Source organism: Nocardia sp. NPDC001965, from assembly GCF_053594175.1.
Genome location: NZ_JBSFDZ010000013.1, coordinates 112,214 through 168,971, shown reverse-complemented (window position 1 = coordinate 168,971; position 56,758 = coordinate 112,214). Strand labels below are relative to the sequence as shown.

56 protein-coding genes (2 of these 56 cut by a window edge) are annotated in these 56,758 nt (G+C 68.6%); 23 read left to right on the top strand and 33 right to left on the bottom strand.

The annotated features are described in order from the left end of the window. Positions 1-103 carry the 3' end of an isopentenyl-diphosphate Delta-isomerase gene (idi, locus tag ACWCPQ_RS20165; RefSeq protein ID WP_449900932.1) on the top strand. Its footprint begins 479 nt before the window's first position, so the window shows 103 of its 582 coding nt (coding positions 480-582); the start codon falls outside the window, past its left edge; it ends in the stop codon at positions 101-103. Between the two features lie 266 nt (positions 104-369). On the opposite strand, the gene argH is transcribed toward idi, so the two are convergent. Both argH and ACWCPQ_RS20155 read right to left on the bottom strand, forming a co-directional pair. Continuing rightward, entirely contained in the window at positions 370-1,791 is a 1,422-nt protein-coding gene (gene argH / locus ACWCPQ_RS20160) for an argininosuccinate lyase (RefSeq protein WP_449900929.1), read from the bottom strand. 193 nt (positions 1,792-1,984) lie between these two features. Beyond that, entirely contained in the window at positions 1,985-3,187 is a 1,203-nt protein-coding gene (locus ACWCPQ_RS20155) for an argininosuccinate synthase (RefSeq protein ID WP_449900927.1), read from the bottom strand. 337 nt (positions 3,188-3,524) lie between these two features. On the opposite strand from ACWCPQ_RS20155, the gene ACWCPQ_RS20150 reads away from it, so the two are divergent. The 4 genes from ACWCPQ_RS20150 (at position 3,525) to ACWCPQ_RS20135 (ending at position 5,570) form a co-directional block, all read left to right on the top strand. After that, positions 3,525-3,671, top strand: coding sequence for a hypothetical protein (locus tag ACWCPQ_RS20150; protein WP_449900925.1), 147 nt, complete (start codon positions 3,525-3,527; stop codon positions 3,669-3,671). Between the two features lie 290 nt (positions 3,672-3,961). Then, complete coding sequence (locus ACWCPQ_RS20145) at positions 3,962-4,849, top strand: DUF2268 domain-containing protein (RefSeq protein ID WP_449900922.1); 888 nt, start codon at positions 3,962-3,964, stop codon at positions 4,847-4,849. 332 nt (positions 4,850-5,181) lie between these two features. Further along, a complete protein-coding gene (locus ACWCPQ_RS20140; RefSeq protein ID WP_449900920.1) occupies positions 5,182-5,385 on the top strand; it encodes a hypothetical protein in 204 nt (67 codons plus the stop codon). Then, positions 5,382-5,570, top strand: coding sequence for a hypothetical protein (locus ACWCPQ_RS20135; RefSeq protein ID WP_449900918.1), 189 nt, complete (start codon positions 5,382-5,384; stop codon positions 5,568-5,570). Before ACWCPQ_RS20140 ends, ACWCPQ_RS20135 begins: the two co-directional genes overlap by 4 nt. A 25-nt stretch (positions 5,571-5,595) precedes the next feature. Here the strand turns inward: ACWCPQ_RS20135 and ACWCPQ_RS20130 are convergent, their stop codons facing one another. The 6 genes from ACWCPQ_RS20130 to argC are packed head-to-tail and all read right to left on the bottom strand — an operon-like array spanning position 5,596 to position 11,431. Further along, positions 5,596-6,105 (bottom strand): arginine repressor, encoded by a 510-nt coding sequence (locus ACWCPQ_RS20130; RefSeq protein WP_449900916.1) that lies wholly within the window; start codon positions 6,103-6,105, stop codon positions 5,596-5,598. Then, positions 6,102-7,067: an ornithine carbamoyltransferase gene (argF, locus tag ACWCPQ_RS20125; RefSeq protein WP_449900913.1), complete on the bottom strand. Its 966-nt coding sequence runs from the start codon at positions 7,065-7,067 to the stop codon at positions 6,102-6,104. The genes ACWCPQ_RS20130 and argF overlap by 4 nt, the downstream gene beginning before the upstream one ends. Continuing rightward, entirely contained in the window at positions 7,064-8,263 is a 1,200-nt protein-coding gene (locus tag ACWCPQ_RS20120) for an acetylornithine transaminase (RefSeq protein ID WP_449900911.1), read from the bottom strand. Before ACWCPQ_RS20120 ends, argF begins: the two co-directional genes overlap by 4 nt. After that, positions 8,260-9,174 carry an acetylglutamate kinase gene (argB, locus tag ACWCPQ_RS20115; RefSeq protein ID WP_449900908.1) on the bottom strand — a complete coding sequence of 305 codons (915 nt, stop codon included), beginning with the start codon at positions 9,172-9,174 and terminating at the stop codon, positions 8,260-8,262. Before argB ends, ACWCPQ_RS20120 begins: the two co-directional genes overlap by 4 nt. After that, complete coding sequence (argJ, locus tag ACWCPQ_RS20110; RefSeq protein WP_449900906.1) at positions 9,171-10,382, bottom strand: bifunctional glutamate N-acetyltransferase/amino-acid acetyltransferase ArgJ; 1,212 nt, start codon at positions 10,380-10,382, stop codon at positions 9,171-9,173. Before argJ ends, argB begins: the two co-directional genes overlap by 4 nt. Continuing rightward, entirely contained in the window at positions 10,379-11,431 is a 1,053-nt protein-coding gene (gene argC / locus ACWCPQ_RS20105; RefSeq protein ID WP_449900987.1) for an N-acetyl-gamma-glutamyl-phosphate reductase, read from the bottom strand. Before argC ends, argJ begins: the two co-directional genes overlap by 4 nt. A gap of 744 nt (positions 11,432-12,175) precedes the next feature. Between argC and ACWCPQ_RS20100 the strand changes: the two genes are divergently transcribed. After that, positions 12,176-12,976, top strand: coding sequence for a crotonase/enoyl-CoA hydratase family protein (locus ACWCPQ_RS20100; protein ID WP_449900985.1), 801 nt, complete (start codon positions 12,176-12,178; stop codon positions 12,974-12,976). Between the two features lie 34 nt (positions 12,977-13,010). Here the strand turns inward: ACWCPQ_RS20100 and ACWCPQ_RS20095 are convergent, their stop codons facing one another. Next, on the bottom strand, positions 13,011-13,541 hold the full coding sequence (locus ACWCPQ_RS20095; RefSeq protein ID WP_449900904.1) for a helix-turn-helix domain-containing protein: 531 nt from the start codon (positions 13,539-13,541) through the stop codon (positions 13,011-13,013). Positions 13,542-13,656: 115 nt separating this feature from the next. Here ACWCPQ_RS20095 and ACWCPQ_RS20090 point away from each other — a divergent pair, with 115 nt between their 5' ends. Continuing rightward, positions 13,657-14,331, top strand: a complete 675-nt coding sequence (locus ACWCPQ_RS20090; RefSeq protein WP_449900902.1) for an AzlC family ABC transporter permease — start codon at positions 13,657-13,659, stop codon at positions 14,329-14,331. Beyond that, on the top strand, positions 14,328-14,651 hold the full coding sequence (locus tag ACWCPQ_RS20085) for an AzlD domain-containing protein (RefSeq protein WP_449900900.1): 324 nt from the start codon (positions 14,328-14,330) through the stop codon (positions 14,649-14,651). Before ACWCPQ_RS20090 ends, ACWCPQ_RS20085 begins: the two co-directional genes overlap by 4 nt. 28 nt (positions 14,652-14,679) lie before the next feature. On the opposite strand, the gene ACWCPQ_RS20080 is transcribed toward ACWCPQ_RS20085, so the two are convergent. From ACWCPQ_RS20080 to ACWCPQ_RS20050, 7 genes are all read right to left on the bottom strand, one after another. Beyond that, complete coding sequence (locus tag ACWCPQ_RS20080) at positions 14,680-15,171, bottom strand: pyridoxamine 5'-phosphate oxidase family protein (RefSeq protein ID WP_449900898.1); 492 nt, start codon at positions 15,169-15,171, stop codon at positions 14,680-14,682. 233 nt (positions 15,172-15,404) lie between these two features. Continuing rightward, positions 15,405-18,206, bottom strand: coding sequence for a phosphoenolpyruvate carboxylase (ppc, locus tag ACWCPQ_RS20075; protein WP_449900896.1), 2,802 nt, complete (start codon positions 18,204-18,206; stop codon positions 15,405-15,407). Positions 18,207-18,329: 123 nt separating this feature from the next. Then, positions 18,330-18,749, bottom strand: a complete 420-nt coding sequence (locus ACWCPQ_RS20070) for a VOC family protein (RefSeq protein WP_449900894.1) — start codon at positions 18,747-18,749, stop codon at positions 18,330-18,332. 99 nt (positions 18,750-18,848) lie between these two features. After that, positions 18,849-19,544: a hypothetical protein gene (locus ACWCPQ_RS20065; protein WP_449900891.1), complete on the bottom strand. Its 696-nt coding sequence runs from the start codon at positions 19,542-19,544 to the stop codon at positions 18,849-18,851. Between the two features lie 189 nt (positions 19,545-19,733). Then, positions 19,734-20,291 carry a GNAT family N-acetyltransferase gene (locus ACWCPQ_RS20060; RefSeq protein WP_449900888.1) on the bottom strand — a complete coding sequence of 186 codons (558 nt, stop codon included), beginning with the start codon at positions 20,289-20,291 and terminating at the stop codon, positions 19,734-19,736. 273 nt (positions 20,292-20,564) lie between these two features. Further along, entirely contained in the window at positions 20,565-21,749 is a 1,185-nt protein-coding gene (locus ACWCPQ_RS20055) for a Cmx/CmrA family chloramphenicol efflux MFS transporter (protein ID WP_449900885.1), read from the bottom strand. Positions 21,750-22,010: 261 nt separating this feature from the next. Further along, positions 22,011-22,367 (bottom strand): hypothetical protein, encoded by a 357-nt coding sequence (locus tag ACWCPQ_RS20050; protein ID WP_449900883.1) that lies wholly within the window; start codon positions 22,365-22,367, stop codon positions 22,011-22,013. Positions 22,368-22,633: 266 nt separating this feature from the next. Between ACWCPQ_RS20050 and mscL the strand changes: the two genes are divergently transcribed. From mscL to ACWCPQ_RS20030, 4 genes are all read left to right on the top strand, one after another. Next, positions 22,634-23,077: a large conductance mechanosensitive channel protein MscL gene (gene mscL, locus ACWCPQ_RS20045; protein ID WP_449900881.1), complete on the top strand. Its 444-nt coding sequence runs from the start codon at positions 22,634-22,636 to the stop codon at positions 23,075-23,077. An 85-nt stretch (positions 23,078-23,162) separates the two neighbouring features. Next, entirely contained in the window at positions 23,163-23,975 is an 813-nt protein-coding gene (locus ACWCPQ_RS20040; RefSeq protein ID WP_449900878.1) for an ABC transporter ATP-binding protein, read from the top strand. Then, the gene (locus ACWCPQ_RS20035) at positions 23,972-24,946 is read left to right on the top strand and encodes an aliphatic sulfonate ABC transporter substrate-binding protein (RefSeq protein ID WP_449900875.1); all 975 of its coding nucleotides are present in this window, start codon (positions 23,972-23,974) and stop codon (positions 24,944-24,946) included. The genes ACWCPQ_RS20040 and ACWCPQ_RS20035 overlap by 4 nt, the downstream gene beginning before the upstream one ends. A gap of 98 nt (positions 24,947-25,044) precedes the next feature. After that, a complete protein-coding gene (locus tag ACWCPQ_RS20030; RefSeq protein WP_449900983.1) occupies positions 25,045-25,758 on the top strand; it encodes an ABC transporter permease in 714 nt (237 codons plus the stop codon). Here ACWCPQ_RS20030 and ACWCPQ_RS20025 read toward each other — a convergent pair whose 3' ends face one another. Further along, positions 25,759-26,058, bottom strand: a complete 300-nt coding sequence (locus ACWCPQ_RS20025; RefSeq protein ID WP_449900872.1) for a hypothetical protein — start codon at positions 26,056-26,058, stop codon at positions 25,759-25,761. A 177-nt stretch (positions 26,059-26,235) separates the two neighbouring features. Further along, the gene (locus tag ACWCPQ_RS20020) at positions 26,236-27,924 is read right to left on the bottom strand and encodes a hypothetical protein (RefSeq protein ID WP_449900870.1); all 1,689 of its coding nucleotides are present in this window, start codon (positions 27,922-27,924) and stop codon (positions 26,236-26,238) included. A 260-nt stretch (positions 27,925-28,184) separates the two neighbouring features. Between ACWCPQ_RS20020 and ACWCPQ_RS20015 the strand changes: the two genes are divergently transcribed. Together ACWCPQ_RS20015 and ACWCPQ_RS20010 are read left to right on the top strand one after the other, a co-directional pair. Beyond that, positions 28,185-32,876: an FHA domain-containing protein gene (locus ACWCPQ_RS20015; RefSeq protein ID WP_449900868.1), complete on the top strand. Its 4,692-nt coding sequence runs from the start codon at positions 28,185-28,187 to the stop codon at positions 32,874-32,876. Continuing rightward, positions 32,860-33,135, top strand: coding sequence for a hypothetical protein (locus tag ACWCPQ_RS20010; RefSeq protein ID WP_449900866.1), 276 nt, complete (start codon positions 32,860-32,862; stop codon positions 33,133-33,135). The genes ACWCPQ_RS20015 and ACWCPQ_RS20010 overlap by 17 nt, the downstream gene beginning before the upstream one ends. 12 nt (positions 33,136-33,147) lie before the next feature. Here the strand turns inward: ACWCPQ_RS20010 and ACWCPQ_RS20005 are convergent, their stop codons facing one another. The 4 genes from ACWCPQ_RS20005 to pheS all read right to left on the bottom strand — a co-directional run bounded on the left by ACWCPQ_RS20005 (position 33,148) and on the right by pheS (position 38,491). Continuing rightward, positions 33,148-34,188, bottom strand: a complete 1,041-nt coding sequence (locus tag ACWCPQ_RS20005; RefSeq protein WP_449900864.1) for a hypothetical protein — start codon at positions 34,186-34,188, stop codon at positions 33,148-33,150. A 110-nt stretch (positions 34,189-34,298) separates the two neighbouring features. Then, on the bottom strand, positions 34,299-34,817 hold the full coding sequence (locus ACWCPQ_RS20000; protein WP_449900863.1) for a hypothetical protein: 519 nt from the start codon (positions 34,815-34,817) through the stop codon (positions 34,299-34,301). A 70-nt stretch (positions 34,818-34,887) separates the two neighbouring features. Then, positions 34,888-37,389: a phenylalanine--tRNA ligase subunit beta gene (pheT, locus tag ACWCPQ_RS19995; protein ID WP_449900861.1), complete on the bottom strand. Its 2,502-nt coding sequence runs from the start codon at positions 37,387-37,389 to the stop codon at positions 34,888-34,890. Between the two features lie 28 nt (positions 37,390-37,417). Next, positions 37,418-38,491, bottom strand: a complete 1,074-nt coding sequence (pheS, locus tag ACWCPQ_RS19990; RefSeq protein ID WP_449900859.1) for a phenylalanine--tRNA ligase subunit alpha — start codon at positions 38,489-38,491, stop codon at positions 37,418-37,420. A 168-nt stretch (positions 38,492-38,659) separates the two neighbouring features. On the opposite strand from pheS, the gene ACWCPQ_RS19985 reads away from it, so the two are divergent. Beyond that, positions 38,660-39,946, top strand: a complete 1,287-nt coding sequence (locus ACWCPQ_RS19985) for a glycosyltransferase 87 family protein (protein ID WP_449900857.1) — start codon at positions 38,660-38,662, stop codon at positions 39,944-39,946. Between the two features lie 53 nt (positions 39,947-39,999). Here the strand turns inward: ACWCPQ_RS19985 and ACWCPQ_RS19980 are convergent, their stop codons facing one another. Continuing rightward, positions 40,000-41,448: an MFS transporter gene (locus ACWCPQ_RS19980; RefSeq protein WP_449900855.1), complete on the bottom strand. Its 1,449-nt coding sequence runs from the start codon at positions 41,446-41,448 to the stop codon at positions 40,000-40,002. A 97-nt stretch (positions 41,449-41,545) separates the two neighbouring features. On the opposite strand from ACWCPQ_RS19980, the gene ACWCPQ_RS19975 reads away from it, so the two are divergent. After that, on the top strand, positions 41,546-42,112 hold the full coding sequence (locus ACWCPQ_RS19975; protein ID WP_449900853.1) for a TetR/AcrR family transcriptional regulator: 567 nt from the start codon (positions 41,546-41,548) through the stop codon (positions 42,110-42,112). Positions 42,113-42,158: 46 nt separating this feature from the next. Here the strand turns inward: ACWCPQ_RS19975 and ACWCPQ_RS19970 are convergent, their stop codons facing one another. Further along, positions 42,159-42,968 carry a TrmH family RNA methyltransferase gene (locus ACWCPQ_RS19970; protein WP_449900981.1) on the bottom strand — a complete coding sequence of 270 codons (810 nt, stop codon included), beginning with the start codon at positions 42,966-42,968 and terminating at the stop codon, positions 42,159-42,161. A gap of 75 nt (positions 42,969-43,043) precedes the next feature. Next, positions 43,044-44,093 carry a hypothetical protein gene (locus ACWCPQ_RS19965; RefSeq protein ID WP_449900851.1) on the bottom strand — a complete coding sequence of 350 codons (1,050 nt, stop codon included), beginning with the start codon at positions 44,091-44,093 and terminating at the stop codon, positions 43,044-43,046. Between the two features lie 377 nt (positions 44,094-44,470). On the opposite strand from ACWCPQ_RS19965, the gene ACWCPQ_RS19960 reads away from it, so the two are divergent. Both ACWCPQ_RS19960 and ACWCPQ_RS19955 read left to right on the top strand, forming a co-directional pair. Then, complete coding sequence (locus tag ACWCPQ_RS19960) at positions 44,471-44,857, top strand: hypothetical protein (RefSeq protein ID WP_449900849.1); 387 nt, start codon at positions 44,471-44,473, stop codon at positions 44,855-44,857. Then, on the top strand, positions 44,854-45,228 hold the full coding sequence (locus ACWCPQ_RS19955) for a winged helix-turn-helix transcriptional regulator (RefSeq protein WP_449900847.1): 375 nt from the start codon (positions 44,854-44,856) through the stop codon (positions 45,226-45,228). The genes ACWCPQ_RS19960 and ACWCPQ_RS19955 overlap by 4 nt, the downstream gene beginning before the upstream one ends. 1 nt (position 45,229) lies before the next feature. On the opposite strand, the gene ACWCPQ_RS19950 is transcribed toward ACWCPQ_RS19955, so the two are convergent. The 3 genes from ACWCPQ_RS19950 to ACWCPQ_RS19940 all read right to left on the bottom strand — a co-directional run bounded on the left by ACWCPQ_RS19950 (position 45,230) and on the right by ACWCPQ_RS19940 (position 46,454). Next, positions 45,230-45,424: a hypothetical protein gene (locus tag ACWCPQ_RS19950; protein WP_449900844.1), complete on the bottom strand. Its 195-nt coding sequence runs from the start codon at positions 45,422-45,424 to the stop codon at positions 45,230-45,232. A 210-nt stretch (positions 45,425-45,634) separates the two neighbouring features. Next, a complete protein-coding gene (locus tag ACWCPQ_RS19945) occupies positions 45,635-46,120 on the bottom strand; it encodes an SRPBCC domain-containing protein (protein ID WP_449900842.1) in 486 nt (161 codons plus the stop codon). Further along, positions 46,110-46,454, bottom strand: coding sequence for an ArsR/SmtB family transcription factor (locus ACWCPQ_RS19940; protein ID WP_449900840.1), 345 nt, complete (start codon positions 46,452-46,454; stop codon positions 46,110-46,112). Before ACWCPQ_RS19940 ends, ACWCPQ_RS19945 begins: the two co-directional genes overlap by 11 nt. 146 nt (positions 46,455-46,600) lie before the next feature. Here ACWCPQ_RS19940 and ACWCPQ_RS19935 point away from each other — a divergent pair, with 146 nt between their 5' ends. Continuing rightward, positions 46,601-47,068, top strand: coding sequence for a MarR family winged helix-turn-helix transcriptional regulator (locus ACWCPQ_RS19935; protein WP_449900837.1), 468 nt, complete (start codon positions 46,601-46,603; stop codon positions 47,066-47,068). A gap of 130 nt (positions 47,069-47,198) precedes the next feature. Here ACWCPQ_RS19935 and rplT read toward each other — a convergent pair whose 3' ends face one another. From rplT to infC, 3 genes are all read right to left on the bottom strand, one after another. After that, positions 47,199-47,579: a 50S ribosomal protein L20 gene (gene rplT, locus ACWCPQ_RS19930; protein WP_058856755.1), complete on the bottom strand. Its 381-nt coding sequence runs from the start codon at positions 47,577-47,579 to the stop codon at positions 47,199-47,201. 113 nt (positions 47,580-47,692) lie between these two features. Continuing rightward, entirely contained in the window at positions 47,693-47,887 is a 195-nt protein-coding gene (gene rpmI / locus ACWCPQ_RS19925; protein WP_030523709.1) for a 50S ribosomal protein L35, read from the bottom strand. A gap of 143 nt (positions 47,888-48,030) precedes the next feature. Continuing rightward, positions 48,031-48,675, bottom strand: coding sequence for a translation initiation factor IF-3 (gene infC / locus ACWCPQ_RS19920; RefSeq protein WP_449900979.1), 645 nt, complete (start codon positions 48,673-48,675; stop codon positions 48,031-48,033). 334 nt (positions 48,676-49,009) lie between these two features. Here infC and ACWCPQ_RS19915 point away from each other — a divergent pair, with 334 nt between their 5' ends. Together ACWCPQ_RS19915 and ACWCPQ_RS19910 are read left to right on the top strand one after the other, a co-directional pair. Then, positions 49,010-49,537 (top strand): DinB family protein, encoded by a 528-nt coding sequence (locus ACWCPQ_RS19915; RefSeq protein ID WP_449900834.1) that lies wholly within the window; start codon positions 49,010-49,012, stop codon positions 49,535-49,537. Between the two features lie 31 nt (positions 49,538-49,568). Further along, positions 49,569-49,910, top strand: coding sequence for a DUF1844 domain-containing protein (locus ACWCPQ_RS19910; protein WP_449900831.1), 342 nt, complete (start codon positions 49,569-49,571; stop codon positions 49,908-49,910). A gap of 127 nt (positions 49,911-50,037) precedes the next feature. Here ACWCPQ_RS19910 and uvrA read toward each other — a convergent pair whose 3' ends face one another. Both uvrA and ACWCPQ_RS19900 read right to left on the bottom strand, forming a co-directional pair. Next, a complete protein-coding gene (gene uvrA / locus ACWCPQ_RS19905; protein ID WP_449900828.1) occupies positions 50,038-53,076 on the bottom strand; it encodes an excinuclease ABC subunit UvrA in 3,039 nt (1,012 codons plus the stop codon). A 399-nt stretch (positions 53,077-53,475) separates the two neighbouring features. Further along, a complete protein-coding gene (locus tag ACWCPQ_RS19900) occupies positions 53,476-54,621 on the bottom strand; it encodes a beta-ketoacyl synthase N-terminal-like domain-containing protein (RefSeq protein ID WP_449900825.1) in 1,146 nt (381 codons plus the stop codon). A gap of 188 nt (positions 54,622-54,809) precedes the next feature. Between ACWCPQ_RS19900 and ACWCPQ_RS19895 the strand changes: the two genes are divergently transcribed. Beyond that, positions 54,810-56,141, top strand: a complete 1,332-nt coding sequence (locus ACWCPQ_RS19895) for a diguanylate cyclase domain-containing protein (RefSeq protein WP_449900823.1) — start codon at positions 54,810-54,812, stop codon at positions 56,139-56,141. Positions 56,142-56,303: 162 nt separating this feature from the next. Then, positions 56,304-56,758, top strand: the start of a protein-coding gene (locus ACWCPQ_RS19890) for a HelD family protein (protein WP_449900976.1). Its footprint extends 1,840 nt past the window's final position; only the first 455 of its 2,295 coding nucleotides appear in the window; the start codon lies at positions 56,304-56,306; its stop codon lies off the right edge, out of view.

The window sequence follows — 56,758 nt, the reverse complement described above, 5'->3', positions numbered from 1 at the left end:
GGACGAACTGCGCGTCCGGCTCCGGGCGGACCCGGACAGTTTCAGCCCGTGGCTCGCCGGAGTGCTGGAGATCGCCGCCGCCGCGCCACCGATTCGCGCCTGAGCCTCTTCCCGGGCGATATCCGGGCGCGGGCCGGGATCCACTGCGATCGATTCCGCCGGGCCGGGCGCCTCCTTGTCTGCGCCGCATTCCGCTCCTGTGCGATTCAATAGTTCAATGCGCATATCAACGTATGGTGATTGCGTTTGCCATCGTTCCGGCCCGGCACCACGAAACTGCCCGGGTGCCAGCACCGGACCCGAAGGCCCAGCGGCCGAACCGACCGGCGATATCGCCGGCTCGGCCCTCCGCTGGGCCGGCGTCGAACCTCAGCCGAGCCAGGCGCGGATATCGTCGGCCGCCGCGCGGATCTCGCCGAGTTGCTCGGCCACCCGCTCCCCCGCGGTTCCGCCCCGAGCATTGCGCGACGCGACCGAACCGGCCACCGTGAGCACCTCGCGCACCTGTGGGGTGAGCGCCGGATCGATCGCCGCGAATTCCGCATCGGTGAGTTCGTCCAACCCGACACCCCGGGTCTCGGCCGCGCGCACGCAGGCACCGGCCGCCTCGTGCGCGACCCGGAACGGTACGCCGTGCCGGACCATCCACTCGGCGATATCGGTCGCCAGAGTGAAACCCGCGGGCGCGAGTTCGGCCATCCGGCCGGTATGGAAGGTGAGGGTGGAGACCAGCCCGGCGATGGCGGGCAGCAACAGTTCCAGCTGAGCGACAGAGTCGAACAGCGGTTCCTTGTCCTCCTGCAGATCCCGGTTGTATGCCAGCGGCTGGGCCTTCAGGGTCGCCAGCAACCCGGTGAGGTTGCCGATCAGCCGGCCTGCCTTACCGCGGGTGAGTTCGGAGACATCGGGGTTCTTCTTCTGCGGCATGATCGACGAACCGGTCGACCACGCGTCGGCCAGGGTGAGGTAGCCGAATTCCGGCGTACTCCAGAGAATGACCTCCTCGGCCATCCGGCTGAGGTCCACGCCGATCATCGCCAGCACGAATGCGGCCTCGGCCGCGAAATCACGTGCGGAGGTGGCGTCGATGGAATTGGCGGCGGCGGCCGTGAAATCCAGTTCGGCCGCGATGGCCTCCGGGTCCAGGCCCAGCGAGGAACCGGCCAGCGCCCCGGACCCGTACGGCGAGACGGCGGCCCGTTTGTCGAAATCGCGCAACCGGTCGATATCACGCAACAGTGGGTGCGCGTGCGCGAGCAGATGGTGGGCCAGTAGCACCGGCTGGGCGGCCTGCAGATGGGTTTTACCCGGCATCACCGCGTCCGGATGCGCCGCGGCCTGAGCGGTGAGCGCGTCCACGACCGCCACCAGGCCGGCCGCGATACGCCGCACCGCATCGCGCAACCACATCCGGAACAGGGTGGCGACCTGGTCGTTGCGCGAACGTCCGGCCCGCAGCCGGCCACCGAGTTCCGGGCCGACCCGGTCGATGAGGCCGCGTTCGAGCGCGCCGTGCACATCCTCGTCGGATTCCGCGGGGGCGAACGCCCCGGATCCGACATCGGCCGCGAGGCGGTCCAAGCCGGCGAGCATACCGGCGAGATCGGTCTCCGACAGCAACCCGGCCTTGTTCAGCACCCGGGCGTGCGCCTTGGAGGCGCGGATATCGTACGGCGCCAGCACCCAGTCGAACTGGGTCGATTTGCTCAGCGCCGCCATTGCCTCGGCGGGGCCGGAGGCGAACCGGCCACCCCACAACGCGCCCTCGTTGGTGCCCACTACCTCTCCCACGTCTCGATTGACAGTTCGTCTCGACGGCCCACGGTATTCGCCGGGGAGCACCACAACGCACCCACCCGGCCGCGTCCCCGGCTCTGTCGGTGGGCCGGGCGGATCGGCGCCGCCGGATCCGTACACGTTCGCCCGGTCACGCGACCGGGCGAACGACGCACCGCGAGTCCGGGCCGTGGCCCGGACCCCGGGTTCACTTCTGGTTCAGATCCCGCTTCGCGGCGACCTTGGAGGACAGGCCGTGGATCTGCACGAAGCCCTTGGCCAGCGACTGGTCGAAGCTGTCGCCCTCGTCGTAGGTGGCCAGGTTGAAATCGTAGAGCGACTGTTCGCTGCGGCGACCGTTGACCACGACGTTGCCGGCGTGCAGCACCATGCGGATATCACCGGACACATGCTGCTGGGTCTCCGCGACGAAGGCGTCCAGCGCCCGCTTCAGCGGCGAGAACCACAGGCCGTCGTAGGCCAGCTCGCCCCAGCGCTGTTCGACCTGCCGCTTGTAGCGGCCGAGCTCCCGCTCCAGGGTGACGCTCTCCAGCGCGCGATGCGCGGTGATCAGCGCGATGGCGCCGGGGGCCTCGTAGATCTCGCGGCTCTTGATCCCGACCAGCCGGTCTTCGACCATATCGAGCCGGCCCACGCCCTGCCGGCCCGCGCGGCTGTTCAGTTCGACGATCGCCTCCAGCACACTGACCGGGCGGCCGTCGATGGCGACCGGGACACCACGGTCGAAGCTGACGATCAGTTCGTCGGGCGCCTCGAAGTTGACGGTCGGGTCGGTGGTGTAGTCGTAGACGTCCTTGGTGGGCGCGTTCCAGAGATCCTCGAGGAAGCCGGTCTCGACCGCGCGGCCCCAGACGTTCTGATCGATGGAGAAGGGGGACTTCTTGGTGACGTTGATCGGGAGCTTGTTCTCCTCGGCGAAGGCGATGGCCTTCTCCCGGGTCCAGGCGTAGTCGCGGACCGGGGCGATCACGTTCAGGTCCGGGGCCAGTGCGCCGATGCCGACCTCGAAGCGGACCTGGTCGTTGCCCTTACCGGTGCAACCGTGCGCGACCGTGTCGGCGCCGTGGAACTTGGCGGCCTCCACCAGATGTTTGACGATCAGCGGCCGGCTGATGGCCGAGACCAGCGGATACTCGCTCTGGTAGAGCGCGTTCGCCTGAATGGTGGGCAGGCAGTATTCGTCGGCGAATTCGTCGCGGGCGTCCACCACGACCGCTTCGACGGCACCGCAATCGAGAGCGCGCTGGCGCACCACGTTCATATCCTCGCCACCCTGCCCCAGGTCGATGGCCACGGCCACGACCTCGGCGCCGGTCTCCTTGCCGATCCAGCTGATGGCCACGGAGGTGTCCAGCCCACCGGAGTAGGCGAGTACGACGCGATCGGACATGTTCTGGTGCTCCTCGGATGATATTCGAAGGTACTGACGGTATTCGGAAGTTCTGATGCTCTTCGTCGGCGCGGGCGCTGTTCTGCGTTGCGCGTACGCGGCCGGCGCCTCCTCCAGCAGTATGCTGGCCCGTTGCCGGATCGGCGCGCGCCGCCGCTACAAATGATTATGCACGATGATGCAATCTCATTCATAATCGGGGTGGGGACGCCTGCCACCTGGCCCGATGCCGGTCCGCGAAAATGTTGCGATCGCCTACCGAACCTTTCCGGAGCCCATTCGATATGAGACGCTGATCACACCGATCGGTCCGCTACGGGCAAAGGAGGACGGAACCGTGCAGATGTTGCAGCAGTGGGCGCAGGACAATTACGAGACGATCGGTTTCATTGTCGTCAACCTCGGTAACGCCGCCCTGACCATCGGTAAATGGGGTATCGAGATGACGACCCCGTTCCTGCAGGACCTGGTGAACAACCACTGATACGCGGCGACGGGAACGATCACCGGCCCCGCCCCGAACCGACAGCCATCTGAGCGCAGCTCGATTTCGTGTGCCACACGGGCCTACGGGCCGAACCCGACGCGCTGTGAGGTCATTTTCCACCGGCCGCCCTCATCGGACAGCCGGATAATCCGAGGAAGTGGTGGCGAACAGCAGCTCGGCGATTCTGGAACGCCCGAACTCGAGCGGGTCGCAGGACCTCCTGCGACCTGACCGGGGTGCGAGTCGGACTTGCACCTCACGTGACGTCAGGATTTACCGTCGGGCCGGTGACGATCACTGTTCTCGACTCCTACTCGACAACGAAGCAGATCCTGCAGGCACCAGTGGCCGATCGGGAAGGCATGCTGCGGGCGATGCTCGAACCGACGACCGGGATGTACCGGTACTTTCCGGGAGAGGTCGACCTGGTGGCGTTCCACCGGCAGTCGGCCGGGTTCCCGCTCGACCGCGACGGACAGCGTTGTCTCGACGCCCTGGAAACGCTCGCGGCGGCCGATGCCTGGAAGCGCATGCAGCGGGCGGTCGACGACGCGGAATCCGTATTGCTCGCCGCGACACCGGGGTTCCGAGCGCCGGACATCACCGTGCTCCTGGTGCTCGGCGACCCGGGCGATACCAACTTCATGGGCCCGAGCCTGGGCGTCACCGGCTTCGGCGGTATCTCCGGCTACATCACGATCACCTTGTGGCCCTACCCGGAGAACCTGGAGCGTCTGGAGTGCACCGCGGTGCACGAACTCCACCACAACCTGCGCTACAGCCCCGGCGGTGTGGTGTGGGATCCGATGACGGTCACTGTCGGTGAGCATGTGGTGGGCGAGGGTTTGGCCGACGCATTCGCTCGTGAACTCTATGGTGACGACCTCGGCTACGCCCGCCTCGGCGTGCCGACCTTGCACGACGACGAGTCGTTCACGAAAGTAGTTTCCGGACTGGATACCACCGGGATGCAGAACTTCACGGCCTGGGTACACGGCGACACCATCGCAGAGCACCTGGGCGTGAACCCGGTCGGATTGCCGACGGGAGCGGGGTATTCCGCCGGGAACAGGTTGGTCGACGCCTACCTCGCGGCGACGGGTAAGTCCGCGGCCCAGGCTCTGCACGCCGGCAGCGCGGACATCATCGCCACCGCGCTCACGGCGAACCGATAGGTGCCGTCCATCCGCCATCGTCCGGATCGCGAAGAAGGGGGCGGCTTGACAGACTGCGCATCCTCGCGTCCTGGACCGCCGAACACCCTCACTCACCCCCAGACCACAACCGCCCAGACCCCGACGTGCACAAAAGGGCATTCACGGACACTGACACACGACGAAACTTCGCTGAACAGCGATGATTGCAGCTGCTGATGTCCATTAGAACATCGGTTGATGGACGTTGGATCCTCGCTGTCTGCGGCTCAATCGGGGATTCCGGTCCGTGCGCCGAGCCGTTGCCGGCGGATGCCAGTGGTGTCGATCAATGGCATCGCCTGTGAGATCCGTTGTCCGACATCATCTTCTGTGTCGGGCTGGTCGAAACAGTCCGGATGATCGTGGAAGCCGACCCCGACGGCCGGGAGAACCCGGGGTATTCCCTGCTCTCACTGCTTTTCATCGGAGTGGTCACCCTGCTGTGGGTCAGCGGGGGTGCGCTGTTGCTGATGGGCCGGCGCCCGGGCCGGGTGCTGACGCTGGTCGTGCGGTGATCGGCGTGCTGCTCGCCATCGCGGGAACGGTCGGGGCCATTGCCTCGCGTGAGCCGGCGGTCCGGGCGCTCACGACACCACTGCTCCTGCTGTCGGGCATCGCGTTCGGCTGTGCCGCGTCCCGCGCCACCGGGCGGTGGCTGTCGTACCACACCTCGGTGCGAGCCGGTGGGCCCAGATACTGATCGGCCGGGGCCGACCGTATCCACGTCAGGCCAGATTCTCGATCTTCGCGGCCAGCTCGGCCCCGGTGAGCGGTTCGCGCGCGATGACCGCGATGGTGTCGTCACCGGCAATGGTCCCGACGATGTAGGGCAGCGAGGCCCGATCCAATGCGCTGGCCAGGAAATGCGCCGCGCCGGGCGGTGTCCGCAGCACGGCGATGTTTCCGCTGGAATCGGTGGAGACCAGCAGATCGCCGAGAAGTTTCGCCAGTCGCCCGGTCCCACCGGTGACCCCGCGTACCGGGCTGCCATCCTCCGGCACCACATAGACCCCCGCGCCGCCGTCGGCGGCGCGCAGCTTCACCGCGCCCAGTTCGTCGAGATCACGGGACAGTGTCGCCTGGGTGGTCTCGATCCCCTCCGCGGCGAGCAGGGTGGCGAGTTCGGTCTGGCTGCGCACCGGATGCGCGGCCAGCAGCGCGATGATCCGCGACTGCCGGCCCGCGCGGGTGGCGGCGGTGACCGGTCCCGCCGGATGTATCCGGGTCTCGCTCATCGTCGTCGCGCGTCCTCGCGTGCCAGCAGCCAGACCAGTAGGGCCTTCTGCGCGTGCAATCGGTTCTCCGCCTCGTCCCAGACCACGCTCTGCGGCCCGTCGAGGACCTCGTCGGTGATCTCCTCACCGCGATGCGCGGGCAGGCAGTGCAGCACGATCGCGTCGGCACCGGCCCGGGCCAGCAGTCGGCTGTTCACCTGGTACGGCTGGAACGGGCCGACCCGGTCCAGACCGTCGCTCTCCTGCCCCATGGAGGTCCAGGTATCGGTGACCAGTACATCGGCGCCGTCGGCCGCGATCAGCGGATCTTCGGTGACGACGATACTGCCGCCGGTTTCGGCGGCCCGGGCCTCGGCGGCTTCGATCACGGCAGATGCCGGGAGGAACCCGGCGGGGGCGGCGATCCGGACGTGCAGCCCAGCGGTGACGCCGCCGAGCAGCAGCGAATGGGCCATATTGTTGGCACCGTCACCGAAATAGGCCAGCCGCAGTCCGCGCAGCCCACCCTTGTGCTCGGTGATGGTCAGCAGATCGGCCAGCACCTGGCAGGGATGGAATTCGTCGGACAGCGCGTTCACCACCGGAACGGTGGCGGTGGAAGCCATCTCCCGCAGCCGCTCTTGACCGAAGGTCCGCCAGACGACGGCCTCCACATAGCGGGAAAGCACCCGTCCGGTATCGGCGAGGGTTTCGTCGCGACCCAGCTGGGTCGTCTGCCCGTCCACCACCACGGCGTGCCCGCCGAGCTGGGCGATACCCAGCTCGAAGGAGAACCGGGTGCGCGTGGAGTTCTTGTCGAAAATGACGCCGACACCCCGCGGCCCCTCCAGCGGCCGGTGCGAGAACGGACTCTTCTTCAGCTCGGCCGCCAGCGCCAGCACCTCGGCCTGTTCCGCAGGGGTCAGATCGTCGTCGCGCAGGAAATGGCGGACAGCGGTGGCCGGGTGTAGGGAGGCGGTCATCCGCGGGGTCCTTTCGTTTCGGCCAGGACATCGTCGAGGATTCCCGGCAGGTCAAGCACGAGATTGTCGGCCTGGGTCTCGGTGAGCACCAGCGGCGGCGCCAGCCGGATCACATCGGGTTTGGCCGGGTTCACCAGATAACCCGCGGCCCGCGCCCGGGCCTCCACCTGTGGAGCGACCGGATCGGTCAGACCGATCCCGATCAGCAGTCCGGCCCCCCGCACATCGGCGATCAGTGGATGTTCGAGCACGGCGATGCCGTCGCTGAGCCGCTTACCCACCGATTCGACATGCTCGAGCAGCCCGTCCTCTTCGAGCGTGCGCAGCACGGCGAGCGCGGCGGCCGCGCAGACCGGGTTGCCGCCGAAGGTGGTGCCGTGCAGGCCCGGGGTGAACAGCTCGGCCGCCGGCCCGGTGGCCAGGACCGCGCCGATCGGCAGACCGGCACCCAGCCCCTTGGCCAGGGTGATGACATCCGGCGTGATCCCGAACGACTGGTGGGCGAACATCTTGCCGGTACGGCCGATCCCGGTCTGCACCTCGTCCAGGATCAGCAGTGCGCCCGCCCGCGCGGTGATCTCGCGGGCCCGGACCAGATAGTCCATCGGGGGGACCACGACACCGCTCTCGCCGAGCATCGGTTCCAGGAAGACCGCGGCGGTATCGGAATCGACCGCACGCTCGAGGATCCGGGTATCGCCGTAGGGGATGTGCACGACACCGGGCGGCATCGGTTCGAACGGCGCGCGCTTGGCCGGCTGGCCGGTGAGCGCGAGCGCGCCCATGGTGCGGCCGTGGAACGCCTCGTCACAGGCGATGATCTTGCGCCGGCCGGTGAGCCGGGCCATCTTGAAAGCGGCCTCGTTGGCCTCGGTACCGGAGTTGCAGAAGAACGCCCGGCCGTCACCGTCACCGAAATGCCCGAGCAGCCGCTCGGCCAGCTCGATCACCGGTTCGCTGCCGTACAGATTCGAGACATGCCCCAGCGTGCCGAGCTGGTCCATGACCGCGCTCAGGATCGCCTGATGCGCGTGGCCGAGGCTGTTCACCGCGATACCGCCCACGAAATCGACATAGCGGTTGCCGTCCGCGTCGTACACGACCGCACCGGTCCCCCGGGTCAGCACGACCTCCGGAGTGGCGTAGTTGCGCATCATCACGTTCGACCAACGTTGCCGCAGTTCCGCAGTGTTCATGCTCTGACTCCGTTTTCCTCGTTCGCCGGCAGTGTGACCATGGTCCCGATTCCCTCCCCGGTGAAGAGCTCCAGCAGTACCGAATGGGGTACGCGACCGTCGATGACGTGCGCACCCGGTACCCCGCCCCGGACAGCGCGCAGACATGCCTCCATTTTGGGCACCATTCCCGAATCCAGCGACGGCAGCAGGTCGGCCAGCGCGTCGGTATCGATCACGCTGGTCAGCGACGACCGGTCCGGCCAATCGGTGTACAGGCCCTCGACATCGGTCAGCACCACCAGTTTCTCGGCGCCGATCCCCTCGGCGAGCGCGGCGGCCGCGGTATCGGCGTTGATGTTGTGCACCACGCCGTCGGCGTCGGGGGCGATGGTGGAGACCACCGGGATACGCCCCGCGCGGATCAGGTCGAGCACCGAATCCGGATGGACGTCGGTGACATCGCCGACCAGCCCGATATCGGTGGCCGCGCCGTCGACGAAAACGGTGCGGCGGGTGGCGGTGAACAGCCGGGCGTCCTCACCGGAGATACCCACGGCGTACGGGCCGTGGGCATTGATCAACCCGACCAGTTCCCGGCCGACCTGACCGAACAGCACCATCCGCACCACATCCATCACCTCGGGTGTGGTGACCCGGAAACCGCCGCGGAACTCCCCGGACATCCCGAGGCGCTGCAGCATGGCCGAGATCTGCGGGCCGCCGCCGTGTACCACCACCGGGTGTACGCCGACGGTACGCAGGAAAGCCATATCGGCGGCGAACGCGCGTTTGAGCCCGTCGTCGATCATGGCGTTGCCGCCGTATTTGACGACCACCACCTTGTCCCGGAATTTCTGCAACCATGGCAGGGCACCGGCGAGAATATGCGCTTTGTCCAGCGCGGACAGTTCGTGCAACGCTTCGGTCATGAGCTGTAGGCCGAATTCTCTTCGACATAGCCGTGCGAGAGATCGGTGGTGCGGACGGTGGCGGTCCCGACGCCGAGTCGCAGATCGACGACCACGTGGATATCGGCCCCGGACAGATCGACCTCACGTGCTCCGGGCGCGCCGGTGCCGTCGACACAGACCGGGAACCCGTTGAACGACACCGAGATCAGGTCGGGATCCAATTCGATGGGGGCGGTACCGACCGCGGCCAGCACCCGGCCCCAGTTCGGGTCGGAGCCGAACATGGCGGTTTTGACCAGGCTGTCGCGGGCGATGATCCGGGCCGCGACCAGGGCGTCGTCTTCGCTGTGCGCGCCCTCGACCGTCACCAGGACCCGTTTGGTGACGCCCTCGGCGTCGGCCATCAGCTGACCGGCGAGGTCGTCGCAGACCGCGAGCACGGCCGCGTCCAGGTCTTCCTGACTGGGTGTGACCTCACTGGCACCGTTCGCCAGCAGCAGCACGGTGTCGTTGGTCGACATCGATCCGTCCACATCGAGCCGGTCGAAGGTGAGCTTCGTGGCCCGCCGCAACGCGGTGTCGAGCTGTTCGGCACTTGCGACGGCATCGGTGGTCAGCACGACCAGCATGGTCGCCAGCGAGGGAGCCAGCATGCCCGCGCCCTTCGCCATACCGCCGACATTCCATTTGTCCGGATGGTGCAGGGATGCCTCTTTCGGCACCGTATCGGTGGTCATGATGGCGTGCGCGGCCTCGGTACCGCCCGATATCCCGCCGCCCATCTCGTGCACGATCTCGGTGACCGCCGGCAGCAGTTTGTCCATCGGCAACCGATCACCGATCAGTCCGGTGGAGCAGACCGCGATCTCCCCGGCACCGGTTTCGGTGCCCCAGTTGCTCAGCGCCGTGGCCAGTTCCTCGGCGGTGCGATGGGTGTCCTGGAAGCCCAGCGGCCCGGTGCAGGCGTTGGCTCCCCCGGAGTTCAGGATCACTGCCCGCAGCCGCCCGGATTTCAGCACCTGCTGTGACCACAGCACCGGCGCGGCCTTCACTTTGTTGCTGGTGAAAACACCCGCCGCGGCGTAGTCGGGGCCCTCGTTGAAGACGAGCGCGAGGTCCGGGCCGCCCTTGGCCTTGATGCCCGCGGCGATTCCGGCCGCCCGGAAGCCGAGCGGTGCGGTGACACCCTGGTTGTGCACGAGGTTTCCGTTCTTGTCGGTGGTCACGGTGCCACTCCTACAGTGGACAGCCCGGCGGTCTCGTCGAAACCGAGCGCGAGGTTCATGGATTGCACGGCGCCACCGGCGGTGCCCTTGGTCAGATTGTCGATCGCACCGATCACCACCAGCAGGCCCGCGTCGGTATCGACGGCGACCTGCAGCGTGACGGAGTTGGCGCCCAGGACCGCACCGGTCTGGGGCAGGACGCCCTCGGGCAGCAGATGGACGAAGGGTTCGTCCGCGTAGGCCTTCTCGTAGACCGCGCGCGCCTCGGCCGCGTCCACCCGCACCGGCGCGGTGCAGGTGGCCAGGATGCCGCGCGGCATCGGCGCGAGCACCGGGGTGAACGACACCCGCACCGGCGCCCCGGCCACCGCCGAGAGATTCTGTGCGATCTCCGGGGTGTGCCGGTGCGCACCGGCCACCCCGTAGGCCCGGGCCGAACCCATGACTTCGGAGCCGAGCAGGCTCACATCGAGTTTGCGACCCGCGCCGGAGGTACCGCTCACCGCGACGACGTTGACCGCGGGTTCGACGATGCCCGCGGCGATCGCGGGAGCCAGGGCCAGACTGCTGACGGTCGGATAGCAGCCGGGCACCGCGATCCGGGTGGCCCCCCGCAACGCGTCCCGCGCCCCGGGTAGCTCCGGTAGACCGTAGGGCCAGCTGCCGGCGTGCGGACCGCCGTAGTACCGGTCCCAGGCCGCCGGATCGGTGAGCCGGAAATCCGCGCCGCAGTCGATGAGCACTGTCGTCTCCGGCAGCTGGGCGGCCAGGTCGGCCGACTGCCCGTGCGGCAGGCCGAGGAAGACGATGTCGTGCCCGGCCAGTTCGCCGGCCGTGGTCGGGGCGAGGATCCGGTCCGCCAGCGGCAGCAGCTGTGGTTGCAGCGCGCCCAGCGCGGTACCCGCGTTGTTACCGGCGGTCAGCGCCCCGATCTCGAGGCGCCCGGCTCGGTACTCCGGATGGCCCAGCAACAGACGCAGCACTTCCCCGCCTGCGTAACCGCTGGCACCGGCGACGGCCACGCGCAGGGGTCCGTTCCGGTCGGGCATATCCGTGAGATCAGCCATGTGATGATTATGCACGACCATGCAAGCCCATTCATCAACCGGTCCGCAAGCACCCCGCCGGGTTACCACCCAGCAGGTCGAGATCGACTCCCGGACGAGCCATCGCGGGCCGGCCGGCGCGTCGGCCGAGTCCCGGACCGGACCTCCGGGTCAGGACGTCCGAGCCAGCAGCGTCTGGGTGGTGGTCCCAGCCGGGCCGGTGCGGTCGTACACGGTCGAGGCCGGGGGTGGCGCGCGAGCAGTTTCCGGTAGGCCGCCGCCGATCAGGCGCCGATCCCGGACGACCGCACTCGCTCGCCGAGCGGAACCTGTGACACACCCAGATTCAGGAGAACGGCTGCCATGATCGGCTAGGATTAGAACATGTGTTCGAACAGCTGGCTCCGGGTTCAGATCGGCGCCCTGGAGCAGGCGGTCGACACCCTGCTCACCGGCGATCTCGGCGCCGTCTCGGATACCGAACTCACCGAATCGCTGTCCCGGCTGGAATCACGCACTCGCAACCTGGTGGGCCTCACCGTGCGGATGACAGCCGAACATGCCCGCCGTACCGGCCGGAACGAAGGACCCACCCAGGCGCCGACTACCACCTACACCCCCGAATCCGCGACCGGAACCACGGTGCGGACCGGTCCGCACCCGGCGCACCGACCCGCGCGCTCGCCCGGACCGACCCGATCGGGCATTGTTTCCGGTGACCGCAGCACCGTGGCCCGAGGAGTAACCGTGACCGCACCCGTGCGCGTGCAGCGCACCGGCGACATCGTCGTCTGGACCATCGACAATCCCGAGCAACGCAATCCGATCTCCGACGAGGCGACGATCGAGGCCCTGGAGTCCGCAGTCCACGCGGCCGACCGCGATCATTCGATCCGGGTGGCCATCCTCACCGGCGCGGGCACGGCGTTCAGCGCCGGCGGCAATGTGAAACATATGCGGGACAAGGCCGGCATGTTCGGCGGCGCCCCGGCGGAGTTGCGCCAGGGGTACCGGCACGGGATCCAGCGCATCCCCAAGGCGCTCTACCACTGTGAGATCCCCACCATCGCCGCGGTGAACGGCCCGGCGATCGGCGCCGGCTGCGATCTGGCCCTGATGTGCGATATGCGGATCGCGGCGACCACCGCGACCTTCGCCGAGAGTTTCGTACGCCTGGGCCTCATCCCCGGCGACGGCGGCGCCTGGCTGTTGCCGCGAGCGGTCGGCATGGCCCGCGCCAGCCAGCTGGCATTCACCGGCGCCGCCATCGATGCGGCCACGGCACTCGAATGGGGCATGGTCAACGAGGTGGTCGAACCGGATCGGCTGCTCGATACCGCCCATCGGCTCGCCGCGGAGATCGCCGTCAATCCGCCGCACGCGCTCCGGATGACCAAACGCCTGCTCCGCGAGGGTCAGCAACAGAGCCTGGAGACCCTACTCGAACTCTCCGCGGCCATGCAGGCCGTCACCCATCACACCGCCGATCACGACGAAGCGGTCGCGGCCATGCTGGAACGGCGCGCACCCCGCTTCACCGGGGACTGACCCGCGGGCCGAGCCCGCGCGTCAGACCACCCGGTCAGGGATATTCGGCGATCAGCGTGGCCACCGTGCCCGGGACCAGCGCTTCGAAAATATGCGGCACGTCGGCGGGGTAGGCGATGTAATCGCCGGGTTCGAGTTCCACCGGATCCGCCGACGTCCCGACGAGCGCGCGCCCGGTGCCGAGCAGTACGTGCTCGACCGACCCGGGCGCATGCGGCTGCGATGCCCGCCCGTGCCCGGGCTCGGCGGCCACCCGGTAGATATCGCGACGCACTCCCGTCGGGCTCACCGCCAGCAGCGTGGCCCGGTAATCGGCCTCGGCGGCGAACACCGCCGGACCTTCCGCGGCCCGGATCACCCGGGTGCGCGGGCGTGGCGGGTCCAGCAGCCGCGAGAAGGGCACCTCCAGGGCGAGGCACAGCGCCCACAGCGTTTCCAGGCTGGGATTCCCGGTTCCCGATTCGAGTTGCGAGAGGGTCGATTTCGCGATGCCTGCGCGCCGGGCCACCTCGGTCAGTGACAGCTCCGCGCGCACGCGCTCGCGCCGTAGCGAGGCGGCGATCACCTGCTGTGGGGTTCGGTTTGGATCCGCATCGACAGGACCTCGCGCAGCATCGTTCGGTTCACGAGTATCTCGTTCGGTTTGACGAACACGTGCGTTCACGTTCACCATGGTAGCCATGTGTTCGTTATGGCGAACAGTCGATCGTCCGGCCCGATCACTGATCCGCGCGCTCTGCGCCGCGGTCGCCGTCGCCGGGATGTCCTACGGCGCCACGGCGGTCGCGGCAGGACTTCCGCTGTGGTTTCCGGTCGCGCTCGGCGTACTGGTCCTGGCCGCCGGATCGGAATTCCTGTTCCTCGGAATCGTCGTCGCCGGTGGCAGCCCGATCGCCGCTCTGCTCGCGGGCCTGCTGCTCAACATTCGGCATATCGGCTACGGGCTCGCGGTACCCGAGGTGCTCGGCACCGGCCGGCGACGGGCGCGCCGCGCGCACCTCCTCAACGACGAAACCGTGGCCGTGGCACTGTCCCAGCGCTCGACCGGCGGCGGCCGGGCCGCCTATCTCGCCTGCGGACTCGGGATCTTCGCGGCCTGGCCCGCCGGAACCCTGGTCGGCGGCCTGCTCGGGAACGCGGTGCCCGACCCGGGCGCGTTCGGGGTCGATGCCGTGTTCCCGGCGGTACTGCTGACATTGATCATGCCCGCGCTGCGCGCGCCCCGAGTCCGGCGCGGCGCGCTCGCCGGGGCCGGTCTCGCACTGCTCGGCACCCCGGTGCTACCGCCCGGCGTGCCGATCCTGCTGGCCGCCATCGGCGTGGTCGTCACGATTCCGCGACCGGAGCACCGATGAACGATCTCGGGTACCTGGTCGGTGCCGCGCTCGTGCTGGCGGTCGGCACCTACGCCTTCCGGCTCGCCGGGCCCGTCCTCGGGTCGCGCATCCCGTTATCGGACCGGACCGCGGAGCTGCTGGACACCGCGTCCGTCGTGATGTTGGCGGCACTGGTGCTCACCACCACCCTGACCGAGGACACCGGCTCGGCCGGATTCGCGCGCCCGGCCGGAGTCGTGCTCGCCGGTGTGCTCCACCACTACCGGCTGCCGCTGCCGCTGGTGCTCGGGACCGCGGCGGCCGTCACTGCCGTCCTGCGTTTCGCGGGCGTCCCCTGATCACCCGATCGCAGGCCCCGCGTGCCGCTTACTGCTTCTCGACCACTCGCTCCCCTTCACCCGGTTTCCAGATGGTGACCCGCAGCAGATCGTCGCCGACCTCCACCGATGACGCCGAAGTCAGATCGGCCACGAAGAAATGCTCGAACTGCCGGCCCCGCAGATCCAAGCCGCTGTCCGCGTACAGGTACTCGGCGAATCGCGCGTGCAACGCGGTATCCGGATCGTCGACCACCACACCGAAGAGTTTCGCGTCGCCCTCGGCGACCATCGTGTCCTCGGTCGCGGTGTGCAGGCAGAAGCGGGGATCGCGGACCAGATCACGGAACTTGGTGGTGCCCGGCATGCCGGTGATCACCAGTTTCTCCTCGAAGATCAACGGCTCCACCGGACTGATCCGGGGGTATCCGTCCGAGCGCAGGGTGGCGAGCATGCACAGATTGCTGGTCGCGCTGTGGCGACGACGGAAGATCTCGCTGATCCGCGGCGCCTCGGCGGTGAACTCACTCCATGTCGTCATATAAGCGACGGTACGACGTCCACCGCGATCGCAGGTCCGGACAACCCGGATCGAGACCGGCCTTGCTCCGGCCGGGATACCGCCCACCGGAGCAAGGCGAAGGACCGCCCCGGCGCAGCAGCGCCCGGCAGCAGGGAGCGAGGCGGTCTGCCCGGGCACCGATCACGGAGTTCCGCGCGGCACCCGAGGGCCGACGGGATCCCCGGCCCGGCCCGCGCGGACACGAGCCGGTGTCATCCCGAGTTGCGCAGCGCGGTGGCCAGCCCGTTCATGGTGAGCAGGATGCCGCGTTTGACCAATTCGGAATCGTCACCGGCACGTAACCGGCGCAGCAGTTCGACCTGCATCTGGTTGAGCGGCTCCAGATACGGGAACCGGTTACGAATGGATTCCGCCAGCGACGGGTTGTCGGCCAGCAGATGGTCGTTACCGGTGATAGCGGCATGGACGGCCACGGTCCGGGCGTGCTCGCGTTCGATCATCGCGAAGATACGTTTCCGCAGATCGATATCCTCGACCAGTTCGGCGTAGCGGGCGGCGATATCGAGGTCGCTCTTGGCCATCACCTGCGCGAGGTTCGACAGAACGGTCCGGAAGAACGGCCACCGGCGGTACAGGTCGGCGAGCCGGGCCAGCCGCCCGGGATCGCCGTCGATCCATTCCTCGAGCGCGGTACCGGTGCCGTACCAGCCCGGCAGCATCACCCGGGCCTGGCTCCACGACATCACCCACGGGATCGCCCGCAGATCGGAAACCGAACTGGTGGGTTTCCGGGACGCGGGACGGCTACCGATATTGAGGTCGCCCACCTCGGCGACCGGCGTCGATTGCCGGAAATACTCCACGAAACCGGGGGTCTCGTGCACCAGCTGCGCGTAGGCGGTGCGGGCCCGGGCGGCGAGTTCGTCCATGAGCGCGTAGGAGGGTTCGGCGTCGTCGCCCAGCCCCTCGACATCCAGCAGCGTCGATTCGAGAGTGCCCGCGATGAGCGATTCGAGATTGCGGTGCGCCGACCCGCGTTCGGCGTATTTCGCGGCGATGACCTCGCCTTGTTCGGTCAGTCGCAGCGAACCTCGGACAGCACCCGCGGGCTGGGCGAGGATCGCGTCGTAGCTGCGGCCCCCACCACGGCCGACGGTACCGCCGCGACCGTGGAAGAGGCGTAGCCGGATGCCGTGTTCGCGCGCCAGCTCGACCAGATCCAGTTCCGCCCGGTACAGCGCCCAGTTGGCGGCCAGATAGCCGCCGTCCTTGTTCGAATCGGAGTAGCCGAGCATGACCTCCTGGCGCATACCGCGTGCGGCCACCAGCTCCCGATACTCGCGAACCTGCAGGGCCGCAGCCAGTGTGGTGGCTCCGGCCGCGAGATCCTCGATGGTCTCGAACAGCGGAACGATGCCGGCCGGGCAGGACGGCCCGCTGTCGGCACCTCCCGGATCCAGCAGCCCGCCCTCCTTGAGCAGCAGCGCCGCTTCGAGCAGATCGCTGACCGAGGTGCACATGGAGATGATGTAGTTGGGCACCGCATCCGGGCCGAGCGCGGCCACCACAGCGGCGGCGGCGCGCACGATGCCCAGTTCCTTGGTGGCCAGCTCGCTCAGCCGCGCCCGCGAACTCAGCAGCGGGCGTCGGGTACGCAGCTCCCGGGTGAGCAGTTCTACCCGCTCGGATTCGGGCAGGCTCGGATAGTCCGGATGTACCCCCGCCCAGGCCAGTAATTCGGTGACGACCTGCTCATGGGTTTCGGAATTCTGGCGCATATCCAGGCCCTGGAGATGGAATCCGAAGGTTTCCACCGAATACCGCAGGGTGGCGAGGAGATCGTCGGCGAGCAACGCGTCGCCACCGGCCCGCAGCGAAGCGTCGACGGCGTCGAGGTCGTCGAGCAGATCCTGCGGTGCCGAATACGGGGTGGCCCCGCCGGGATCGCCCGCACCGAACGATTCGAACTCCCAGGGACCCGCCGCGTCCGGATCCAGTGCGGCGACGGCCCGGCGGGCGGTCGCAGTGAGCCGGACCCGGATGCCGTACAACGCCCGCCGATACGGTTCGTCGGCGTAGGTGCGCGGATCCGGGTAGCCGCGTTCGGCGAGCGCGTGCACCGCCGGGGTCACCGCGACCAGCCGCGCCGACAAGGCCAGTGTCTTCTCCAACTGCACCAGATCGCGGAGATAGCGCCCGAACGCCACGCCCGCGGCCTGGGTGGCGGCCGTCCGCACCACCTCCGCCGTCACGTACGGGTTCCCGTCCCGGTCACCGCCGATCCACGAACCCGGCCGCAGCATGGGTTTCGGTAGCAGTCGCTGTTCGGGCCAGCGCGAGCCCAGCGCCGCCCGCACTCCGGCATTGATCGCGGGAATGACATCGAGCAGGGTGAGTTCGTAGTACCGCAGGCCGACGGCGATCTCGTCCTGGATGCGCAGCCGCGACAGGCGGATCAGTGCGGTACGCCAGAGCGTGAGGACCTGTCGCCGGATCTCGAGTTCGAGGCTCTCGCGCTCGGACTCGGGGGCGCGCAACCGTTGCCGCATGAGTTCGGTGATCCGGCTCTGGGTATCGAACACCGTCCGGCGCCGGGTCTCGGTGGGATGTGCCGTGATCACCGGCGACACCAGCGCGTCGGACAGCAGTTCGGCCACCCGCTCCCCCGGTACGGCGGCCGCGTCCAGCTTGCGGTAGGTAGCGGCGAGGGAGGAATCCTGCGGCGCTTCGCCGGCCGCCTCGTGGGCGGCGCGGCGGCGATCGCGCTGGATATCCTCGGCGAGGTTGGCCAGCAGGACGAAATAGCTGAACGCTCGGATCAGCGGGAGCGCCACCGCGATATCCACTCCGGCCAGCATCTCGCCGACCGCGCTGCGCTCCACCTCCTCGCGCCGGACCCGGAACGCCTCCACGCGCACCCGCTCCACGAGATCGAAGACCTCCGGGCCCTCGTGATCGCGGATGGTGTCACCGAGTACGCCGCCGAGGAACCGGATGTCCTCGCGCAGCGGCAGGGTCGCGTCGTTTCCTTCAGCGGTCTGCGCATCGCCCATGATCAGACAGTATGGACGGCCACCCGGCCGGTAGCTGTGACGACGCACACGGCCCATGCGAACCGTGTGCACCGGACGCCGCGAACTCCGGCTATCGGCACAGGTGACGCCCCTCGCGTTCGCTCAGCCCAGCGGCTGGGAGAAACGCAGGAAATTCCCCCACGGGTCGACGAATCCGCAATCCCGCACCCCGTAGGGCTGGTCGACCGGCTCCTGACCGACGCGCACCCCGGCATCGCGCAGCCGCGCGAAGGTCTCGTCCACCGATTCGGTGGTGAAGATGAGAGTCCCGTGGGCGCCGGCGGCCAGCCGGCGTTCGGACTCGGTGCGCTGTCCGGGATCGGGCACCATGGACGGCGTCTCCAGGATGAATTCGATAGCCGGCTGTCCGGCCGGTCCCACGGTCACCCAGCGCAACGGGCCGAACGGCATATCGGCACGGACCTCGAGGCCGATCACGTCCCGATAGAACTCGAGAGCTTCCTGCTGATCGCCCACGAGCACCCCGATATGCGACAGTGCGAGATCGCTACCCTTTGTCATCCGATTCTCCTCAGTTCCGGGCACGGCCCGTCCGGTGTCCGCCCGGATCTCGACCGGGCCGGAGTCGACACCACAGATGACGCGGCCCGGACCCGGAATTCATCGCACGGAACGCGACGCGCCGCCGGAATATCTGTCCCGGACGACGGGGGCCGGCCGCGACAACCACATCGCGGTCGCGACGACACCCGCGGTGAACACCAGTTCGGCACAGTTGGTGACCAGCATGGGAGGCATCGCGGCCGGAACCACCGCCATGATCACGGTGGTCAACGTCCACAGCCGGTAACCCCGCACCCGCCATACCGCGAGCGCCGCCACGAGCACCACCAGCACGGTCACGACCGGGGACAACACAGCGGCAGCCGACGCGTGCGCGGTCGTGTACCGCACGGTGCCGGCCCATTCCCGCGGCTCCAGGGTGAGCGGGTTCAATTCGACCGACGCCCCCAGGACGATCACCGCCGCCGTGATCACCCCCACCGCGGCCGTTGCCCAGCGGCTCCGTATCCAGCCGACGCCCGCCCGGGCCGCGGCGGCCCATGCCCACGGCATCAGCAGTGGCGTGAGCACGATATGTGCCACGAAGCGGGGCACCGACCAGGATTCCAGGGCCGGGCCCGCCCCGATCCAGCGACCTGCCGCGAGCACCGTGTTGTCGTAGGTCAGTGCCGCACACACCACGGCGGGAACGATCGGCAGACGATCGCCGGTCCGCAGGAACCGGTGCGCGCATCGGGCGGCGAGCGTCGCTTGTCCGGCGGCGAGCACCGCGAAGAATACAGCGGCGAGCACAGGAATCCTTCCCGGCCGCGTGCACCGGGGCCGGTCCGCCACGATACCGCCGCCGGAGCCGGACAACCATGCGCACGGGCGCGACGAGCCGGGCCCGGTGCGATACGAGCCGGCCGCGGCCGGATCCGAGGCCGGCAAAAGCCGCGGAATCCATCGTCCGGCAGCCGGTCATGCGACCGGCAACCGAGTTCAGCGGTGTCGGCGGCGCCGCCCCAGGACCTCGACGCTGTGCGCGCCGAAGGATCGCGATCCGGCACCCAGAGCTTTCTCGAACCGGAAGCGCCGGGCGACCTCGGTGTCGACCTCCGCGAATCCCGCCGCCGCGTAGAGCGCACGGGCCTCGGGCTGCCGGTCGCCGGTAGTCGCCGCCACCTGCCGATAGCCGAGCCGGACCATCTCCGTCTCCAGTTCGGCGAGTACCCGGGTCGCCAGCCCGGCGCGGCGATGCTCACGCGCGGTCCACACCCGCTTCAATTCGGCCGTCGTGGCATCGACCCGGCGGAAACCACCGCCCGCGACCGGACCGTCGTGGTCCACCAGTACCAGCAGACCACCGTCGGGTGCGAGGAAATCGGTGGCGGGACAATCCCGGAGGCGGCGGTGGATCGCCCCGGCGGTACCTCCGTACCGGATGCTGTAGTCGATCGCGAGTTCGGCGAGCAGCGCACCGGCCAGCGGATGATCCTGGTGCACGTGATACAGCCGCGGGCCGCGTGCCCGCATATCGATCGTCGACGGTGTACCCACGCTCGGTACCTCCATCACCCTGGCCCGTTGCGCCACACCACTCGGCCACTCCGGATGGTATTGCCGAGATTAGCCAACGGGCCGGGGCCGGCGCGCCGGTTCGGGTCGCGTGTCGTCGAACTCTGGACACTGTTACGTTCCGTTTACACCACCCGCTGTTCACCGAGCGTCCATCCCGGCCACGTGCCCGGTACTCGCCGCTCCGAGTACCGGGCAGGACTTCGATCCGGGCGGGTCGCGGCCGGTCTCACCGGCCACGACCCGAGGCGGTCGCTACCGATCGACCGGTACCGGGTCCGGCCGCGCGGTGAGCACCGCGCGCGACTTCGGCGCCGTCGACAGCGCCACGGCGACCAGCGCCGCACTCACCCATATCGGACCCAGTTCGCCGGCGCCGGTACCGAGCGCGAACGCCGCCACCACCGGCCCGGCCGCGGCACCGATGTTCAGTGCCGCGGTCGCATACGAACCCGCCATGGTCGGTGCCGCCGCGGCCTCGTAGAGAACCCTGGTGATGAGAGTGCTCCCCACCGCGAACGACAGCGCGCCCTGAACGCACACCAGGACCAACAGGGCAACCGGATGACCGGCCGTCGCGGCGAGCGCGATCCAGCCACCGCACAGCAGCGGCCCGGCCACCGCGAACACCGTTCCGGCACGGTTGTCGGACAGTCGGCCGGCGACGGTCACACCCGCGAAGGAACCCGCACCGAACAGGACGAGCGCCACCGGCACCCAGAGCGGGGCGAGCCCGGCCGCGCCGGTGACCAACGGTGCGAGGAAGGTGAAACTGCCGAAGGTGGCGGCGTTCACGAGGGCGCCCAGCAGCATGACCGCGAGCAGCCGCGGGCGACGCAGCTGGGCGAGTTCCCGGCCGAGCTCCGGGCGCGCGCCGGGACCGGCCGGGTGCAGGCGTTCCGGAATCCCGGCGAGCAGTATCCCGGCCGCCACCGGCAGGCAGATCACCGCGAGCGTCCAGAACGTCGCCCGCCAGCCGAGGACCGCGCCGAGCAGCGCCCCGCCGGGCACTCCCGCCACGGTGGCGACGGCGGTCCCGGACAGCAGGACCGCCAGTGCTCGCCCCTTGCTCCCGGCGGGAACCAGCGCGGCGGCCGCGGTCAGCGCGACCGCGAGAAAACCGGCATTCGCGACGGCCGCCACCACCCGGGTGGCCACCAGGAAGGAGAAACTCCCGGTCACGGCTCCGGCGATATGCGCCGCCAGGAACAGCAGCAGGAACCCCAGCAGACTCGACCGCATCGGCCAGTTCCGGGCGAGGCCCGCCATCAGCGGTGCGCCCACGACCATTCCGACCGCGAAGGCCGAGGTCAGCAGTCCGGTGGTGCCGAGACCCACACCGAGATCGGCTGCGATATCGGGGATCAACCCGGCCAGCATGAATTCCGAAGTGCCCATGGCGAAAATCGCCAGGGCAAGTAGATAGAGAGTGAAGGGCATGGAGGACTCCGAGGTGGAAGAGACAGGAAACGTCTCGTCACCCCGGTCAGCGCCCGGGAATCACCGGATCACCGTGCCGGTGGGAGACACGGCACGGTTCCTTGCACAGCGAGAGGTCAGGGGCTGACGGGGATGACCGGCAGCCCTGCTCTGGATGCCTCCGGGCTCGACATGCGACCGACATTAGCTGTCGCCGGATGCCGGCGCATCTCTGTTTCCGGGACAATGTGCTCCCGGCGGCGATTACGCGGCCGGACGCGCTCAGCTCGGATCGTCGAGCCGGACCCGTACGGTGACCCGGCCTTTCTCGTCCCGCTGGGCCGTCGCGTGCCCACGCCGGTCGCCGTCGCGCAGATGCAGCAGGATCGGTGCGCCCTCCCCCAGGAAGTTCCGCCACCAGCGCTTCTTGTCCGGCATGGCGACGCCGATGACCAGTTCGCCGTTCTTCTTCAGGTAGTTGACCGGTGTCCGGAAGGTCTGCCCCGACCGGCGGCCCACATACTCGATCTCCACGAAGCCCTTACCCAGCAACGGCCCCAGCACCGGGATATCGAGCAGCGCCACCACGCCGGTGTTGAAACCCCGGACCGCCCGGCCCAGCAGTGTTGTCGATGTCACGGGTTCCTCCTGCTCGATATCTGCCTGCCCACCCCGATGACCCGACCTTAACGCGCGGCGAGCCGCGCCGCCCGGCGCCGCCGCCCGGCCGGCGCCGGGGATCGGGGCGGTGCGAGGGTCCACCGGATCGCTGCCGGTTTGCGCGCGACATCCCCGGCTGCCACTATCACCTGCGGTGCAGCGCCGGGACCTCGATCGCAGCGATACCGCTCATCGGCCGAGACCGGGACCGGCGGGAGAAGCAGCGTCCGATACGGAGTGGGTTGATGCTCAAAGGTTTCAAAGACTTCCTCATGCGTGGGAACGTCATCGATCTGGCCGTCGCCGTCGTCATGGGCACGGCATTCACCGCGGTGGTGAGCTCGGTCACCAAGGGTGTGGTGGAGCCGTTGCTGGCCGTCCTCGGTGGGAGCAGCCAATTCGGCTTCGGCGTCACCCTGCTGGCGGGCAAACCGGCGACATTCGTCGCACTGGGCCCGATCATCAGCGCCGCCATCGACTTCGTCATGGTCGCGGCGGTGCTCTATTTCGCGCTCATCCTGCCGATGAAATCCATGCAGAAGCGTTTCTACGCCCGGAACAAGGTAGAAGCCGAACCGTCGACCCCGGCCGATATCGCGCTGCTCACCGAAATTCGCGACCTGCTCGCCGAGCAGGCCGGCCGGCCCGAGCTGAGCAAGAAGGACACCGAAAAGGTGCACTCCTCCTAGACATTCGGCGCAGCCGGCCCGGCGTATTCGGATCATGCGTCGTATAAACCTGTTCGGCGGCTGAAGCGGGGCATATCTTCCCCCGGTGACCTCGACCGCGCTCCACCCTGCGGCCCTCACGCTGCGTGGGGTGCGACGCAGCTTCGGACCGGCCACCGTGCTGCGCGATATCGACCTCGATATCGCTCCCGGTGAGATCGTCGCCCTCCTCGGCGCGTCCGGTTCGGGAAAATCGACACTGCTGCGACTCGCCGCCGGCCTCGACCGGCCCACAGCCGGATCGGTAACCATCGACGACCGGCCCATCTCCGGCGTCGACCCACGCTGCGCGGTGGTCTTCCAGGAGCCGCGCCTGCTGCCGTGGCGCAATGTGGCCGGCAATGTGGCGCTCGGGCTGCCGGCCGGAACGGGCCGCGCGGCCGGGGCGGCGGCGGTCCGGAGCTGGCTGGACATCGTGGGACTCACCGGTTTCGCCGAGTACCGGCCCCGCCGGATCTCCGGCGGTATGGCCCAGCGGGCGGCCCTGGCGCGCGCGCTGGTACGGCGGCCCGGCGTGCTGCTGCTGGACGAGCCCTTCGCGGCCCTGGACGCCCTGAACCGGCTCAAGATGCAGAACCTGCTGGTCGATGTGCACAGCGAGGTCGCCACCACCGTGGTGCTGGTCACCCACGATATCGACGAGGCGCTCGTCCTGGCCGACCGGATCGTGCTGCTGGAAGCCGAATCGGGCCGCGGCTCCGGGATCGGTGCCGTCTTCGACGTGCCCGGAACGCGTCCCCGCGATCGCTCCGACAGCCGGCTCACCGCGCTGCGTGCCACCCTGCTCGACCGGCTCGGTGTCCCCGAGCCCGGCGCGGCCCCGGCCGCCGATGCTCTCGTGAAGGAGACCCTCCGATGAAGTTCCGTGCGGCACTGGCGTTCCTGACCGCGGCGGTGGCCGCGCTGACCGCCGGCTGTGTCCAGGGTGAGGGCGCCGACGCCGCGGGCGGCGCCGATATCAAGCTGGACTACGCCTACTACAACCCGCTGAGCCTGGTGGTCCGGGACCGGAAATTGCTGGAGAACGCCGGCTACAACGTGACCTGGGTGCTGTCGGCGGGCAGTAACAAGGCGAACGAGAACCTGCGGGCCGAAGCCATCGATGTGGGATCGACGGCCGGGGCGGCGGCGCTGATGGCGCGCGCCAACAACACACCGCTCAAAGTAGTGTCGCTGTACAGCAAACCGGAATGGACAGCGCTGGCGGTGGCTCCCGGTTCGCCGATCGATTCGGTGGCGAAGTTGCGCGGGCAGAAGATCGCGGCCACCAAGGGCACCGACCCCTACTTCTTCCTACTGCAGGCGCTGGGCACCGCCGGGCTCACCGGCAAGGACGTCGATATCGTCAATCTCCAGCACTCCGACGGCAAGGTCGCGCTGGAACGCGGCGCGGTGGCGGCCTGGGCCGGGCTCGATCCCTATCTGGCCCAGAGCCGGCAGGAGGGCAAATCGCAGCTGCTCTACCGGAATCCGGATTTCGCCACCTACGGCACCCTCAACGCCCGCGAGGACTTCCTCACCGAACATCCCGACCGCGCACAGGCTGTGGTGGACGCCTACGAGAAAGCCCGCGACTGGGCGCTGGCGCATCCGGCCGAACTGACCGGGCTGCTGGCACGGGAAGCCGGGGTGACTCCGGAGATCGCGGCGGAGGAACTCGAACGTACCGTGCTCGACAACGATCCGGTGCCGGGCCCGGAGTTGCGCGCGGTCCTGGAACGAGTGGTGCCCATCATCGCCGGTGACGGCAGCGTGCGCTCGGCGGAGGCCGCGACCGCCGCGCTGGAATCGCTGTTCGAACCGAAGTACGCGGTACAGGCAGCACTGTGAGCACCGCACCGTCGTTCACCGCTCCGGAATCCGGTACCGGGGACGGACCCCGGCCCGCGAACCGGTTGCGGTGGGCCGGATTCGGACTCGGACTGGTCGTGCCGCTCGCACTGCTCGCGCTCTGGCAGGCCGTCACCGCGGCGGGCCTGTACTCGCCGTCTCAGCTCCCGCCCCCGGCCGATGTCCTCGCCGCCGCCGGTGACCTGCTCGGCGACGGCGCGTTGTGGAACCACCTGGCCATCAGTGTGCAGCGGGAGATCATCGGCTACCTCACCGGCGCGGCGGCCGCGCTGGCGCTGGGCGCGCTGATCGGCCTGTCCGGCCTCGCCCGCCGGATGCTGGCACCCACCGTCGAGATCCTGCGCACCGTACCGTCACTCGCGTGGGTGCCGCTGCTGTTGTTGTGGCTGGGTATCGGCGAACAGCCCAAGATCGTGCTGGTCGCGATCGGCGCGTTCTTCCCGATCTACACCACCACCGCCTCGGCGTTGTCCCAGGTGGATCCGCAGCTGATCGAGGTGGGCCGCGCCTACGGCCTGCGCGGTGCAGCCCTGCTCACCCGCATCATGCTGCCCGCCGCGGCCCCGGCTGTTCTCAACGGGTTGCGGCTCGGACTGGTCAACGGCTGGTTGTTCCTGGTGGCGGCCGAACTCATCGCCTCGTCGAAGGGCCTGGGATTTCTCCTGATAGACAGCCAGAACACCGGCCGCACCGACATCATGTTGCTCGCCATCGTGCTGCTGGCCGGCCTCGGCAAGCTCAGCGATATCGCCTTCGGCGCGGTGGAACGGGCTGTGGTGGCCCGGCGCTGATCACCCGGCCGGGGACAGTATTTTCAGGACTTCTTCGGAGTGGTAGAACGGCTCCAGCCGTTCCCGGATCAACCCGGCCAGCACCCCGTCCCGTTTGGCGGCCTCCACCACCGCCGGACCGTACCGCAGGATCTCGGCGACGATGTCCTCGCCGGTCAGCCCGAGTTCGGCCAGCAGCGCGGCGAGCGTGTGGTCCCGGTACTTCTCGTGGCAGACCTGCACGCATTCGGCCGCCAGCAGACCGAAATATTCCTTCTCCCGGGTGGTCACCGCGATCCCGGCCGATATCGCCCTGCTCACCGAGATCCGCGATCTACTCGCCGAACAGTCGGGACGACCCGAGTCGGGCAGGAAAGACGCCGATCAGGTGCATTCCTTGTAATTTCCGATATCGGATCGGAGTGGCACGGGCCCATGTGACCCGCGCGGCGCCGACTTGTGCGCGGCGGTACGTCGTACCGGAAGAACGCCGGGCCCTCATCGTTGTCCCCGGTCTCCCGGTGCGGCGTGGTCGAGCCGCGCCGCGTTCGCACTGTCGACCAGTAGCCGATGCAGGGTTCGGGCCGGATGCGAGGCCCGGGCGACATCCAGCACTACTTCGGTGAATGCCTCGGCCAGAGCCGCCTCGGGATTGAATCGACCGGCTCGGAAACCACCGCTCAATTGTGCTCGCCACTGTCCGAATCCGGATACCGTGCGGGCCAGCGATCCGGTGGCGCCCCGGTCCGCCAGCGGCAGGTAGGCGGCAACGAGGGCATGCCGGGTCGCGGTACGGGCCCGGAAGCCACCGGCCGCGTCGAGAGCGCGCCCCAGCTCACGGACCACGGCGGAGTACACCGGCCGCTGGGTGCAACCGGGTGCGAGCAGCCCCGCCTCCGCGTCCGACCGGACCGCACGTTCCAGCGCCGCCGGTTCCACAGCCGCGCGGACGGCCAGGGTTATGCGTAGCGGACGGCCGACGATCGAATCGACGTCCGCATCGGACCCGGCCGGCTGGTTCGATGGTTCCGGATCCAGCCGTATCGTGGTTCCGTCCGCCAGTTCGGCGAGACCGAGGGCCGCCAGGGCGATCGCCGGATGCCGTGGCAGGACATCGTGCACTGCGGCGGTCATCTCCATCAGCACCTCACGGGGCACACCCGGTGTATCGAATCCGAATGCCCGGACGTCGTGCCGTTCGGCCAGCTCCCGGGCCAGTCGGGCCGCGAGGGGCTCGACAGCTCCTTCCACCGGCGAGCGTTTCGGTTCGGCGGGTTCCGCGGTGCGCCGCTGCGGCGGGCGGGCCGGCAGCCGCGGCGGCATATCGGATCCGCCCGCCCCGGGTGCGCTGATCCGGGGTGGACCACTGGACGGGGATTTGGACCACGGGGAACCGGGCCCGGCCGCGGCTCCGGCGCGGGCCGGCCTTGTCACATCGGCAGCGGGGCCGACGGGGGCACGGGCGACGGCGGGAGGTGGCGAGGCCGCCGTCTTCGCGGGCTGCCCCGTCGTAGCGGATTGTGCCGCCGGTACGCCGACGGGATCGGTGCCCGGCCGGTCCCGGGCAGGGGCGTCGGCGGAACCCGGTGACTGCTCACGCGACGGTGACTGCTGCGTATCCGAAGCCGGGGCGTCCCCACCCGGTGCGGCACCGGGCACGCCAGCAGGAACCCCGCCCGGATCCGTTCCCGTGGATGCCGGAGACGCTGCGGACAGCGGCCCCGGCGACCCGGCGCCGAGATCGTTGCGACCGGAACCGGTAGCCGTTGTCCCGCCGCCAGGAGCCACAGCGGCAGCGGCAGGGTCGGCGACGAGACCGGAGACAGGAGCGATGTAGCCGGTCGGTACCGGATTCTCCGCGACCGGAACCGGCTGATCGGTGGTCCGCAGCACCCGGCCACCCAACAGGTCCTGCTGCTCGAAATTCGCCGCGACCCGCAACAGGTCCGGGCCGGTCTGCTGCACGGCCTCGGTGAGACTCCGCAGTTCTGCCAGCGTCTGCTTCTCCTCCGGGGCGAACTGCGCGCCGAAAGCCCGCCCGGTGTCGTCATTTCCCCACGGGGCCAGATCGGTGGCTACCAGATCTTCCAATCGCTGTGTCAGTGCCGCGACCTCCGCACCGATCTGATCGAAGGCCGGCGCGGTCGAACGCAATCGGTCGAGGTCTGCCCGAAACTGTTCGCTCACCTGTCGCCTCCCGCACAACCGATCTGTCCCCGATCCGCGGCAGCGGACCTCCGGCTCCGGAAACGCCAGGATACGGCCGGGAGCACAGTTGCACACGGGCAGCGCCCGCGGTGCCGAGCGCATGACAGCGGACCACGTATAGGGAGATCCCTACAAAAACCGCTGTCGGGGGAGCAAGTCCTCGTGGTTCATCGAATAATGGGAAAGACCGGACAATGCACGCGGCGTCCGACAGGGACGACCACCGGGAGCAGACGCAAATGGACGCGACCGCGCTCTTGGCAGAAGTGCCGGCCACGGTACGCGATCTGGTCATCGGGCACTGGCCCGAACTCCGGGTGAAACCGACGCGGGCCCGCGGCGACCGGTATATCGAAACCGGCACCGGGCTGAACCTGGCGGCCGAGCGGTACGAGGCCGACGGAAAGCAGGCCGAGAGCGCCCTGGACGGCGCCGCCCGCGCCGAACTCGCCGAGCGGAATCGCACCGTCGTCGCGGCGCTGCGCAGGCAGGCCGCAGTCTGCACGGATATGGGCAAACAGTGCCACGACGTGGCCGATATCACCGAGCAGACGCAGCATCTGCTGGTGGTCACCGGCATCGTGCTCGGGGTGCAGCTGGCCTACGACGCGCTGCTGTTCTTCTACGGGGGCGGATTCAAAGCGGTAGCCGAACGCCTCGCTGCCGAGCAGGCGATGCGCGCGGCCGTCGCACGGCTGGCGACCACCGCGGGCACCCAGGCCGCTGTCGGTGCCGCACGCCGCGCCGCGCTGCACGGGGCAGTTCATGCGGCGAAGATCGGCGCTGTCACCAGCGTAGCGATCAGTGCCTCCGCCCAGGCGTGGGATCTCGAAACGGGAGCCCGCGAGAAATTCGATATGAGCGCACTGCTCGAAATGGTGGCCGGTGGTGTGCTCGGCGGTGTGGTCGGCGCCGAGGCCGGGCGCCGGCTCGCGCCGCGAGTACTGCAACGTTTCGGCGGACGCGCCACCACCGATGCCGGCCGCTTCACCGCTCATCTCGGCGGAACCGTACTCCTCGGGGGCGCGGGCGGTCTCTTCGGCGGGATATCGGGCGCGATCCCGTCGCTGATCATTCACGCCGGCGAGATCCACAGCTTCGGCGATATGTTCAAGATGGTCCGCGAATCCGCGGTGGTCGGCTTCGGCGGCGGTTTCGTCGGCGCGGCGGGTAGCGCACTGCGAGTGCACCGAGCCGGTGTCGACGGGGTGCGCGGTGATCTCGAGCTGCCCCCGATCGCCCGGCGCCAGCTGGACTTCGGTCGGCATATCGACCGGCTGCTCACCGGTGAGCCGCCGGTATCGGAGCCCATGGCGCGGTACAGCACCGCGGAGAACTCGGCGAGAACCCTTGAACTGCTGACCTTTCCGGACGGCACCCAAGTGATACACAAGGTCGTATCGGACCCGCGGCACGCACCCGCGGAGTTTCTGGCCTCGATCGTCGGCGACGCAGTCGGCGCGCGGGTACCCGCTGTACACATCGATGGCCGCCACGTCTACATGGAGGTGGTCCCCGGCCAGAACGCCCACGACGCGTATCCGCAGGATTGGACGCCCGAGAACCGCTTCCACGGCACACCCTCGGCGAACCGGCTCGGGCTGCTCGATGCCCTGATCGACGTCCCCGATCGCGGTGCCGAGAACTGGATGATCGATCCGGCGGGCGAGGTATGGGGCATAGACCACAGCCAGGCGTTCGAACCGGACGGCCGCATCGGCGCTTTCGCGAAACAATTCCTGGACTACGGTCCCGCCGAAGGCACCGTGCAGTGGAAGGAGCACAATTTCACCCGGGGCGAAGTGATCGAGATACGGCAGCGCGTCGAAGAGCTCGGGCCGGCGTTCTCCGCACTGGGCCGCAGCGGGTGGCACGACGCAGTTCTGCAGCGACTCGACGGGATGTCGGAAGCGGCCCCGCCACCGACATCCGCAGACCCGGGCAACGTCGTTCCACCACCTCATGCGCCAGGTGACGCTCCCGGGCAGGCCCGCCGGGTGGCAGCGGACACGCAACAGTACATTCCCGCGGAGCGGCCGGGCGATCGCAACGTCGTCCCGCCACGGGAAAACCGGCTCGGATCAGGAGAGCAGCGCACACAGGCGCAGGCGCCCGCGCGGCAGGAACGCGCTGTGCCCCGAGTTGATCCGGGCGAGAACCACACCCGCGCGATCCCCGACCGCGGACCGGTTTCCGCCGAGCCCGCGGACACCGGGCCCCGTGCCCTCGATGAACAGCCCGCCGACGGCGGTCCGATTCCGCGGGACGAATCGTTCGACGGTCCCCCGACCCGACCGCTTGCGCGCATCGATTCGGACAGTCGAGCTCCCGAGCGCGACGCCTACAGTTTGGCGGCAGCGCCGCCCCCACCGGGACAGACCCAGTACTTCCGGCATCCGGTCAGCGGTCACGTCGACGTCGTCTTCACCCCACCGGGTGGTAACGAACTCTCGCTGAGACTGGTGCCCGGCAACGAGTATGTGCTCGGCAAAGGCGAGAACGCGCTGCTGCACGGCGTCGCGAGCGAATATGTCTCACGCCGGCACGCGACCATCAGAGTCGACGACTCCGGTCACGTGTTCCTCCGCGACGACAACTCGCTGAACGGGACTTTCGTCGACGGCAAGCAGATGACCGCCGGCGAATGGGTCAGAGTCTACGACGGTCAGCAACTGATGCTCAGCCGCCAGTTCGACCTCGGTCTCGATTTCCGCCGTCAGATGGCAGATGTCCGGCTGTTCGGCAACGACGCGCCGCCGCTGCGCCTGCACCGTGGGGAGAGCCTCGGTATCGGCCGCGATTTCGTGCAACGACCGGACAACATCGACCTGCGGACGATGTCGCAGGATCACGCCGTCGTCGGAATGGACGACAACGGCCGAGTCTGGATCCAGGACGAAGGGTCCAGGAACGGCACCAAGGTGAACGACGAGGCTCTCGCCCCGGGCGAGAAGCGCACGCTGCGCCCCGGTGACTCGCTGCGATTCGGGCTGGCCCGGGGGGAGGCCCAGTTCCTGCCTGCGGATGGAAGTGTCGAAGCGCCCCCGATACAGCTCCGGATCGGTTTCGGTGCCGAAGCGCTGCCGACACAGCTGCAACCCGGCCGCGCGGTGCCACTGGGGACCGATCCGAATTCCCCGTTCGCCGCACAGCTGAACCGATATCGGGGTATTTCGGAGCAGCATGCAACTCTGGGCATGGACTACGAAGGCCGGGTATGGATCCGGGACAACCCCGGGTCCGAGGGCGTCTGGGTCAACGGCGACCGGATAGCTCCGAACCAGCGGGTGACCCTGAACGATGGTGATCAGATCGCATTGGGCCCCGAGTTCAGCGCCCCCGCGCATCTGGGTGGCGAGCCGGTCCATCCACCCGCTGTTCTGCATTTCGCACCGGAGCTCCGACTCCAGCCGATCCGGTTGGAGCCCGGGCGTGAGGTGACCGTCCCAGTTCGTTATATCGATGACGGAGCGGACGTGCCGAGCAACTGGGCACGGGAGATCAGAACCGGCGTACGGGATGTTGTCCTCGGGCGCGACCCGGACGGACGGGTGTGGGTCCGCGATCCGCAGCCGGAACTGCACCCGGCTACCGAAGTGAACGGCCGAGCGCTCGCGGCGGGAGAAAAGCGATACCTCGGGCCCGAGGACAGGCTGACGATCGACGGTAAGCGTCCCCGGCTCGAAATAGGCGACGAACGACCGCTGTCGATACGCCTGGCGGACTACCAGCATGTACCGCCCCTGCACTTGCGCCGGGGTGAGGAACTGCTCATCGGCCGGGATCCGGCCTCGCCGATGGCAAATCAGCTCGTCACACACCAATCGGTATCCCCCCGGCACGCGACGATTTTCCGGGACAACTACGGCAATGTGATGCTGCGGGACAACGGTTCCGAGCACGGAACGTTCGTCAACGGCGCGAAGGTCGACCCGGGCACCCCCGTGCCGCTGCGTCCGGGCGACGCCGTCCGGTTCGCGGACTGGGCGGGGAGCGCTCAATACGCGGACGGCGACACCCCGGTCACACCGAAGAACACGACCGTGAAGCTCAACAGTCCCCACGGGGATCGGTCGTTCGAAATTCCGCGCGGCGGTGAACCGATGGTCCTCGGCCGCACCAACCCTGATCTCCCCTCCAGGCACCCAGGCCACGAAACGCTCTCCCGGCGGCACGCATCGCTGGGTACCCATCCGTCCGGGCGCGTCTGGATCCGCGACGAAGGTTCGTCCAACGGGACCCGGATCAACGGTGAGACGATCACACCCGGCTTGCAGAAGACGCTACATCCGGGCGACCGGGTCGAACTCGGTGGCGGATACGAATTCACCATCGCCTTTCCCCCGCCGGAGGGCGGACCGTTCGTCGACATCATGGACCGTTCGGCCGCGACGAACCACGTGATCCAGGACCTCGCCCGGATCCCGGACCACGTATACCAGCGCGTGAGCGACCATATGAACGCGGTCACCGGCGGCGGCATCGTGATCGGCAACCGGCCGCTGCTCGACCTGCCGGGAACCGACAGCCTGCGCGGCCACACTCCGTACGGCCGGAAAGCGGGCACCAGCTGGAACACCGTCCAAGGCGTCTACATGGGCGGGCCGCGGCGGATCGTCATCAACACCGGGGGTGATTCGGGGAGTGCCAATGTGGTGTGGCACGAATTCGGGCATGCAACCGATGCCGCGTACGGTACGGGTGGACGGTGGCTCAGCGACAGCGCCGAGTGGCGCAGCCTGCACGCGGAGATGCTGCAAGCACTGGGCGGGCGGCGCGGATGGAACAACTATTTCGACAAACCGTCGGAAGCGTTCGCCGAGGGATTCACCGCGTGGATGTACGGCGGCACCGCTAAACTGAACGAGTTCACCCTGGGTGACCTTGTTCTGGCAGATCGATTGAAGGCCTACTTTGACCGCGTACTCTGACGACACCAGCCCGCCGGTGCTCGCCGCGGACGGCGTCACCATCCGACTTCCCTTGCGCGGCCGGACCGAGGACGGCATCTACTACCGTGGATACGAGGAGTTGCGGCCGGGTGAGGACGGTTACGATGAACTCCTGCCGATCGCGCGAACCAATGCCGCCGAGCCGGAACCCGAACCCGAACGTCCGGTGGACCCGGTAACTCTTGCCCAGATTCTGCGGGACTCCGGCCTCGACCGCGAGGACGTCCGAGATTCTTGATCCGGTCCTCGGCTACTGGGGCGCCGGCGTCAGTATTTTCAGGACCTCGTCCGAGTAATAGAACGGCTCCAGCCGTTCCCGGATCAACCCGGCCAGCACCCCGTCCCGTTTGGCGGCCTCCACCACCGCCGGACCGTACCGCAGGATCTCGGCGACGATGTCCTCGCCGGTCAGCCCGAGTTCGGCCAGCAGCGCGGCGAGCGTGTGGTCCCGGTACTTCTCGTGGCAGACCTGCACGCATTCGGCCACCAGCAGACCGAAATATTCCTTCTCCCGGGTGGTCACCGCGATCCGGTAGCAGAGCAGGACGAGTTCACGCAGGTCCTGCGCGGTGAGGTACTCCCGCAGGCCGCTGATCGGTTCGTCGGCGTGCAGATCCCAGAACTCCATGGTCGCGTCGTGCACGGGTGCATCACGCAGCATTTCGCGGATCGCGCTGTTGGTGCGTTTGAGCGCGTACATGGCGCCCTTACCGGCGATATCGCCGAGGATGGTGTTCGATTCGGCGACCTTGCGGGCCCGGTCGGCGGCGGACTGACCGAGGGACATCAGGGTGCCCATACCGGGGATCTTCTCCGCGCGCTGCCGGTTGACCTCCACGAAGTCTCCGACGAGTTTGTCGACGAACTTGGCGGCGACGGTGGCGACCAGCGGGCTGTCGGTCAGGCGTTCCAGGACCCGTTCCTGGGTCTGGTGCATATCCACGATCTTCTGCAGCAACGCCTCGACGGGTTCGCGTTCGACGAGTTCGCCGAGGGTGTGGTCCTCGTTGGTGGCGATGCTGTCGTAGACGGCGTCGGCGAACAGGCCGACAGTATCGGCCAGCACCGCACTGCCTCCGACCTTGTCGACGACGGTGGCGACGGTCTGCTCGAGGTGCTCGACCTCCACCACCTCGCCCGCGTCCACTGTGCCCGCGACCGCGAGGACGGCGGCCACATCACGGGCGACCACTTCGGCGAAGCGGTCACCGCTCACCTCGTCGAGCAGCCATTGCACCTGCGCTTCGAGCAGCCGGTCGGCGACCACCCGCGCAGTATCGACCTCAATCACGGATTCTCCTTCGAGGCGGCTCGATGCGGTCCGCGGAGGCCGCAGCGAAGGCGAAGGTATCGCATCACCGATCTCGGCCTCCTGTCGCTCCGGCGCGGGCCGGGCGGGAGTCAGGACCCTTCGCCCTCACCCTCGTGCAACGAGGTGCGGATCTGTGCCAGACGTTCCCGCGCGGCCTGTTCACGCGCTTCCCACTGTTCGTCGGCGCCGCGGCCGGCCGGACTCTGCCGGTCGAGTGTCCGGGCGCCGAACGCGGTGCCGATTCGCCGCTCGACCTTATCGCGTACGGATCCGAAAGTCGGCACACCGGAACGGCTGTACCCACCGGCCGATCCCGCGACTCCCGCGGCCTGCCCCGCCGCCGCGCCGATATCCCCGCCGACCTGCGACGACGATCCGATACCCGACGTGGACCCATAGCCGGGCACGCTCGGGGTGCCCGGAATCACATCGGGGGACGGGGCGCTCTGTCCGGTTTCCGACAGCAGTCGGGTGGCGGCCTCGTACAGGGGGGCCAACTTGTCGCGGCCCGCGGTGGCCACGACGAGGACGGCCAGCAACTGCTCGTCGGGCAGGGCCGCCAACCGCGCGGCGAGCGCGCCCGGATCGCCTGCGCTCGGTTCACTCATACGACCAGCCTACGACGTCCGGCCCGTCCGTCCGGACGGACCGGACCACGCTGTCCCGGAACAGCTCCGTCTAGGAACGGATCACCGCGCCCACCGCGTCCGAGGCGGCCGCCACCGCGGCGTCCCGGGCGGCGCTGGCCTCGTCCTCGGTGAGGGTGCGGTCGGCGGCCCGGAACCGCAGCGCATAGGTGAGCGATTTACGTCCCTCCCCCGCCTGCGCACCCGCGTACACGTCGAACAGCGAGATGTCCTCGAGCAGTTCGCCACCGCCGGATCGCAGCGCCGTTTCGACGGCACCCGCCGGAACCTCGGCGGCGACGCTCACCGAAACGTCCTGCAGGACGGCCGGGAAGGGCGAGATGGCGGGAGCGGGCCGGGAATCACGCAGCGGCAGTGCGTCCAGGTCGAGTTCCAGGGCGCAGGTGCGCGGCGGCAGACCGGACCTCTCCAGCACCCCCGGATGCAGTTCACCGGCGTAACCGACCACCGTGCCGGCCACGGTCAGCTCGGCACACCGCCCGGGATGCCAGGGCAACTTCTTGCCGGGCCGGCGTTCCAGTTCGATCCCGGCGGCCTCGGCGATCACATCGGCGAGCGCGAAGGCGTCGGCCGCCTCGGCAGCCCGGCCCGGTCCCCACGGACCGCGCGGTTCCCGGCGGCCGGTGAGCACCACCGCGACATGCTGCGGCTGATCGGGCAGCGACGCCAGCAGTTCACCGATCTCGGCCTCGGTCGGGCGGCGGTCCACCGGCAGCGGTTCCACCGGCTTGGTATCCGGCCCGGGCAGCACCACCTGGGCGATGCCGTACAGCGCAAGATCGCGGGCGCCGCGCGAGATATTGCGCACCGCGACCTCCAGCAGACCCGGCAGCAGCGTGGTGGCGAGTTCGGCGCGCTCGATATCGAGCGGGTTGAGCACCCGGGTGGTGGTGCGGCGGGGATCGTCGTCGTCCAGTCCCCAGATATCGAACACATCCGCGGGCAGGAACACCGGCGGCAGCACCTCCACACAACCGGCGAAGGCCAGCGCCCGGCTCACCGCGCGGCGTCGGCGCTGTACCGCGGTCAGTCCGCGCCCGGCCGGCGCCTGCGGCAGTACCAGCGGGATCTTTTCCAGCCCCTCCAACCGCAGCACCTCTTCCACCAGGTCGGCGGGCTGCGCGAGATCGGGCCGCCAGCTCGCCGGGGTGACCACCAGCTGACCGTGGCCGCTGGTCTCGTCCACCGCGACCTCGACGTGACAGCCGATCTGGGTGAGGCGGCGCGCGGAGGTACCGGGGGCGTACTGCACCCCGGCCACCCGGTCGGGCAGATCGATATCCATGCGGATGGGTTCCGGCGCCGACAGCGGCAGCCGGATATCGGTGAGAACCGGTTCCACCGTGCCCCCGGCGATCTCGGCGAGCAGGGTGGCGGCCCGGTCCAGCGCGGCGAGGTTCAGTTCGGGATCCACCACGCGCTCGTAGCGTTTGCTCGCTTCCGACACCAGCTTGTGCCGGCGAGCGGTGCGGTAGATGAACAGCGGATCCCAGGTCGCGGCCTCGAGGACGATATCGGTCGATTCCGCTCCGACCTCGGTGGACGCACCGCCCATCACACCCGCGAGGGAGACCACGCCGGTGTCGTCGGCGATCACCACGTCCTCGGCATCGAGCTCACGTTCGACATCGTCGAGGGTGCGCAGGGTCTCACCGGCCCGCGCGCGCCGCACGACCAGGCCACCGCTGAGTTTCGCGGCGTCGAAGGCGTGCAGCGGCTGACCGAGTTCCAGCATCACGTAGTTGGTGACGTCGACGGCCGGGGAGATCGGCCGTACCCCCGACAGCAGCAACCGGCGCTGCAACCACCACGGGCTCACCGCGCTCGGATCGATACCGGTCACCCGGCGCGCACCGAAACGTGTGCACTGTGTTTCCGGTTCCACCCGGATCGGCCACGCCTCGTCGCCGGCGCCCAGGGTGCGGACGGCCGGATCGGCGTATTCCAGGTCGAAGCCGCAGGCCAGTTCGCGGGCCAGTCCGCGCACCGAGAAGCAGTACCCGCGATCGGGGGTGATGTTCAGTTCGATGACGGTATCGCCGAGGCCGAGCAGTTCGTTGGCGTCGGTACCGGGTTCGGCCGTCCCGGGTTCCAGCACGAGGATGCCCGAATGGTCCTTGCCGATACCGAGTTCGGCGACCGAGCAGATCATGCCGTTGGAGACGTGCCCGTAGGTCTTCCGGGAGGAAATGGCGAAACCGCCCGGCAGCACCCCGCCGGGCAGCACCACGACCACCAGATCACCGACGGCGAAATTGGACGCGCCGCAGACGATCTCCTGGAGCTCCGCCGCGCCGATATCGACCTTGCAGAACCGGATGGGCTTCTTGAATTCGGTGAGTTCGGTGATCTCGGCGACCCGCCCGACCACCAGCGGGTGTTCGATATCGCCGCCGACCCGTTCGAGGGTGTCGACCTCCTCGACCTCGAGGCCGACCCGGACGAATCCGGCATCGAGCTCTTCCGGCGTCACCGCCCAGTCGGGGACGGTGCGGCGGATCGTTTCGGTCAGCCAGGACTGCGCTACTCGCACTGTGACGTTCGCTCTCTCGCTCGGAAGTTCAGGACCGGATACCGAAGGGCAGGGTGAACCGCACATCACCCTCGACGATGTCGCGCATATCGGGGATACCGTTGCGGAACTGCAGGGTCCGCTCCAACCCCATCCCGAAGGCGAACCCGCTGTACTCGGCCGGATCGATACCGCTGGCGATCAGCACCTTCGGGTTGACCATGCCGCAGCCGCCCCATTCGACCCAGCCGGCGCCGCCCTTCTTGTCCGGGAACCACACATCGACCTCGGCCGAGGGTTCGGTGAACGGGAAGTAGTTCGGCCGGATCCGGGTGGTGGTGTCGGGACCGAACAGGGCCCGCGCGAACGCGTCCAGCGTGCCGCGCAGATGGGCCATGGTCAGGCCCTTGTCGATGGCCAGTCCCTCGACCTGGGAGAACACCGGCGTATGAGTGGCATCGAGTTCGTCGGTCCGGAAGGTGCGGCCCGGGCACACCACATAGATCGGCAGTTCGCGTTCCAGCATCGACCGCACCTGCACCGGAGAGGTGTGGGTACGCAGCACCTGACGTGAACCGGCCGGGGCGATATGGAAGGTGTCCTGCATGGTGCGGGCCGGATGGTCGGGCAGGAAGTTGAGCGCGTCGAAGTTGAAATGCTCGGTCTCCACCTCCGGCCCCTCGGCGATCTCCCAGCCCATTCCGACGAATACGTCGGCGACCTGCTCGGAGATGACGGTGATCGGATGCCGGGCACCGACCGGCCCCCGGTCGGCCGGGAGAGTGACATCGATCGCTTCGGCGACCAGTACCGCGGCATCGCGTTCGGCCAGCAGTACCCGCTGCCGTTCCTCGAATGCCTCCGATACACGCGCCCGCGCCTTGTTCACCCGCTTACCGGCATCGGCCTTCTCCGATTTGGGCAACGTCCCCAGCGATCGCTGCGCCAGCGCGATCGGTGACCGGCCACCCATGTACTCGGTTTTCGCGGCGGCGAGCGCGTCCAGGTCGGCGGCGGCCGCGAAGGCTTTCTCGGCCGCCGCGGCCGCGGCGGCCAGGGCTTCTTCGGTGAGCGCGGATTCCTGCCCGCCGGTCGCTGCGCCTGCGTCGGTGTCGTCGGCCACGGTCTACTCGTCTCTCCCCTGGGCATCGGTGGACGGGCGCGGTCGGCTCCGGCGCCCGTATTGCTGCTGGTGGAATCGTATTCGATGACCCCCACCCGGCTCACGTCGATATCCCTCGCCGATCACTGCCCGGTGCGCGGACACGTTCAACCGGTAAAGTCCCCTCCGATGACGAACGCCTTGACCCGCACCGAGACGCTCGCCGGACGTGCCCGCCAGCAGACGGTCTGGCTGCTGCCGCTTCTGGCGGTGATCGTGACGTGGGTGTGCATGTCGCACCCGATCGATCCGTTCCGCGCCATCAGTGGCGAATACATCGACCTCGAGGTCTATCGCCTCGGGGTCGAGGAGTGGCGCTCGGGCGGCGATCTCTACGGCCATCTCCCCGAGACGGCAGCCGATATCAGCCTCCCGTTCATCTACCCGCCGTTCGCGGCGCTGGCTCTCGGTATCTACGCACTGCTGCCGTGGACCGCGTCGGTGATCACCTACCTCGTGGTCTCGATCGGCGCGCTGGCCATGACGCTGTACCTGGTGGCCCGTCAGATCTGGCCCCGCCAGGACCGGCGCCGGCTCGCCCTGCTGGTCACCGCGACCGCGACCCCGCTGTCGCTGCTGCTGGAGCCGGTCTGGTCGACCCTGGATTTCGGTCAGGTCAACCTGATCCTGATGGGCCTGGTCGCGGCCGACTGCCTGACCCGCAATCCGCGCTGGCCGCGCGGTGTGCTGCTCGGTATCGCGGCTGCGATCAAACTCACTCCGGCGGCATTCGTCCTGTTCTTCCTGATCCGCAAGGACTACAAGGCCGCCGCGACGGCCGCGATCAGCGGCGCGATCGCCACGGCGATCGGGTTCGCGGTGATGCCGGACGAGTCGGTGCGGTACTGGTTCGGCGGGTTCGGCAATGTGGGCGGACTGAGCGGGTCGGAGTTCCAGACCAATCAGTCGATCCAGGCGGTACTGGCCCGCTTCGAGGTCACCGGCACGCCGGCCACGGCGTTGTGGCTGCTCGCGGCGGTCGCGCTGGTCGCGGTGGCGGTGGCGGCCATCCGGCGGACCGGAACACCGCCGATGATCGCCTTGGCGGTCAACGCGGTGGTCGCGCTGCTCGTCTCCCCCATCTCCTGGTCACATCACTGGGTGTGGGTGGCCCCGGCGCTGCTGGCGATGATCGGCTACGCGACCACCCGGCCCTGGTCCGAGGTACGCGGCTGGTACGCCGCGGCGATGGCCACAGCGGTGGTCTTCGTCCTGGCCGAACACAACGATCTACCCGGTAACGACGGCCGCGAGCTGGACTGGTCGGCTTGGGACAAGGTGATCGGTAACGGCTACGTCTGGTTCAGCCTGCTGCTGGTCGTGCTGTACGCGATCGCGAGCCGGCGACAGCATTCCGTCACCCGGCCCGCTCCCACCGGCTCCGCCGAATCGCTGGTCTCGGTCCGCGAAAGCTGATCGGCGACGCGCCGGTAGGCGCGCCGCCGATCGAACCGTCCGGCCGCGACAGTTCAGCTCACCGATTCCTTCGCGGTGATCCGGCCCGGGAGCAGGGCCGCGGCCAGCGCCCCCACCGCGACGACGCCCGCGCCGACCCAGACCGCCGGCACCAGCCCGTCCACATAGCTCTGCGGGTCGGTGTACGCGCCGTGCGAGGCGAACACCGACGCCAGCACCGCGATACCCATCGCCACCCCGACCTCACGCACCGTGTTGTTGGTGCCGGAGGCCACCGAGCGGTCCGCCTCCGGCACCGCGCCCATCACTACGGTCGCCAACGGCGCGAAGGTCAGTCCCATCCCGACCCCCGCCAGCAGCAGCGGTGCCACGAAGGTGCTGTAGGCGAGATCCACCGCGGTGACGGTGGCCATCCAGGCCAGCGCCACCGCGAGCAGTGCCTGCCCGGTCACCAGCAGGATCCGCGCGCCGACCCGGTCGATCACCAGACCGGCGAGCGGGGCCACCACCATCGGCGCCATGGTCCACGGCATGGTGCGGATACCGGACTCCAGCGGGCTGTACCCCTGCACCACCTGGAAGAACTGGGCCAGCAGGAAGATCGAGCCGAAAACACCGATCGAGAAGGCGAACGCCACCACATTGGCCACGCTGAAAGCCCGGATCCGGAACAGCCGCGGCGCGAGCATCGGCGCGGCGGCCCGCCGCTCCCAGCCGATCAGCCCGGCCAGCAGGATCGCTCCGCCGATCAGTGCCGTGAGCACGCCGCGCGAGGTCCAGCCGTCCTCGGCCCCGTGCACGATTCCCCAGACGACTGCCAGCACGCCCGCCGAGGCGAGTATCAGCCCGACCGGGTCCATGCGCCCACCTCCGCCCCGTGATTCGCGCAGCGTCCAGACCACCAGCGGTAGCACCAGCACACCGATCGGCACATTGACCCAGAAGATCCACTGCCAGCTGAGCCCGTCGACCACGGCTCCGCCGAGCAGCGGTCCGACCGCCACACCCAGGCCGGCGATACCGCCCCAGATCCCGATGGCCGCGCTGCGCATCCGTTCGGGCACCGCGTCCGACAGCAGGGTGAGCGAGAGCGGCATCACCGCGGCACCGCCGAATCCCTGAACCACCCGCGCGGCGACCAGCATGCCCGGATCGGTCGCCAGCGCGCAGGCCGCCGAGGCGGCGGTGAACACCGCGATACCCGCCACGAACACCCGGCGACGGCCCAGCCTGTCGCCCAGCGCGGATGCGGTGAGCAGCAGGGCGGCGAAGGACAGCGTGTAGGCGTTGACGAACCATTGGAGGTCACCCAGGGAAGCGTTCAGCTCAGTGCGGATCACCGGGAGTGCGTTGGTGACCACCAGATTGTCCAGGGTGACCATGAACATCGGTATGCCGACGGCGCCGAGTACGGCCGCCAGCGGTCGCCGGGGCGCCCTATCGGGCGCGGATACAGCGGAATTTGCGGTGTTCGTGGGCGGTGGGCTCAGTATTTCGGTCATATTAGATCCTTGTTGTAATCGACTGATAACTAGGCTCGAATCGACGGTATGCATCGACTGATAACATGTCAAGGGTCAGACGGCCCAAAGGAGGACCATGCCGGAATCGACCAGGACCAGGATGACCGCCGGCGAACGCGGAGCGCAGGTACTGACCGCGGCGATCTCCGCCTTCGCGGAAACCGGCTACGCGGCCACCCGCACCGACGAGATAGCCCGCCGGGCCGGTGTCTCCCAGCCGTACGTCATCCGCCTCTTCGGCTCCAAACAGCGCCTCTTCCTGGCAGCGGTCGCCCAGGTCTGCGATCGGATAGAGACCGTGTTCACCGAGGCCGCCGCCGACGCCGGGCCGGGCGGGCCGCTGGAAGCGATGTCCCACGCCTACGATCGGTTCCTCGCCGAACGCGAACTCCTGCAGGTTCTGCTGCATGCCTTCGCGGCGGCCGCCGATCCGGATATAGGACCGGTCGTGCGGGAACGGTACGGCCGGATCTACCGCCTCATCGGCGAGCTGACCGGCGCCCCGGTCAGCCAGAAGCGGCAATTCCTCGCCTCCGGGATGCTGCTCACCGTGATGGCGGCACTACAGGTCACCGGCCCCGATGCGATCCCCGCCGAATGGGCGACCGAATTGCTGGACGACCTCGCCGAATACGGCGACTGACCGCGCCCGCACCGTGGCCGGCCGGGCGACAGCCGCCCTGTCGCGATCAGGCGCCGCGGAACCGGATCCGCGAATTCGCGTAGAGACAGATCGCGGCCGCCGTCGCCAGGTTGAGACTCTCCGCACGACCCCGGATCGGGATCCGGACACGATGATGCGCCCGCCGGGCCACCACCGGGTCCAGACCGTGCGCCTCGTTGCCGAAGAGCCAGGCGACCGGCCGCGCGAACAGCGCGTCGGCGTCGTCGAGATCTATCTCACCGTCGGCCGCGGTCGCCATCGTGGTGATCCCGGCGGATTCGATGCGGTCCAGCACGGCGGCGGTATCGCGCTCCCGGACGATCGGTACGTGGAAGAGGCTGCCCGCACAGGACCGCACACATTTGCCGTTGTGCGGGTCCACACTGTCACCGGCCAGCACCACCGCGTCCGCGCCGACCGCGTCGACCACCCGGATGAGCGTGCCCGCGTTCCCGGGGTCGGCCATAGCGACCGGTACCGCCAGCATGCGCGGGAGCTCCACTCCGGAATCCGAGGCCGGAACGATACTGTCCAGCGGCACATCCACCAGATCGCAGACCGCCACCAACCCGGGCGGGGTGACGGTCTCCCCCAGCGTCTGCGCGGCCCGGTCGGTCACCAGTGTCGTACGCACGCCCGCGGCTTCGGCGCCGGCGATCAGCGCATGCTCCCGGGTCGCGCCTTCGAGGGAATAGAACAGCTCGCGCACCCGCCCGACCTCCAGTGCGGCACCGACGGAGTTGGCACCCTCGGCCAGAAACCGGCCCGCCTTCCGCCGTCCCGCACTCCGGTGCAGTTTCGCCGCGGAAACCACCCGCGCATTGCGCCAGTCCATCGGTTCTTGTCGGTCACGCACCAGAAGATCGTAGAGGTCGCCCGGCCCCACTCCGCGGAGCAAGTCGGGCCGCGGTCATTCCACGACAGGGGTTATTCCCACAATTCTCGGTACCCGGTGGACATACGGTGTGGTGGGAACCATTCCGTCCGACCGCACGCGCTCCAACCGGGTGAGCGCCCCCTCGACAGCGTCATCGCCGAGTCCGAGGTCGGCGAAAGCCGCGCGTATCCGATCGGGATCGACCGAGCCGACAGCGCGCATCACATCCTCGTGCAGTGGCACCCGCTCCGCGTCGGGACTGTGCAGGAAATGTGAGTACATACTCGCCTGCAGATCGCCGAACAACGGTGCCGGCGATTCGGGCAGCGTCATCTCATGGTCGAACGCGACGAGATCACCGCCCCGAGTGGTCCGGAAATTCGTGAAGCCGCGATCGGAGTTGCCCAGCACATAGTCGAGAACGGCCATCTGGTGTTGCTGCACCAGAGGATAATCCGTGGGTTTCATGGCATCGGAGGTGTCCGGAACGAACCGTTGCAGCGATCCCGGCCCGTGTGGTCCGTCGACGAGAGCCGCCGGCGGCACCAGACGGAATCCGAGCAATTCGTTCAGCCGGAAGGCGGCCACTTCCCGTTTGGCGGCCTCGCCGGGTACGGGCGGGATTCCCCAGCGCCGGCCGAGTTTCTCTCCGGAGATCGGCCGGTAGATGTACAACAAGCCGTCATCGGCCCGCATGAGGTGGACCTGATTGGTCGGATGGTCACCGTCGGGAAGCCAGTCCCGGATCTTCTCGCCGAGGCGACGGCTCTGCACCGCCGTCTCGGCCGGACCGGGCCGGTATCCCGCCGTCGATGCGCGCGCGAGCGGGTCGGCACCCGGCGTCCGTGCCGTGATCCCCGCGGTGGCCGTGGCATCGGCATCGACCTGTCGATGGCTACCTTCCCCGATAGTGGATCGAACGGAGCGGTAACGGCGTGCGAGTCCGCGGCCCGCGCCGTCCAACGATGTCACCACGCGTTCGTTCGCCTCGCGGAAAAGCCACGCGATCCCGACTCTCACTCGACGACGTCCGAGCTGGTCCTCTTCGTCGAGGGAGATGAGGTTTTCGTAGTCCGCCGACATCGGTTCGGTTCCTCTCCTGTTCGCTTCGTTCGGTGCCCGGAGGTGACGGAGGTCACCGATGCCGTGCGCCCTCGCCGTGGTGATCTGCGAGTGGACGCTCGCCCTCAGCGGTCGGCCACCGGCGAATCGATCGGATCGATCGGCAGCTGCCCGCTACGCCGCGTTGTCTGTATCGATCCGATCACCGAAACCGGCGCGGCACATCCGTAGCCGAGCCCGATGAACGGCCTTCCGGTCCGGAGACCGCTGTATCCCCAGGAATCGGGCACGTTCGCGCAGCGCACCGCCCGGACGACTGAATCGCCGGCGCCGGGTGAAGCCGGGTGAAAAGGCGGCGAACCGGTGACAACCCGGCCGATCGCCTCTATTTTAGAGGCATGGTTCATTCCCCGGTTCTCACCGCATGGCGATCGGGCGACACCGGCGCTTTGGCGGCGACGGTCTCCGACGATGTGGTGTTCTCCAGCCCGGTCGCGGATTACCGTGGCCGGGACGCGGCGCTGCACATACTCGGACTGATCGCCGCGGTGATCGAAGAGCCCCGGCCGATCCGGGCGCTATCCGGCGCAGACGACGCGTTCCATCGCTTCGTCGCGCAGGTCGGCGGCACCGAACTCCACGGCGTTCTCCACGAGGAAAGCGATTCGACCGGCAGGCTCGTTCACATCACACTGTTCCTGCGGCCGTATTCCGTGTTGCGCACCGCGATGGGCACTATGCGCCGTCTGCTCGAGACTTCACCGCTGCCGGTGCGGCCCGAGTGACGGCGGCTCCGGTGCCCTCGGCTCCCCGGCCGGGCAAGCCTGTCCGTGGCTCGTCCACCGGCCGGCCGGTCATGGTTCTGCTCGACCTCGTCGGCCGCCGCTGGGCACTGCGCATTCTGTGGGAGCTGTACCAGGCCGCGGACCCCCTGACCTTCCGCGAACTGCGGGCGCGATGCGACGATCTGTCCTCCAGCCTGCTGTCCCGTCGGCTCCACGAGCTCACCGAAACCCACCTGGTCGGCCGCGCCCGATCCGGCTATACGCTCACCGAACCGGGGACCCGGCTGCTCGGCCATCTCCGCCCGCTCGCGACGTGGGCACAGGACTGGGCCACCGAGTTCGATATCGAAAGCCGGTCGCCCGGAACATGAACTAGGAGAAAGTCTCCAGGAACTCGCGTACGAAGCAGAGCGGGCAGATCGGATCGAACGGTGCCGTCGTCGGCTCGATCCGTTCGCCGGGCGTCGCGGGGACCACCGGGATCTCCGCCGCGGCCACCGCCGGCTGCAGCCCGATCGCGAGGGAGACCGCAGCCGCGGCAACGATATTCAGCACAGAACGGTTCATGACTGCTCCTCGGCGCAGTGGACGGGCCATCACCGTATCAACGCGCCCGGCCCGTCCACCCCAGGAATCCGGAAGTATCCCGCATCAGGTGCGCGACCGGCCCGGTTCACCGGAACTGCGGGACACTGTCGGTCCCGGTCCGTGGCGTGGTCACCTCGCATCGGAGCGGGAGCGGGCCGCCGCCGGCGACCCCATGGGTGACGAAGCCGGTCAGCTCGGGCTCTCGGCCCGGATCTCGCTCTCGACGAGGGCGGCGAGCTGATCGGTGACCGTCCCCCACCCGTATTCGAATCCGAGTTCCTCGTGCCGGGCCCGAGCAGCCGGATCACCGTGCCGGACGAGCACTCGATAGTCGGTACCGTCCGGATGATCCCGCAGGGCGATCTCCGCGGTCATCACGATCTCCCCCGCGGCCGGACGCCAGCCGCTGTCCAGCGCGGTGGTGAAGACCAGGCGTTCCCGTTCCTCGACCACGAGAAAACAGGCGTCCAGATGCGGAACGAATTCACCGCCGTCCGCGCTCATCCTGGTCACGAAGGCGCCGGCGGGGCGCGTCTCCAGTCGTTCGACCCGGCAGCGTGCGGGCGCGGGCAGCCACCAGCGGGCCAGGCTGCCGGGATCTGTCCAGGCGTTCCACACCGCGGCGCGCGGGGCACGGATCACCCGATGCAGGGCGAGGTCGAGATCAGGGTTCATCGGTGGGCTCCAGAGTTTCGAGGAGGAATTGTTCGAGTCGGTCGGTGCGGTCTTCCCAGACACGCCGCTGTTCGGCCAGCCAGCCGTCGATCAGCGCGAACCGTGCGCGATCGAGCTCGCACTGCCGCACCCGGCCGGTCTTGACCGTCCGGATCAGCCCACTGTCCTCCAGTACGCGAATGTGCTTCATGAACGACGGCAGGGTGATCGGCATGTCCTGTGCCAGTTCGCCGACACTGGCCGGACCGGCCCCGAGCCGCTGGACAACCCGCCGCCGGGAGGGATCCGACAGCGCTGCGAACACGCTGTCCAGCGACTCCAAATACTTAGCCATGCGGCTAAGTATTAACCGATACCCCCTCCCGCCGCAAGGCCTGCCCGCCGGGTGGTCATCGCCCGAAGCGCGGCCGCTCTCGAACGCCGTAACGTCCGGCAAATAACTGTCATGACAATTACTGCCCGGACAGCTATATTGCGGAGATGGAAAACGCCGCCGCCCTGCGCACCGCATCCCTGCTCCACGACTGCGCGCGCACCCTGACGAGACTGCTCGACCGGCAACTCGCCACCCATGAGGTGACCGCCCAGCAGGCAGCCCTGCTGATCAACCTCGCCAACGGCGAGACCAGTCCGAAGCGGCTTGCCGTGGCACTCGGCACGGATACCGCCGGAACGACCCGCCTGATCGACAGACTCGAGTCGAAGGGCCTGCTGCGCCGCCACCGCGATACCGGCGACCGCCGGGCCGTGATCCTCGAACTCACCGACTCCGGACAGCGATCGACTCCCGCGCTCGTACCCGCGTTCGGCCGGGTCGCGGCGACCCTGTTCGACGGACTCCCCGACGCCGATATCCGGCGCGTCGGGGACCTGCTCGAACGCGCCCTGGCGAACGCCGAATCGCCGCGCGACGACCGGGACAGGAGCGACCGGGCCGTACCGGAGTGACCGTCCGGGACGTCCGCCCGCCCACCACACGACGGCCGGGCAGTACCCACCCCGGAAAGACGAAAGGCCCCCTCCCGCGGGAGGGGGCCCTTCTCATCGAACCGGACGAAGCTCCGGCCCGGAAAACGACTCAGGCAGCCGGGGCGTTGACATCCTCGGGCAGCGCGGCTTTGGCGACGGCGACCAGACCGGCGAACGCCTGCGGATCGGACACCGCGAGCTCGGCGAGGTTCTTGCGGTCGACCTCCACTCCGGCGGCCTTCAGGCCCTGCACGAAGCGGTTGTAGGTGATGTCGTTGGCGCGGGCCGCGGCGTTGATCCGGGCGATCCACAGCTTGCGGAAATCACCCTTACGGGCCCGGCGGTCCCGGTAGGCGTAGGTGAGCGAGTGCAGCTGCTGTTCCTTGGCCTTGCGGTACAGGCGCGAGCGCTGCCCGCGGTAGCCCTTCGAGGCCTCGAGGATGGAACGGCGCTTCTTCTGAGCGTTGACGGCCCTCTTGACGCGTGCCACTGGTCAGTCCTAATCGATCTTGGGGGTGCCCGGTCGAGCGCACCCGAGTGGGTCGGTTCTTCGGCGTCCGGTCGCAGATGCGGTACCGGACGGTATCGGTCCCGGTGAGGGGATCAGATACCCAGCAGCTTCTTCACACGGCGGACGTCGGACGCGGCGACCGACTCCGTGCCGTCCAGACGACGAGTCCGGCGGGTGGGCTTGTGCTCGAGCAGGTGGCGGCGGTTGGCCTGCTGACGGCGCAGCTTGCCCTTACCGGTCACCTTGAAACGCTTCGAAGCGCCGCTGTGGCTCTTCATCTTCGGCATGGGAACCTCAATCTGTGTCGTGCCCGCGCAGGGGCGGACCAGGTGTACTGATCAGCGTTATTGCGGACTCGAAGCAATGACGCTGCGGCGTGCGCCGCGATATGTGCGGCGGGGCGCCGCAGTGTTCGCGGCCTACGCCGTTCTTATTGCGCGACCGGCCGACCGGCACTCGGAGCCGCGCCGCCGGGCTGCGACCGGACCGAATCCTCCGCGGCCTTGGCCCGCGTCTTCGCACCCTTGTGCGGGGCGAGGACCATCGTCATGTTGCGGCCGTCCTGCTTGGCCGAGGTCTCGACGAAACCCAATTCCGCCACGTCGGAGGCCAGCCGCTGGAGCAGCCGGAACCCGAGTTCGGGCCGGGACTGTTCGCGCCCACGGAACATGATGGTGACCTTGACCTTCGACCCCGCCTCCAGGAAGCGCACCACGTTGCGCTTCTTGGTCTCGTAGTCGTGATCGTCGATCTTGGGTCGCAGCTTCTGTTCCTTGATCACGGTCTGGACCTGGTTCTTCCGGGACTCGCGCGCTTTCTGCGCGGTCTCGTACTTGAACTTGCCGTAGTCCATGATCTTGCAGACCGGCGGACGTGCGTCCGGCGCGACCTCTACGAGGTCGAGGTCTGCTTCCAGGGCGACGCGTAATGCATCTTCAACACGCACGATCCCAACCTGTTCACCGCCGGGTCCGATGAGCCGGACCTCGGGAACACGGATGCGATCGTTGATGCGGGTCTCAGTGCTGATGGGGCCTCCTAGGTCTAGCGGTGTCGTCCGACGACCGCTCGCAATGAACCCCTTGTTCAACACGAAGGCCCCGTCGCGGTATTTCGCCGCTACGAGGCCCGATGTCGACCGGTCCGCGCAGGCTGTCGGCCTGCGCCCACGATTTCGCCGAAGCGGCATCGTGAAACCCGCCCGTACAGGGCGGGCGACCGGACCGTTTGACCAGGCGATCATCGCCGGCAACGGTGGGAGTCGGGCTCCACTTGTCTGCCCCGGACAGGACCGGGGCGGTCGTCGCCGAAAAGTCTAACAGCTGGTGTCCGGATCTCCGAATCGGCCACTGACCCGCCGCCGGTAAACCGGTTGCCCCCGCCCGGCCGCCGTGCCAGGCTCGACGCCCGTGAGCAGCCGACGTGACCTGCTGCGCTGGCAATTCGACCTGGTCTGGTCGCTGGCCCAGCTGCATTTCGAGGCCCTGACCGACGACGATACGCAGTGGACACCCGCCGCGGTGAGCTGGACGGTGCACCGCGGCGCAGACGGTCGGTGGCGTCCCGATTTCGCGGAAGCCGAACCCGACCCGGTTCCGGTGCCGACCATCGGCTGGCTCACCTGGCATATCGACTGGTGGTGGAGTTCGGCCATCGCCCATGCCGAGGGCGGGCCGGTGCCCGGACACACCGAGATCCCCTGGCCGGGCGATATCACCGCGGCGCTGGACCGGCTGCAGACGCTGCGCACGCGATGGCTCGCGATCCTCGACCGGGCCGGTACAACCGAGCTGGACACCGCCACGTCCTATCCCTGGCCGGCCGAGGCCGGGCTCACGGTCGCGCACCTGGCCGCCTGGGTCACCGCCGAACTGATGAAGAACGTGACCGAGATCGGCCAGCTGCGGATGCTGCGCGCCGCCGGACCGGCGCGCTGAGCCCGCGCGCCGGTTCTCTAGCCTGGAACGCATGACCGAACAGCCCGAAGGCGATGTGCGTGAACTGGCCGATATCCCCGCGGTGGAGGTGATCAGCCGCGCCGCCGTGATGCTGATGAGCTCGGCGGCGGAGAAGCTCGGGCTGAGTGACGAGGACCCGGACAACAGCCCGCGCCGCGATATGGACGAGGCGCGGCGGGTGATCACCGCGCTGGCAGGGCTGATCACCGCCTCGGTGGAATACCTGGGCCCGCATGCCGGACCGCTGCGCGAGGGACTGCAATCGCTGCAGAAGGCATTCCGAGAGAGTTCCGCTGTGCCCGACGCCCCGGGCACCGGGCCGGGCGAGAAGTACACCGGCCCGGTCTACTGACGGTCGCGAGAATCGACACCCCCTGCCCACATTTCGTCCACCGGGCAATATCCCCGCAGCACTGCGAGTCGCGCTGACCCGCTGGTCCGGGCCCGCCCGACGGTAGTCGGGCGGGCCGGGGCGAGCGTCAACGCAAGGCGGCAGCCTTGCGAGCCAGACGTTTCGCTTTCTGCGCATCCGGAACCTTCGGGGCCGGTTCCTCGGTCGCGGCCGCCTTCTTCTTCGCCGGTGCCGCGGTCTTCTTCGCCGGAGCCGCCTTCTTCGCCGGGACCGCCTTCCGCGCCGCGCCCTTGCCCGTCGCCGCCGGAGCCGGGCCGGCGAGGATTTCCTTCAGGAACTGGCCGGTGTAGCTGTCCGGATTCGCGGCGATGTCCTCGGGGGTCCCGTCGCCGACCACCGTGCCGCCCCCGGAACCGCCCTCGGGGCCCATATCGATGACCCAGTCCGCGGTTTTGATCACATCCAGGTTGTGTTCGATGACGATCACCGTATTGCCCTTGTCCACCAGGCCGTTGATCACCGCGAGCAGTTTGCGGATGTCCTCGAAGTGCAGCCCGGTGGTGGGCTCGTCGAGAATGTAGACCGTCCGCCCGTTGGAGCGCTTCTGCAGTTCGGCGGACAGCTTCACGCGCTGTGCCTCACCACCGGACAGGGTCGTGGCACTCTGCCCCAGCCGCACATAGCCCAGCCCCACATCGACCAGGGTCGACAGATAGCGGTGGATGGAGGTCACCGGTTCGAAGAATTCGGCGGCCTCCTCGATCGGCATATCGAGTACCTCGGCGATGGTCTTGCCCTTGTAGTGCACCTCGAGGGTTTCCCGGTTGTAGCGGGCACCGTGGCAGACCTCGCACGGGACGTAGACATCGGGCAGGAAGTTCATCTCGATCTTGAGTGTGCCGTCACCGGAGCACGCCTCGCAGCGGCCGCCCTTCACATTGAAGGAGAACCGGCCCGGCTGGTACCCGCGCACCTTGGCCTCGGTGGTGGAGGCGAACAGGCTGCGGATCTTGTCGAACACACCGGTGTAGGTGGCCGGGTTGGATCGCGGCGTCCGCCCGATCGGTGACTGATCCACCCGCACGAGCTTGTCGAGTTGATCGAGGCCGTTGACGCGGGTGTGCCGGCCGGGGACCTGCCGGGCGCCGTTGAGCTTGTTCGCCATGACGGTGGCCAGGATGTCGTTGACCAGGGTGGACTTACCGGAACCGGACACGCCGGTGACGGCGGTGAGCACACCGAGCGGGAAGGCCACATCGATACCGCGGAGATTGTTCTCCGTCGCACCCACCACGGTGACCCGCCGCTTCTTGTTCACCGGGCGCCGCAGCAACGGCATCTCGATGCGCTCCCGGCCGGACAGATAGGCGCCGGTCAGTGAATTCTCGTCGGTGAGCAGATCCTCGTAGGTACCGCTGTGGACCACCCGGCCACCGTGTTCGCCCGCGAACGGGCCGATATCGACCACCCAGTCCGAGGCGCGGATGGTGTCTTCGTCGTGTTCGACCACGATCAGGGTGTTGCCGAGGTTCTTCAACCGGGTGAGCGTTTCGATGAGCCGCCGGTTGTCGCGCTGATGCAGACCGATGGACGGTTCGTCCAGGACGTAGAGCACCCCGACCAGACCCGAGCCGATCTGGGTCGCCAACCGGATCCGCTGCGCTTCCCCACCGGAGAGGGTGGCCGCGGCCCGGGACAGGGTCAGATAGTCCAGACCCACGTCGAGCAGGAAGCCGAGCCGGGCCTGCACTTCCTTGAGCACCTGCCCGGCGATGGCCGCCTGCCGGCCGCCCAGGGTCAGCGCGTTGAGGAACCGCGAGCAGTCGCGGATGGACAGTTCGCTGACCTCGGCGATGGATTTCCGCTCCGAATCCGCCGTGAGGGTGACCGCCAGGATCTCCGGCCGCAACCGCGCCCCGTTGCAGACCGGACACGGCACATCGCGCATATAGCCCTCGTAGTGCTCCTTCATCTGCTCGGAGTCGGTGGAGTCCAGCCGCCGCTGCAGGAACGGCATGACACCTTCGAAATCGGCGTAGTAGGAACGCTTCCGGCCGTAGCGGTTGGTGTAGACGATGTGTACCTGATCCGAACTGCCCTCGAGGACCGCCTTACGCGCCCGCGGCGACAGTTCACGCCAGGGGGTGTCCAGATCGAAGCCCTGCGCCGCCGCCAACCCGGACAGCAGTCGTTGGAAGTACTCGGCGCTCTGCCCACGCGACCACGGTGCGATCGCTCCGTCGGCCAGGCTGAGTTCCGGATCGGGAACCACCAGCTCGGGGTCCACCTCTTTGCGGATACCCAGGCCCGTGCAGTCGGGGCAGGCGCCGTAGGGGGAGTTGAAGGAGAACGACCGCGGCTCCAGATCCTCGATATCGAGAGGGTGACCGTTGGGGCAGGCCAGTTTTTCGGAAAAGCGCCGCTCCCGATCGTGCGCGTGCTCGTCGCGGTCCACGAAATCGAGCACCACGATGCCGTCGGCCAGGCGCAGCGCGGTTTCGATGGAATCGGTGAGGCGCTGTTTGGCGGTCGGTTTCACCGCGAGGCGGTCCACCACCACCTCGACATCGTGTTTCTCCTGCTTCTTCAGTTTCGGCGGATCGGTGAGCGGATACACCACACCGTCCACCCGGACCCGGGCATAACCCTGGGCGTGCAGTTGATCGAAGAGGTCGACGAATTCACCTTTGCGAGTGCGCACCACCGGCGCCAGCACCTGGAACCGGACGCCCGGCTCCATGGCGAGAACCTGGTCGACGATCTGCTGCGGCGTCTGCTTGGCGATCAGCTCCGAGCACACCGGGCAGTGCGGGGTTCCGGCGCGGGCATACAGCAGGCGCAGATAGTCGTGGACCTCGGTGATGGTGCCGACCGTGGACCGGGGGTTGCGGTTGGTCGATTTCTGGTCGATCGAGACGGCGGGTGAGAGCCCCTCGATGAAATCCACATCCGGTTTGTCCATCTGGCCGAGGAACTGCCGGGCGTACGCGGACAGCGATTCCACGTAGCGGCGCTGGCCCTCCGCGAAGATCGTGTCGAACGCCAGACTGGATTTACCCGACCCGGACAAACCGGTGAAGACGATGAGACTGTCGCGGGGCAGATCGAGATCGACCCCCTTGAGGTTGTGCTCCCGAGCTCCGCGCACAGTCAGGCGTTCCGCCACCAGGTCGGTCCCTTCTCGTCATCGTTCATCGTCGACAGTGCCGCCGCGGCCGTCGCTCCGGGTGAGTTCACACCGTGTCCGCGCCGGCGCGGCGAACGGCCCGAACCGCCCGGTCGGCATTCGCGCCCCGGGCCGCAGGGCGGGCCCCCGGTGATGGTAGGACCGACCACCGACAAGTTTCGCCGAACGGCCGGTCCCGGGCGGTCCGCAGGGGCGTGATCCGACCGCCGCGCCTCCCGGTACACGGGGGCGACCCGGCAGAATTTCGGGGCGAAGCCGACAACCGGCGACGGGGGCGGCCGGAACGGCTCACCATTACAGGGTAGGCCAACCGGGCCTGCTCGCGGGGCGTGGTACCGGCCACTCCCGCCCGCGACCGGCAGCCCGGCCGCGGCATCGTCAGGAAGCCGCCGGGCCCATGATCACCATCGAGTTGTTGCCGCCCATACCGAGGGACAACTTGGCGGTCGGCCCCGGCCCGGCCGGAGACGGTCCGTTCAGCAGCCGGGGATGTGCGGGCGCCACCGCGGGTGGCGCCGCGATGATCCCCCGCTCGTACCCCAGCGCCGCGGCCGCCAGCTCCACCGCCCCGGACGCGGACTGACAGTGCCCGGCCAGCGGCTTGATCGAGTACACCGCGGGGCGGTCGGCGAAGACCCGGGTGAGCACGTCGCGTTCGGCGCGGTCGCACTGGGCGGTGCCCGTACCGTGCGCATTGAAGTAGTCGATCTCCGACGCGTCGACCCCGGCATCGGCCAGGGCAGCCCGCGCGCAGGCCACGATCCGGTCGTGGCTCGGTTCCACCGAGACCACGTGATGGGCTTCACTGTTCGTCGCGCCGCCGAGAATCGAGGCATACGCTCGACCGGGTCCGCGAGTGAGCACGAAACCCACCGCCGCCTCTCCCACCCCGAACCCCCGGCTGCCCTCCTGGAAAGGCCGGCATCCCTGCAGCGGTTCGACATCGACCACCGCGGCGCCGAGCTTGGTGAACTGCCGGACCAGCTCCGGGGTGGCCGACAGATCCGAAGCCACGCACAGCACGTCGTCCACCAGACCGGCGGCGAACCACAGCTTCGCCTGCAGCATCGCGACGTTGGCCGAACTGCACGCCGCCGACACTCCCATCACCGGCCCGGTGAAACCGAACGCCTGGGTCACCACCGAGGCCGGCGTGGACGGTAGCAACCGCAGGAAGTCACGGCCGCGGAACTCCGCTCCGGCGGACCCGGAGAAATCGCCCCAGTGCCGGACGTCACCCAGGACGGCCGCATGCAGCAGCCCCACCCGCGGGCCCGGCTCCCAGCCGCGGCCCCGGGCATCACGAATCGCCTCGTCCGCTGCCGCGAACACCGCGCGGCCGTATCGGGTGCCGAACGCGGGGTCACCACCGGTGGGAACCAGCGCCGCCCAGCCACGGTTCACCGGATCCAGTCCGTATCCGGGTTCGAACCGGGCGGCGGACCGTCCGCTCGTTATCCCTTCCCAGAATGTTTCCCGCCCCCATCCGTACCCGGTGACCGCGCCGATCCCGGTAATCGACATAAGATCGATGCTGCGTCCGGTCCCCGCCATGACAATCTCCCTCGCCGGTTCCCGCCCTCGGTACCGACGGGAACACGTTGTGGCGTGATCCATCGAGATATCACGTCCGCCATGTCGGATTTTATGCGCGTGGATACCGGAGAAGAGCCGTGTTTGAATGTCCGGGTCCGCCGACGATGGGGGTTGGTATGGGAGAGCGCAGGGCGACCGCCGCCGAGCAACTCGCGCATCGGTACCGCTCCCTGGTCGAACACTCCCCCGACGGCATCTGTGTCCACGAACGCGGCATCGTCGTCTACGCCAATCCCGCGGCCCTGCGGATCATGGGTGCCAAGAATCTCGCCGAGGTACTGGGCCAGCACATCGCCCGGTTCGTCCATCCGGATTTCCGGCAGCCGATGTACGAACGCATCGCCGGCTTGACCGCGACCGGTATCGCTTCCGAGGCCACCGAGATGGTGCTGCTGGCCCTGGACGGCCGTGAAGTCCCGGTGGAGACGGTCTCGGTACTCACCGCCTGGCACGACCGCCTCGCCTATCAGGTGGTGATCCACGATCTCACCGCCCAGAAAGCGGCCGAACGCGCCCAGCGCCGGGCCGAACAGCACTTCACCACGGTGGTCTCCCAGCTGGAGGAAGGCGTGGCGGTCTTCTACCGGGACGGCACCATCGCCTCGGCCAACCCCGCTGCCCGCCGGATCTTCGGTATCGACGACCGGACCCCGCTGGTGGGTTCCAACATCGCCGAACTGCCGCTGGAGCTGCTGGACGCGAACGGCCGCTCGCTACCCCGGGAACGGCATCCGGTGGCCCGGACGCTGGCCACCGGGGAAACCGTCACCGCCTACGTTTTCGCCATCGTGCGCCCGGACGGCCAACGACGCTGGCTGGCGGTATCGAGCCGATTGCTCAATCCCGACGAGCAGGGCACCGCCGCGGTGTGTTCGTTCGCCGATATCACCGAATACCTGGCCAGCCGCCGCCAGCTCGAATACCAGGCCACCCATGATCCGCTCACCGGCCTGGCCAACCGGTCGCTGATCCTGTCCCAGTTGTCGGGGGCGCTCGCGGCCAGCGGTGCGCAACAGGTGTCCACCGTGATGTTCATCGATCTCGACGGCTTCAAATCGATCAACGACACCATGGGACACGCCATCGGCGACACCGTACTGCGCATCGTGGCCCATCGTCTCCAGCGCGCACTACGCGCCGACGATCTGGTGGGCCGGCTCGGCGGCGACGAATTCCTGGTGCTGCTGGCCGGGCGACCCGGCGACGAGGAGCTCGAACCGCTGGTTCAGCGGTTGCGAGCGGCCATGGCCGAGCCGATCGTCGCCCGCGGGCACCGGATCGCGGTCAATGCCTCCATCGGGGTGACCACGCTGGAGCCCGGCGACACCCGCACTCCGGAGGCGGTGCTGCACGACGCGGATGTGGCCATGTACGAGGCGAAGCCGCCGAATCGCCGCGACGGCGCACTGGGCCGCACGATCCGCGGCGACAATTCCCACGTCTCCTGATATCGCCGCCGCCACCTGCGGAAACAACATCCGGTACGAACCCACAGTAGACTCGACAACTCTGTGCACGCGATCCCGCCGTGTCCCGCCGAGCCCGTCCCGCCGTGGGTGAGAAGGAGTCAGAACTTGCCCGACAACCGCACCGAGGAACGCCCCACCGATCTGGCTCCCGACGCGGCGCCCCCGGACACGGCGACGCGGGACCTCGACCACGAACAGGCGTATCTGTCGGTGCTCTACGAGCGGCTCGACGGTATGCGCGCCTACGCCGACAACCGGCTGCGCACCGTCCTGCTGGAAAGCGGCGGTACCCCGCAGGCGCGCACCGAACGGGAATCGTTCACCCAGCTCTACACCGAGGATCTCGCCAAATACGATGCCGCCGAACACGGCCTGTGCTTCGGCCGGATCGATCTGACCGACGACGACAGCGAGCCGGAACAGCGCTATATCGGCCGGTTGGGCATCCTCGACGAGGACAACGACTACGAACCACTGCTGCTGGACTGGCGGGCCCCACTGGCCCGGCCTTTCTACCTCGCCACCACCGCCGCACCCGACGGGGTGCTGCGGCGCCGTCATATCCGCTCCCGCAACCGCCGGGTGACCGCGGTCAA

Excerpts from the sequence above, each read along its gene's own strand:
- ACWCPQ_RS19975 (WP_449900853.1), top strand. The coding sequence starts at position 41,546 with ATGCCGGAATCGACCAGGACCAGGATGACCGCCGGCGAACGCGGAGCG.
- ppc (WP_449900896.1), bottom strand. The coding sequence starts at position 18,206 with ATGGGCGATGCGCAGACCGCTGAAGGAAACGACGCGACCCTGCCGCTG.
- ACWCPQ_RS19980 (WP_449900855.1), bottom strand. The coding sequence starts at position 41,448 with ATGACCGAAATACTGAGCCCACCGCCCACGAACACCGCAAATTCCGCT.
- ACWCPQ_RS19970 (WP_449900981.1), bottom strand. The coding sequence starts at position 42,968 with ATGGACTGGCGCAATGCGCGGGTGGTTTCCGCGGCGAAACTGCACCGG.
- ACWCPQ_RS20155 (WP_449900927.1), bottom strand. The coding sequence starts at position 3,187 with ATGTCCGATCGCGTCGTACTCGCCTACTCCGGTGGGCTGGACACCTCC.
- ACWCPQ_RS20085 (WP_449900900.1), top strand. The coding sequence starts at position 14,328 with ATGAACGATCTCGGGTACCTGGTCGGTGCCGCGCTCGTGCTGGCGGTC.
- ACWCPQ_RS19965 (WP_449900851.1), bottom strand. The coding sequence starts at position 44,093 with ATGTCGGCGGACTACGAAAACCTCATCTCCCTCGACGAAGAGGACCAG.
- ACWCPQ_RS20120 (WP_449900911.1), bottom strand. The coding sequence starts at position 8,263 with ATGAACACTGCGGAACTGCGGCAACGTTGGTCGAACGTGATGATGCGC.
- argB (WP_449900908.1), bottom strand. The coding sequence starts at position 9,174 with ATGACCGAAGCGTTGCACGAACTGTCCGCGCTGGACAAAGCGCATATT.
- ACWCPQ_RS20070 (WP_449900894.1), bottom strand. The coding sequence starts at position 18,749 with ATGACAAAGGGTAGCGATCTCGCACTGTCGCATATCGGGGTGCTCGTG.
- ACWCPQ_RS20000 (WP_449900863.1), bottom strand. The coding sequence starts at position 34,817 with ATGAGTGAACCGAGCGCAGGCGATCCGGGCGCGCTCGCCGCGCGGTTG.
- mscL (WP_449900881.1), top strand. The coding sequence starts at position 22,634 with ATGCTCAAAGGTTTCAAAGACTTCCTCATGCGTGGGAACGTCATCGAT.
- argC (WP_449900987.1), bottom strand. The coding sequence starts at position 11,431 with ATGCCCGACCGGAACGGACCCCTGCGCGTGGCCGTCGCCGGTGCCAGC.
- ACWCPQ_RS19960 (WP_449900849.1), top strand. The coding sequence starts at position 44,471 with ATGGTTCATTCCCCGGTTCTCACCGCATGGCGATCGGGCGACACCGGC.
- ACWCPQ_RS20035 (WP_449900875.1), top strand. The coding sequence starts at position 23,972 with ATGAAGTTCCGTGCGGCACTGGCGTTCCTGACCGCGGCGGTGGCCGCG.
- argF (WP_449900913.1), bottom strand. The coding sequence starts at position 7,067 with ATGACCGCCTCCCTACACCCGGCCACCGCTGTCCGCCATTTCCTGCGC.
- ACWCPQ_RS20015 (WP_449900868.1), top strand. The coding sequence starts at position 28,185 with ATGGACGCGACCGCGCTCTTGGCAGAAGTGCCGGCCACGGTACGCGAT.
- ACWCPQ_RS19900 (WP_449900825.1), bottom strand. The coding sequence starts at position 54,621 with ATGTCGATTACCGGGATCGGCGCGGTCACCGGGTACGGATGGGGGCGG.
- ACWCPQ_RS20090 (WP_449900902.1), top strand. The coding sequence starts at position 13,657 with ATGTGTTCGTTATGGCGAACAGTCGATCGTCCGGCCCGATCACTGATC.
- ACWCPQ_RS19935 (WP_449900837.1), top strand. The coding sequence starts at position 46,601 with ATGGAAAACGCCGCCGCCCTGCGCACCGCATCCCTGCTCCACGACTGC.
- ACWCPQ_RS19895 (WP_449900823.1), top strand. The coding sequence starts at position 54,810 with ATGGGAGAGCGCAGGGCGACCGCCGCCGAGCAACTCGCGCATCGGTAC.
- ACWCPQ_RS20080 (WP_449900898.1), bottom strand. The coding sequence starts at position 15,171 with ATGACGACATGGAGTGAGTTCACCGCCGAGGCGCCGCGGATCAGCGAG.
- rpmI (WP_030523709.1), bottom strand. The coding sequence starts at position 47,887 with ATGCCGAAGATGAAGAGCCACAGCGGCGCTTCGAAGCGTTTCAAGGTG.
- ACWCPQ_RS20130 (WP_449900916.1), bottom strand. The coding sequence starts at position 6,105 with ATGAGCGAGACCCGGATACATCCGGCGGGACCGGTCACCGCCGCCACC.
- ACWCPQ_RS19910 (WP_449900831.1), top strand. The coding sequence starts at position 49,569 with ATGACCGAACAGCCCGAAGGCGATGTGCGTGAACTGGCCGATATCCCC.
- ACWCPQ_RS19950 (WP_449900844.1), bottom strand. The coding sequence starts at position 45,424 with ATGAACCGTTCTGTGCTGAATATCGTTGCCGCGGCTGCGGTCTCCCTC.
- ACWCPQ_RS20055 (WP_449900885.1), bottom strand. The coding sequence starts at position 21,749 with ATGCCCTTCACTCTCTATCTACTTGCCCTGGCGATTTTCGCCATGGGC.
- ACWCPQ_RS19940 (WP_449900840.1), bottom strand. The coding sequence starts at position 46,454 with ATGGCTAAGTATTTGGAGTCGCTGGACAGCGTGTTCGCAGCGCTGTCG.
- ACWCPQ_RS19985 (WP_449900857.1), top strand. The coding sequence starts at position 38,660 with ATGACGAACGCCTTGACCCGCACCGAGACGCTCGCCGGACGTGCCCGC.
- ACWCPQ_RS19945 (WP_449900842.1), bottom strand. The coding sequence starts at position 46,120 with ATGAACCCTGATCTCGACCTCGCCCTGCATCGGGTGATCCGTGCCCCG.